This is a genomic window from Cohnella boryungensis (genome assembly GCF_042651945.1).
GTDB lineage: Bacteria > Bacillota > Bacilli > Paenibacillales > Paenibacillaceae > Cohnella > Cohnella boryungensis.
In genome coordinates this window covers 4703-60775 of the sequence record NZ_JBHSED010000046.1, presented here as the reverse complement: position 1 = coordinate 60775, position 56073 = coordinate 4703, and the positions used below count along the sequence as shown (strand labels likewise).

Annotated in this window: 63 protein-coding genes, 1 pseudogene and 1 other annotated feature; of the genes and pseudogenes, 4 read left to right on the top strand and 60 right to left on the bottom strand. The window is 52.2% G+C overall.

The window, feature by feature from the left end; all coding sequences use genetic code 11:
* Positions 1–96: 96 nt before the first annotated feature.
* Positions 97–327, bottom strand: a binding site (T-box leader).
* A gap of 62 nt (positions 328–389) precedes the next feature.
* The 6 genes from ACFO1S_RS21450 to ACFO1S_RS21425 all read right to left on the bottom strand — a co-directional run bounded on the left by ACFO1S_RS21450 (position 390) and on the right by ACFO1S_RS21425 (position 7236).
* Positions 390–1346, bottom strand: coding sequence for an ABC transporter ATP-binding protein (locus tag ACFO1S_RS21450; RefSeq protein WP_204605532.1), 957 nt, complete (start codon positions 1344–1346; stop codon positions 390–392).
* On the bottom strand, positions 1343–2359 hold the full coding sequence (locus ACFO1S_RS21445; protein WP_204605533.1) for an ABC transporter ATP-binding protein: 1017 nt from the start codon (positions 2357–2359) through the stop codon (positions 1343–1345). The genes ACFO1S_RS21450 and ACFO1S_RS21445 overlap by 4 nt, the downstream gene beginning before the upstream one ends.
* Before the next feature lie 33 nt (positions 2360–2392).
* Positions 2393–3286, bottom strand: a complete 894-nt coding sequence (locus tag ACFO1S_RS21440) for an ABC transporter permease (RefSeq protein WP_204605594.1) — start codon at positions 3284–3286, stop codon at positions 2393–2395.
* A gap of 42 nt (positions 3287–3328) precedes the next feature.
* Entirely contained in the window at positions 3329–4264 is a 936-nt protein-coding gene (locus ACFO1S_RS21435) for an ABC transporter permease (protein ID WP_204605534.1), read from the bottom strand.
* Positions 4265–4368: 104 nt separating this feature from the next.
* On the bottom strand, positions 4369–6063 hold the full coding sequence (locus ACFO1S_RS21430; RefSeq protein ID WP_204605535.1) for a peptide ABC transporter substrate-binding protein: 1695 nt from the start codon (positions 6061–6063) through the stop codon (positions 4369–4371).
* A gap of 540 nt (positions 6064–6603) precedes the next feature.
* Positions 6604–7236 (bottom strand): O-methyltransferase, encoded by a 633-nt coding sequence (locus ACFO1S_RS21425; protein WP_204605536.1) that lies wholly within the window; start codon positions 7234–7236, stop codon positions 6604–6606.
* Positions 7237–7426: 190 nt separating this feature from the next.
* On the opposite strand from ACFO1S_RS21425, the gene ACFO1S_RS21420 reads away from it, so the two are divergent.
* Together ACFO1S_RS21420 and ACFO1S_RS21415 are read left to right on the top strand one after the other, a co-directional pair.
* The gene (locus ACFO1S_RS21420) at positions 7427–9406 is read left to right on the top strand and encodes an LTA synthase family protein (protein ID WP_204605537.1); all 1980 of its coding nucleotides are present in this window, start codon (positions 7427–7429) and stop codon (positions 9404–9406) included.
* Positions 9407–9535: 129 nt separating this feature from the next.
* A complete protein-coding gene (locus ACFO1S_RS21415; protein WP_204605538.1) occupies positions 9536–10081 on the top strand; it encodes a GNAT family N-acetyltransferase in 546 nt (181 codons plus the stop codon).
* Positions 10082–10200: 119 nt separating this feature from the next.
* Here ACFO1S_RS21415 and ACFO1S_RS21410 read toward each other — a convergent pair whose 3' ends face one another.
* The 11 genes from ACFO1S_RS21410 to ACFO1S_RS21360 all read right to left on the bottom strand — a co-directional run bounded on the left by ACFO1S_RS21410 (position 10201) and on the right by ACFO1S_RS21360 (position 15831).
* Positions 10201–10461 carry a YuzB family protein gene (locus tag ACFO1S_RS21410; protein WP_204605539.1) on the bottom strand — a complete coding sequence of 87 codons (261 nt, stop codon included), beginning with the start codon at positions 10459–10461 and terminating at the stop codon, positions 10201–10203.
* Complete coding sequence (locus tag ACFO1S_RS21405; RefSeq protein ID WP_204605540.1) at positions 10448–10750, bottom strand: iron-sulfur cluster assembly accessory protein; 303 nt, start codon at positions 10748–10750, stop codon at positions 10448–10450. The genes ACFO1S_RS21410 and ACFO1S_RS21405 overlap by 14 nt, the downstream gene beginning before the upstream one ends.
* 99 nt (positions 10751–10849) lie before the next feature.
* Entirely contained in the window at positions 10850–11494 is a 645-nt protein-coding gene (locus tag ACFO1S_RS21400; RefSeq protein ID WP_204605542.1) for a cupin domain-containing protein, read from the bottom strand.
* Between the two features lie 69 nt (positions 11495–11563).
* A complete protein-coding gene (locus ACFO1S_RS21395; protein ID WP_204605543.1) occupies positions 11564–11803 on the bottom strand; it encodes a hypothetical protein in 240 nt (79 codons plus the stop codon).
* Between the two features lie 66 nt (positions 11804–11869).
* A complete protein-coding gene (locus tag ACFO1S_RS21390) occupies positions 11870–12766 on the bottom strand; it encodes a M14 family metallopeptidase (RefSeq protein ID WP_378127527.1) in 897 nt (298 codons plus the stop codon).
* Positions 12767–12905: 139 nt separating this feature from the next.
* Complete coding sequence (gene racE / locus ACFO1S_RS21385; RefSeq protein ID WP_204605545.1) at positions 12906–13721, bottom strand: glutamate racemase; 816 nt, start codon at positions 13719–13721, stop codon at positions 12906–12908.
* Positions 13722–13869: 148 nt separating this feature from the next.
* Complete coding sequence (locus ACFO1S_RS21380; protein WP_204605546.1) at positions 13870–14217, bottom strand: YtxH domain-containing protein; 348 nt, start codon at positions 14215–14217, stop codon at positions 13870–13872.
* Positions 14218–14222: 5 nt separating this feature from the next.
* Positions 14223–14711, bottom strand: a complete 489-nt coding sequence (locus ACFO1S_RS21375) for a hypothetical protein (RefSeq protein WP_204605547.1) — start codon at positions 14709–14711, stop codon at positions 14223–14225.
* Between the two features lie 232 nt (positions 14712–14943).
* On the bottom strand, positions 14944–15384 hold the full coding sequence (locus ACFO1S_RS21370; protein WP_204605548.1) for a DUF86 domain-containing protein: 441 nt from the start codon (positions 15382–15384) through the stop codon (positions 14944–14946).
* Positions 15385–15401: 17 nt separating this feature from the next.
* Positions 15402–15539 carry a hypothetical protein gene (locus ACFO1S_RS21365; RefSeq protein WP_204605549.1) on the bottom strand — a complete coding sequence of 46 codons (138 nt, stop codon included), beginning with the start codon at positions 15537–15539 and terminating at the stop codon, positions 15402–15404.
* A 4-nt stretch (positions 15540–15543) separates the two neighbouring features.
* Complete coding sequence (locus ACFO1S_RS21360) at positions 15544–15831, bottom strand: Dabb family protein (protein WP_204605550.1); 288 nt, start codon at positions 15829–15831, stop codon at positions 15544–15546.
* Between the two features lie 85 nt (positions 15832–15916).
* Between ACFO1S_RS21360 and ACFO1S_RS21355 the strand changes: the two genes are divergently transcribed.
* Entirely contained in the window at positions 15917–16171 is a 255-nt protein-coding gene (locus tag ACFO1S_RS21355) for a hypothetical protein (RefSeq protein WP_204605551.1), read from the top strand.
* Positions 16172–16226: 55 nt separating this feature from the next.
* On the opposite strand, the gene ACFO1S_RS21350 is transcribed toward ACFO1S_RS21355, so the two are convergent.
* The 25 genes from ACFO1S_RS21350 to ACFO1S_RS21230 form a co-directional block, all read right to left on the bottom strand.
* Positions 16227–16601, bottom strand: a complete 375-nt coding sequence (locus ACFO1S_RS21350) for a cupredoxin domain-containing protein (protein ID WP_204605552.1) — start codon at positions 16599–16601, stop codon at positions 16227–16229.
* Between the two features lie 147 nt (positions 16602–16748).
* Positions 16749–18173, bottom strand: coding sequence for an NAD-dependent malic enzyme (locus tag ACFO1S_RS21345; RefSeq protein WP_204605553.1), 1425 nt, complete (start codon positions 18171–18173; stop codon positions 16749–16751).
* A gap of 119 nt (positions 18174–18292) precedes the next feature.
* A complete protein-coding gene (locus ACFO1S_RS21340) occupies positions 18293–18736 on the bottom strand; it encodes a phage holin family protein (protein ID WP_204605554.1) in 444 nt (147 codons plus the stop codon).
* Between the two features lie 172 nt (positions 18737–18908).
* Positions 18909–20363, bottom strand: coding sequence for an ABC transporter substrate-binding protein (locus ACFO1S_RS21335; RefSeq protein WP_204605555.1), 1455 nt, complete (start codon positions 20361–20363; stop codon positions 18909–18911).
* A gap of 123 nt (positions 20364–20486) precedes the next feature.
* Positions 20487–21359, bottom strand: a complete 873-nt coding sequence (locus ACFO1S_RS21330) for a carbohydrate ABC transporter permease (RefSeq protein ID WP_204605556.1) — start codon at positions 21357–21359, stop codon at positions 20487–20489.
* A 2-nt stretch (positions 21360–21361) separates the two neighbouring features.
* Positions 21362–22279 (bottom strand): carbohydrate ABC transporter permease, encoded by a 918-nt coding sequence (locus ACFO1S_RS21325; RefSeq protein ID WP_378127522.1) that lies wholly within the window; start codon positions 22277–22279, stop codon positions 21362–21364.
* Positions 22280–22382: 103 nt separating this feature from the next.
* Positions 22383–23720, bottom strand: a complete 1338-nt coding sequence (locus ACFO1S_RS21320; protein WP_204605557.1) for a response regulator transcription factor — start codon at positions 23718–23720, stop codon at positions 22383–22385.
* Between the two features lie 2 nt (positions 23721–23722).
* Complete coding sequence (locus ACFO1S_RS21315) at positions 23723–25552, bottom strand: cache domain-containing sensor histidine kinase (RefSeq protein ID WP_204605558.1); 1830 nt, start codon at positions 25550–25552, stop codon at positions 23723–23725.
* A 275-nt stretch (positions 25553–25827) separates the two neighbouring features.
* A complete protein-coding gene (thiD, locus tag ACFO1S_RS21310) occupies positions 25828–26658 on the bottom strand; it encodes a bifunctional hydroxymethylpyrimidine kinase/phosphomethylpyrimidine kinase (RefSeq protein WP_204605559.1) in 831 nt (276 codons plus the stop codon).
* 33 nt (positions 26659–26691) lie between these two features.
* Entirely contained in the window at positions 26692–27819 is a 1128-nt protein-coding gene (thiO, locus tag ACFO1S_RS21305) for a glycine oxidase ThiO (protein ID WP_204605560.1), read from the bottom strand.
* Between the two features lie 27 nt (positions 27820–27846).
* The gene (locus ACFO1S_RS21300) at positions 27847–28626 is read right to left on the bottom strand and encodes a thiazole synthase (RefSeq protein ID WP_378127519.1); all 780 of its coding nucleotides are present in this window, start codon (positions 28624–28626) and stop codon (positions 27847–27849) included.
* A gap of 4 nt (positions 28627–28630) precedes the next feature.
* The gene (gene thiS, locus ACFO1S_RS21295; protein ID WP_378127517.1) at positions 28631–28828 is read right to left on the bottom strand and encodes a sulfur carrier protein ThiS; all 198 of its coding nucleotides are present in this window, start codon (positions 28826–28828) and stop codon (positions 28631–28633) included.
* Positions 28812–29456 carry a thiamine phosphate synthase gene (gene thiE, locus ACFO1S_RS21290; RefSeq protein ID WP_204605561.1) on the bottom strand — a complete coding sequence of 215 codons (645 nt, stop codon included), beginning with the start codon at positions 29454–29456 and terminating at the stop codon, positions 28812–28814. The genes thiS and thiE overlap by 17 nt, the downstream gene beginning before the upstream one ends.
* 19 nt (positions 29457–29475) lie before the next feature.
* A complete protein-coding gene (locus ACFO1S_RS21285; protein ID WP_204605562.1) occupies positions 29476–30486 on the bottom strand; it encodes a ThiF family adenylyltransferase in 1011 nt (336 codons plus the stop codon).
* A 21-nt stretch (positions 30487–30507) separates the two neighbouring features.
* Positions 30508–31539: an ABC transporter substrate-binding protein gene (locus ACFO1S_RS21280; RefSeq protein ID WP_204605598.1), complete on the bottom strand. Its 1032-nt coding sequence runs from the start codon at positions 31537–31539 to the stop codon at positions 30508–30510.
* Between the two features lie 57 nt (positions 31540–31596).
* Positions 31597–32364, bottom strand: a complete 768-nt coding sequence (locus ACFO1S_RS21275) for an ABC transporter permease (RefSeq protein WP_204605563.1) — start codon at positions 32362–32364, stop codon at positions 31597–31599.
* Positions 32354–33217 carry an ABC transporter ATP-binding protein gene (locus tag ACFO1S_RS21270; protein ID WP_204605564.1) on the bottom strand — a complete coding sequence of 288 codons (864 nt, stop codon included), beginning with the start codon at positions 33215–33217 and terminating at the stop codon, positions 32354–32356. The genes ACFO1S_RS21275 and ACFO1S_RS21270 overlap by 11 nt, the downstream gene beginning before the upstream one ends.
* On the bottom strand, positions 33205–33876 hold the full coding sequence (tenA, locus tag ACFO1S_RS21265) for a thiaminase II (RefSeq protein WP_204605565.1): 672 nt from the start codon (positions 33874–33876) through the stop codon (positions 33205–33207). The genes ACFO1S_RS21270 and tenA overlap by 13 nt, the downstream gene beginning before the upstream one ends.
* Positions 33877–33953: 77 nt before the next feature.
* Entirely contained in the window at positions 33954–35240 is a 1287-nt protein-coding gene (locus tag ACFO1S_RS21260; protein WP_204605566.1) for an acetylornithine deacetylase, read from the bottom strand.
* Between the two features lie 352 nt (positions 35241–35592).
* Entirely contained in the window at positions 35593–36192 is a 600-nt protein-coding gene (locus tag ACFO1S_RS21255; RefSeq protein WP_204605567.1) for a nitroreductase family protein, read from the bottom strand.
* Between the two features lie 137 nt (positions 36193–36329).
* Positions 36330–37520 carry a trans-sulfuration enzyme family protein gene (locus tag ACFO1S_RS21250; RefSeq protein ID WP_204605568.1) on the bottom strand — a complete coding sequence of 397 codons (1191 nt, stop codon included), beginning with the start codon at positions 37518–37520 and terminating at the stop codon, positions 36330–36332.
* 44 nt (positions 37521–37564) lie between these two features.
* Positions 37565–38401: a carbohydrate ABC transporter permease gene (locus tag ACFO1S_RS21245; RefSeq protein WP_204605569.1), complete on the bottom strand. Its 837-nt coding sequence runs from the start codon at positions 38399–38401 to the stop codon at positions 37565–37567.
* The gene (locus ACFO1S_RS21240) at positions 38401–39285 is read right to left on the bottom strand and encodes a carbohydrate ABC transporter permease (RefSeq protein ID WP_204605570.1); all 885 of its coding nucleotides are present in this window, start codon (positions 39283–39285) and stop codon (positions 38401–38403) included. Before ACFO1S_RS21240 ends, ACFO1S_RS21245 begins: the two co-directional genes overlap by 1 nt.
* A 78-nt stretch (positions 39286–39363) precedes the next feature.
* On the bottom strand, positions 39364–40719 hold the full coding sequence (locus ACFO1S_RS21235) for an ABC transporter substrate-binding protein (protein ID WP_204605571.1): 1356 nt from the start codon (positions 40717–40719) through the stop codon (positions 39364–39366).
* 142 nt (positions 40720–40861) lie between these two features.
* Entirely contained in the window at positions 40862–41566 is a 705-nt protein-coding gene (locus ACFO1S_RS21230; protein WP_204605572.1) for a FadR/GntR family transcriptional regulator, read from the bottom strand.
* A gap of 222 nt (positions 41567–41788) precedes the next feature.
* Here ACFO1S_RS21230 and ACFO1S_RS21225 point away from each other — a divergent pair, with 222 nt between their 5' ends.
* On the top strand, positions 41789–42796 hold the full coding sequence (locus ACFO1S_RS21225) for a glycoside hydrolase family protein (RefSeq protein ID WP_378127512.1): 1008 nt from the start codon (positions 41789–41791) through the stop codon (positions 42794–42796).
* 147 nt (positions 42797–42943) lie between these two features.
* On the opposite strand, the gene ACFO1S_RS21220 is transcribed toward ACFO1S_RS21225, so the two are convergent.
* From ACFO1S_RS21220 to ACFO1S_RS21140, 18 genes and pseudogenes are all read right to left on the bottom strand, one after another.
* The gene (locus tag ACFO1S_RS21220) at positions 42944–43585 is read right to left on the bottom strand and encodes an ABC-2 transporter permease (RefSeq protein ID WP_204605574.1); all 642 of its coding nucleotides are present in this window, start codon (positions 43583–43585) and stop codon (positions 42944–42946) included.
* Positions 43586–44449 carry an ABC transporter ATP-binding protein gene (locus tag ACFO1S_RS21215; RefSeq protein WP_204605575.1) on the bottom strand — a complete coding sequence of 288 codons (864 nt, stop codon included), beginning with the start codon at positions 44447–44449 and terminating at the stop codon, positions 43586–43588. It lies immediately after the preceding gene.
* Between the two features lie 3 nt (positions 44450–44452).
* On the bottom strand, positions 44453–44827 hold the full coding sequence (locus ACFO1S_RS21210; RefSeq protein ID WP_204605576.1) for a GntR family transcriptional regulator: 375 nt from the start codon (positions 44825–44827) through the stop codon (positions 44453–44455).
* A gap of 229 nt (positions 44828–45056) precedes the next feature.
* The gene (locus ACFO1S_RS21205; protein ID WP_204605577.1) at positions 45057–45455 is read right to left on the bottom strand and encodes a hypothetical protein; all 399 of its coding nucleotides are present in this window, start codon (positions 45453–45455) and stop codon (positions 45057–45059) included.
* Positions 45456–45628: 173 nt separating this feature from the next.
* Positions 45629–45829, bottom strand: a complete 201-nt coding sequence (locus tag ACFO1S_RS21200) for a DUF6199 family natural product biosynthesis protein (protein WP_204605578.1) — start codon at positions 45827–45829, stop codon at positions 45629–45631.
* A 362-nt stretch (positions 45830–46191) separates the two neighbouring features.
* Positions 46192–47196, bottom strand: coding sequence for a WG repeat-containing protein (locus tag ACFO1S_RS21195; RefSeq protein ID WP_204605579.1), 1005 nt, complete (start codon positions 47194–47196; stop codon positions 46192–46194).
* A 191-nt stretch (positions 47197–47387) separates the two neighbouring features.
* Positions 47388–47693, bottom strand: a complete 306-nt coding sequence (locus tag ACFO1S_RS21190) for a hypothetical protein (RefSeq protein ID WP_204605580.1) — start codon at positions 47691–47693, stop codon at positions 47388–47390.
* Between the two features lie 538 nt (positions 47694–48231).
* Positions 48232–48462 (bottom strand): hypothetical protein, encoded by a 231-nt coding sequence (locus ACFO1S_RS21185; protein ID WP_204605581.1) that lies wholly within the window; start codon positions 48460–48462, stop codon positions 48232–48234.
* A gap of 128 nt (positions 48463–48590) precedes the next feature.
* Positions 48591–49106 carry a hypothetical protein gene (locus ACFO1S_RS21180; RefSeq protein WP_204605582.1) on the bottom strand — a complete coding sequence of 172 codons (516 nt, stop codon included), beginning with the start codon at positions 49104–49106 and terminating at the stop codon, positions 48591–48593.
* Positions 49107–49197: 91 nt separating this feature from the next.
* Positions 49198–49746 (bottom strand): hypothetical protein, encoded by a 549-nt coding sequence (locus ACFO1S_RS21175; RefSeq protein ID WP_378127511.1) that lies wholly within the window; start codon positions 49744–49746, stop codon positions 49198–49200.
* Between the two features lie 330 nt (positions 49747–50076).
* The gene (locus ACFO1S_RS21170; protein ID WP_204605584.1) at positions 50077–50481 is read right to left on the bottom strand and encodes a hypothetical protein; all 405 of its coding nucleotides are present in this window, start codon (positions 50479–50481) and stop codon (positions 50077–50079) included.
* 365 nt (positions 50482–50846) lie between these two features.
* Positions 50847–51008 (bottom strand): annotated as a pseudogene (locus ACFO1S_RS28735) (IS110 family transposase); the annotation flags it as partial.
* A 66-nt stretch (positions 51009–51074) separates the two neighbouring features.
* Entirely contained in the window at positions 51075–51587 is a 513-nt protein-coding gene (locus ACFO1S_RS21165; RefSeq protein WP_204605585.1) for a hypothetical protein, read from the bottom strand.
* Positions 51588–51903: 316 nt separating this feature from the next.
* Positions 51904–52758: a leucine-rich repeat domain-containing protein gene (locus tag ACFO1S_RS21160; RefSeq protein ID WP_204605586.1), complete on the bottom strand. Its 855-nt coding sequence runs from the start codon at positions 52756–52758 to the stop codon at positions 51904–51906.
* Positions 52755–53441 (bottom strand): polymorphic toxin-type HINT domain-containing protein, encoded by a 687-nt coding sequence (locus ACFO1S_RS21155; RefSeq protein WP_378127508.1) that lies wholly within the window; start codon positions 53439–53441, stop codon positions 52755–52757. The genes ACFO1S_RS21160 and ACFO1S_RS21155 overlap by 4 nt, the downstream gene beginning before the upstream one ends.
* Positions 53390–53794, bottom strand: a complete 405-nt coding sequence (locus tag ACFO1S_RS21150) for a hypothetical protein (protein ID WP_378127507.1) — start codon at positions 53792–53794, stop codon at positions 53390–53392. The genes ACFO1S_RS21155 and ACFO1S_RS21150 overlap by 52 nt, the downstream gene beginning before the upstream one ends.
* Before the next feature lie 311 nt (positions 53795–54105).
* A complete protein-coding gene (locus tag ACFO1S_RS21145; RefSeq protein ID WP_204605587.1) occupies positions 54106–55338 on the bottom strand; it encodes an IS110 family RNA-guided transposase in 1233 nt (410 codons plus the stop codon).
* Positions 55339–55740: 402 nt separating this feature from the next.
* On the bottom strand, positions 55741–56073 hold a 333-nt coding region (locus ACFO1S_RS21140; RefSeq protein WP_378127505.1), incomplete at its 5' end, for a hypothetical protein.

Below are 56073 nucleotides of genomic sequence, written 5' to 3'. Positions count from 1 at the left end.
GGCATAAAATCAAGTAAAAACGGCTTCGCTGTCATTAGGCGCGGCAGCAAACGTTTTGTCTCGCGCGATTATAAAAAAAGACCCGCCCTGTCGTTAGACAGGGACGAGTCATCGCGGTACCACCCTAATTGAGGACGCGCTCGCGCGCATTCTCCACTCTCGCTTGATAACGGCAAGCAGCCGTCTTGTCCTTCCGCACCGGTACGGGTTCGGATCAAGAAGCTCCGGGACGTAATTCGCCATTCGCACGCGTACCGGCTTGCATCGACCGCCGGCTTTCTGGAACGCGGAGCGCGAACGCTACTGAATTCCCTTCATCGCAATAAGTTATTTCATCGTTTGAATCACATTATACCAACCCAACCGGCGTTGTCAACGCCAACCTTCGCCTAAGCGTAATGACAAGCCGCGAAGTGTCCCGGACTCGTCTCGCGGAATAGAGGCACCTCCGACGCGCACTTCTCGGTCGCTGCCGGGCACCGGGTGCGGAACGGGCAGCCGCTCGGCGGATTCATCGGGCTTGGCAGGTCGCCGCTCAGCACGATCCGCTCCTTGCTTTCCTCTACGTCCGGGTCAGGCACCGGGATAGCCGACAGCAGCGCCTTCGTATACGGATGCTGCGGGTTGGCGTATAGATCCTCGCTCTTCGCCAGCTCTACGATTTTGCCCAGATACATGACGGCTACCCGGTCGCTCACATACTTGACCATCGACAGATCGTGAGCGACGAACAAATAGGTCAAGCCCATCTTTTTCTGCAGCTCGATAAGCAGATTTACGATCTGCGCCTGAATGGAGACGTCCAGCGCCGAGATCGGCTCATCGCAGATCATGAATTCGGGATTCACGGCCAACGCCCGGGTAATCCCGATCCGCTGCCGCTGACCGCCGGAAAATTCGTGCGGATATCGCGAAGCGTGCGCCCCGCTTAACCCGACCATCTCCAGCAGCTCCTCCACCTTCCGCTTTCTTTCCTTGGCGGTTCCGGCGAGTCCGTGAATGTCAAGCGCTTCGCCGATGATGTCCAGAATGGTCATACGCGGGTTGAGCGAGGCATACGGATCCTGGAACACCATTTGCATCTTGCTGCGATAAGCTTTGAACTTCGACTTCGACAACTTCGTTACATCCTTGCCTTCGATCGAGATGCTCCCTGCGGTTGGTTCGTACAGCCGAATGATCGTTCTCCCTGCCGTAGACTTTCCGCAGCCCGATTCCCCGACAAGTCCTAGCGTCTCCCCCTTGCGGATGGAGAAGCTGATGTCGTTGACCGCCTTCAAGGGACTTTTGCCCCCTACATCGAAATATTTGCGCAAGCCTTCGATTTGAATAAACGGCTGGCTCATACTCTCGCCTCCTGACTGCCGGGCGAGCCCGATTGCTTCGCGTACGGATGCTGCAGCCAGCAGCGCACGGATTGCGTCTCGCTGATGACCGTCTGCTCCGGCGGCACCGTCTCGCAGATGCGCATCGCTTCATCGCAGCGACTGCAGAAGCCGCAGCCCTGCGGCGGCTGAATAAGATCGGGCGGAGAGCCGAAAATGGGAATCAGCGGCTCTTTCTTGTCCTGGTCCAGGCGCGGCAGCGATTTGAGCAGGCCCTTCGTGTACGGATGCTGCGGATTGCGGAAAATCTCCCGCTTCGTGCCGGTCTCGACGATCTGGCCCGCGTACATGACGAAAACCCGATCGCAAATATCCGCTACGATTCCCAAATCATGCGTAATCAAAATAATGGACGTTTTTAATTTCTTCTGCAGATCCTTCATCAAGTTAAGAATTTGAGCCTGAATCGTCACATCCAACGCCGTCGTCGGTTCGTCCGCGATAAGCAAGGAGGGACTGCAGGCCAGAGCGATGGCGATCATGACGCGCTGCCGCATCCCTCCCGAGAATTGATGAGGATATTGGCTGATCCGCGACTCCGGGTTCGGAATGCCGACCATCTTGAGCAGCTCTATGGCACGAGCCCGAGCTGCCTTTCCGTTCAGCTTCTGGTGCTGCTTCAAGCCTTCCATGATTTGCTTGCCGACCGTCATGGTCGGGTTAAGCGAAGTCATCGGATCCTGGAAGATCATGCCGATCTTGTTGCCGCGCACCTTCTGCATCTCTTTCTCGGACAGCGACAGCAGATCCTGCTGATCGAGAAAGATCTGCCCGCTTCTGATTTTACCCGGCGGCGTCTGGATCAAGCGCATGATCGTTTGCGCGGTTACGCTCTTGCCCGAACCGGATTCGCCGACGATCGCGATCGCTTCCCCTTCATACATTTGAAAGCTGACATCGCGGACAGCCTGCACTTCTCCGCCGTATACGTCGAACGACACGCTCAGATTTTTTACATCTAGTATCGTTTTCATGAAGGCCTTGACCTCCTTTCCGCGATCTATAGTTTATTTTTTCAGCTTCGGATCGAATGCGTCGCGCACTCCGTCTCCGAACACGTTAAAGGCAAACATCGTTAAGCTCAGGAACAGCGCGGGGAACAGCAGCCGCCAAGGATAGATCGTCATCGCTTTGACGCCGTCGTTGATCATCGTCCCCCACGATGCCACAGGCGATTGAACGCCCAGGCCGAGGAAGCTGAGGAACGCCTCGGTAAAAATCGCGCTAGGCACGGTCAAAGTCAGAGTCACCAGGATCGGGCCCATGGCGTTGGGGATCAAATGCCGGAAAATAATCCGCATCGAGCCTGCGCCCAGCGCTTTGGAAGCAAGGGCATACTCCTGATTCTTCAGCTGCATCATCTGCCCGCGCACAATCCAGGCCATATTGATCCAGCCGGTGATGGACATGGCGACGATAATGGTCGTAAGACTCGGCTCCATGACGACAAGCAGCAGAATAACGACAAGCAAATAGGGAATGGCGTAGAGAATTTCGGCAAAGCGATTCATGACTTCATCCACCTTGCCGCCGTAGTACCCCATGATCCCGCCGTAGATAATTCCGATAATCAGATCAATGAACGCGGCTGCGACGCCGACGAACAAGGAAACTTGCGCGCCCTTCCACGTTCTTACGAACAAATCGCGTCCAAGGTCATCGGTGCCGAACCAGTGCTTCATGCTTGGAGGCTGATTCGTATTGGCCAGGTCGTTCGTAAAATGGTCATGCGGAGACAATAGCGGCGCGAAGACGGCAAACAGAATGACGACAACCGTGATCCAGAAGCCCGTCATCGCCAGCTTATTGCTGTACAGCCGATAACGGATATCCTGCCACGCAGTCAATCTTTTGCGCTCTACCTTTTCAACAGCATGATTGCGTTCTAGCGGCTCGAACATCTCGGGGCGGACGGCGCCCGCATCTGATTTCTTTAGCAAGGCCTACTTCGCCACCTTTCCGCCGGACATTCTGATTCTTGGATCTACCAATACGTAAGCGATATCCGCCAGCAGACGGGATACCATCAGAATGACCGCATAGAATATCGTAATGCCCATAATCAACGGATAATCGCGGTCGGATACGCTCTGGACGAAAAATTTGCCCAAGCCCGGAATCGCAAAAATCTGCTCGATTACGACCGAGCCGGTAATGACGTTCGCCATCAAGTACCCCATGAAGGTCACGACGGGCAGCATGGAGTTGCGCAAGGCATGGCGCCATACGATCAGATGCCCGGCTAGTCCTTTGGACTTCGCGGTCTTGATAAAATCGGAGTTTAATACCTCTATCATGGTTGAGCGAATCAACCTCGCAATAAATGCGATCGAAGCGGAGGAAAGAGCTATTGTGGGCAGTACATAATCCAATGGACCGTTTAAGCCCGCCACTTCAAACGCCCTAATTTTCACGGCCAATAGATACTGCAGCAACGGAGCCATGACCAAACTCGGTACAGACAATCCGATTACCGCGATAATCATCGACAAATTATCCAGCATTTTACGATGATACATCGCCGATATGATCCCCAGTACGCATCCGACGATCACCGAGGTAATAATGGACGCAATACCCAGCTTGAGGGAATACTTAAAGGAATTCGCGATGATTTTATCCACCGCTTGAAACTTCTTCTTCATGGAAATCCCGAGATCGCCCTCGGTTAGATTTTTCAAATAAATCCCGTATTGCACGATTAGAGGCTTGTCTAGTCCGTAATACGCCTCCAGGTTTTTCTGAATCTGTTCGCTAGTCGCTTTTTCCGATTGCAGCGGACTGCCCGGCACTGCATTCATGAGAACAAAGGTCGCCGTCACCAAGCAGAACAGCGATATGATCATAAATGCGATCTTCTTAGATATATAGCGAATCAAGCTCCTCACCCGCCCGTTCTGCCCAAATATGCAACTAGAAGGGTATATATAGGGATACTATATATACCCTTCCCAGTCGTGGATTTTAGCTCAATTGAATCGAATTATTTCTTGCTGCCGAATGCCCAATCCAGGTGACCTGCATAGTCGGAAACAACGTCGGCGAAGCCGTCCTTCACCATGGTAACCGTCGTATAGTAGTAGATCGGCAATACGGCCATGTCATCGGACAGGGCGATTTTCTCCGCTTGAGCAATGAGATCGACACGTGTTTTCTCATCGGCTGCAAGAAGGGAATCGTCCAACGCTTTGCCTACTGCCGGGTTATTGTATTTACCGTCATTGTTGCCGGATTTCGGGTGAATCAAGTCGTAAGAGAAGTTGATCGGATGGTTGAAGTCCGCGCCCCAACCCGAACGCGCGATACCGAATTGACCGGCTTTTCTCGACTCGAGGAACGTGCCCCATTCTTGGTTGGACAATTTCACCTCGACTCCGAGATTTTTGCGCCACATATCGATGATCGCTTCCGCAATCGCCTTATGTCCTTCGTTGGTGTTGTACAGCAGCGTAACTTCAGGGAATTTGTCCAAGCCGCTCTCGGCAAGTCCTTCAGCCAGAAGCTTCTTCGCTTCCTCTACATTCTCTGTGGAGAAATCCTTGTCCGGATACATCTCGCGGAAGGATTTGCCGTCCACCGTAATACTAGGCGGGATCAAGCCGAATGCAGGCGTCTGGTTCGCTTTCGTGACATTGTCGATAATCGCTTGACGGCTGATTGCCATCGAGAAGGCTTTACGGATCTTAACGTTGTTGAAAGGTTTCGTCTGGGTATTAAACAAATAGTAGTAGGTTGAAGCGATCGTCTTGATCTCCGCCTTGCCTTCGGAGACAAGCTTCGGAACCATGTCGTTCGGCACAGCGCCCGCTTGCGCGCCGATCCAATCGATCTTGTCTGTCTCGAACAGGTTCATGACGGTGGAATCCGCTTCGACTACGGAGATCGTCGCTTTGTCGAAGCCGACTTTAGCAGCGTCATAGAAGTCTGGGTTTTTCGTGAGAACGAGCTTGTCGCCATGCGACCATTCGGACAGCAGGAACGGTCCGTTCGTGACCATCGTCGCTTTGTCGGCAGCCCATTCCGGCTTGCCTTCAACCGCATTCTTGTTGACCGGCCAATAGGTATAGTGGGCGATCAAGCTGTTGAAGTAAGGAGCGGCCGTGTACAGCTTGACTTCCAGCGTTTGGTCGTCCAGCGCTTTGACGCCGACTTGATCGGCATCCGCCTCTCCTGCGTTGTACTTCTCGCCATTCTCCAGATAGAAGAGCATATATGCATAATCGGAAGCCGTATCCGGCGACAGTGCGCGTTTCCAGGAATATTCGAAGTCATGAGCGGTTACAGGGTCTCCATTGCTCCACTTGGCGTCGTCGCGAAGGTGGAACGTGTAGGTTTTGCCATCCTCGGAGACATCCCAGTTTTTGGCGATGGCCGGCTGCGGCACGCCGGAGGAGTCGAGTCGGGTTAATCCGTCGAACAGACCGGAAGCGACGATTGAGGATTGCGCATCCGTCATCAATGCGGGATCCAAGCTTGGCGGCTCGGAGCCGATGGTAAAGCGGAACTCTGCCGGTGTGCCATTTCCTTGAGAGGCTTGGCTTTCTTGCGGCGTGTTGCTAGCCGACGGCGAAGACGGGCTGCTACTGCTGCTATTATTGTTGTTGCTGCTGCAAGCCGCAAGAAGCGTGCCAGCCAGCGTGACTGCCATGGCAGTCGAGAAAATCTTTTTGAATTTCATAACTGTTTCCTCCCCATCATTTCGAATATTTTCTCTGGCGTGCATATTTTCTATACACCGCCCAGCATCATTGCAAACCATAAATCAGGTTCGCAATGAAAATGTTCGTCCAAATTCCTAACCCTCCTGAAATTTTGTTCGTTTCGAATTGAAATTTGGTGGAACATCAGAATTTTACTATGATATTTCGTGCTCTGCAATGAGAGTTTATGGAATTGTGATTCTAAATGACCACTTATGTCATATTACATAACGTATATATAACAGAAAACGCTTACGAGTGTGTTTAAACATTAAACCATACGTATAATCATTCACTTAACTTGATAATTTTGTAAAGTTAAACCGCTTTAACTTGAAAATACGTTCATTTTTATAGATTTTTTTTCCATCTGAGGTATTTTAATGGGATTAAAATTAGCATAATTCTAATTAAATAATAAGAAACCCTTATGAATAGATTATACATTTGTAAAAAACGCGTTTTTGCGGATTGTTCAGCCCGCAAAAACGCGTTTTTCCTAGCTACAGAATCGTATTTTATTTCACTCGAGCAAGAGCGAGGCCGTCGTAAGCTGGCAAATGCACCCCTTCTAACCTTTCGTCTCTCGCAATCGTTGCGTTAAATCCACGCAGTGCTTTGACCGAAGGACCCTGCCTGCTTTCGTCGATCGTTTTGCCCCGAAGCAACGTATTATCCGCTGCAATAATCGCTCCCCGATTCGCGAGACTGATGCAGCATTCCAAGTAGAACGGATAATTTTCCTTGTCCGCATCGATAAAGAAGAAGTCGAACCTCTCCCCGTCCGCTTTCATGCTCTCCAGACTTGCCCGGGCATCCCCAATTCGGTATTCCGCCTTATGTCCCAGACCTGCGGCCGTCAGATTGGCTTTCGCCAGCTCGGCATATTCCGCCTTAAGCTCCAGCGACACCAACCTGCCGTCGTCAGGCATCCCGCGCGCCAGGCAAATACCGCTGTAACCCCCCAGCGCGCCGATCTCCATGGCGCTGCGGGCTCCCGAGACCCGCATCAGAAAGGTCAGCAGCCGGCCGTAGCCCGCGGCCACGGAAATATCGGGCATCCCGGCCTCGCTTATGCTTGCGCCGACTCTGGCAAGATCGGCATCCACAGAATAAAGTTCGTCAAAATAACGATCCGGCGATCGTTCCATTTGTATTGAGCACCTCCGTCGTATTCGCCCTTTCCGTCGGAACGGGCCTGACCTCCCGTTATTTTATCACAAAATTTGTATTGCCCCGACAGAAGAGCTATACTATTTTTTGTTTGCACTTTACACGCAGATCATTTAATGATATAGCGAAATTTACATTTCTCCATTGTTATAAGAAAGGAAGTTGATCATGTTAATGCGATTGCGATCCGCCACGGGCGAGAGCCTTCCGCGGATCTACAAGACGCTTAGCTCATGGCCGATATGGGGGATAGCCCTGCTCGTCTTTTCATTACTATATAAATTAAACGAGCTGGATCATCACTTTAACGTCGGCGGCATGAACTATTGGAAGTGGGCCGTCAATCTCGGCGCCGCGCTGCTTGTCTCGTTCTGGACGCTTTTCCTCGGGCGAAGAGCCCGGGCCCTTTCCTTGGCAATTCTAAATCTGGCCTTATCCGTGCTATTATTCGCCGATCTGATCTACTTCCGCTATTTTAAAGACTTCATCTCCGTTCCGGTGCTGCTGCAGGCAGGCCAGGTCGGAGAGCTGCAGGAAAGCATCTGGAGCCTGATGAAGCCTGGCGACTGGATCTTCTTCGCCGATGTTCCCATCGCCTTCGCCCTGGCCGGCTGGATGCTCTGGAGACACTCTCCCAAACGCCAGGCGAGCGCTGTCGTCCAGCCTGCCCGTTCACGGCTCTCCTTCCTGTGGCGCAAGCTGCTGCCAGCCGCCCTCGTGTTCGCGGCAGGCTGGGCGCTGGTCTACTATCCCGTGCAGGAGCAGAAGAACGGATGGGCCCGGGGCTTGTTCGTCGGCAACTGGTGGAACGTTCCCATCTATAACGTAACAGGCTTGCTTGGATTCCACGGCTACGATACCTACCGTTACGCCAAGGAGCATTGGTTGGGCGCGAGCTTGTCGAAGGAGCAAATCCAGGAAGCGAGCGACTGGTTCAAGCAGCGGGACGCGCTGCGCAAGCAGATGGAAACGGAGCCCTTGTTCGGACAGTATAAAGGGAAAAATGTCCTGGTTGTCCAGGCGGAGGCGTTTCAAACCTTTGTCATCGGCCAGTCCATCGGCGGGGAGGAGATTACGCCTAACCTGAACAAGCTGATCGGACAGAGCATATATTTTCCCAATTTCTATCACCAGACTGCGCAAGGTCGCACTTCGGACGCCGACTTCCTGACCAGTTGCTCGATGCATCCGTTGCCGACGGGGTCCGCCTTCATCCGTTTCGCGGCGAATGAATTCGATTGCGCCCCTTCCATCCTGAAGAGCCAAGGCTACGATACGACCGTGCATCACGCCTATGACGGAAGCTTCTGGAATCGCAATAATATGTACCACAATATGGATTACGACCAGTTCTACAATATTAAAGACTACAATATAGACGAGCCGATCGGCTGGTCGCTAGGGGACGTCTCCTTCTTCCGGCAGACCGTTGCGCAATTAAAGGAGCGCAACAGCTCGCCATTCTATGCGTTAACGATTACCCTATCGAGTCATCATCCGTTTAAGCTCCCCTATGCCAACCAGGAGCTGAACGTCGGAGAGCTGCAGGGAACGATTCTCGGAGACTACGTCCAGGCCGCCCGTTACGTCGACTCGGCTGTCGGCGACCTCGTTCAGAACTTGAAGGAAGAAGGGCTGTGGGACAACACCATTCTCATGTTCTACGGCGACCACGACAACTCCGTATACGATTGGAAGCTTTACGAGACGTTCTTCGGCCGCCCCGTCTCCGAGCTGGATAAGGATCGGATTGTCCGTCAGGTTCCATTCTTCATCCACCTGCCGAACGATGAGCATGCCGGCGTTAACGAGAAAGCCGTCGGACAGATCGATACGACGCCTACGATCATGCACCTGCTCGGCATCTCTCCGGAGGATCGCTACGGTATGGGGATCAGCATGCTGTCCCAAGCGCCCAAGTCGGTCGTATTCCGCAACGGAGGCTTCACGGACGGGCAAGTCTATTACGTGCCCAGCGCAGACGGCCTCGTTGAAAATGGCTCCTGTTACTCCCTAGCCGGAGAAGAGCCCGCGCTGACGGACGCAACGGCTTGCGCGGCAGGAGCTCAATCCGCGAAGATGGACTTAAGCGTCTCGGACAGAGTGATCGAGAACGACCTGTTCCCGGTCTTCCGCAAAGAAGAATAGACAAGTAGAAACGTCTGTCTCCGTCCTTCGGTCGGCGGCAGACGTTTTGTGTCCCACCGTCAATCGAACTATTTTTATCAGATAAGACGATTACGGGGAATATACGAATCAATTTGATTGGAGCAGACAATGAAAATAAATGAGACAGAGTATCATGTTAATGGAATGAGATATAGGATTAGATCTGCAGTTAACAAAGATGCGGAAGCATTGTCTAAAATTCGATTGCAAATCGATGGCGAGACTGAAAATTTAGACAGGGAAAAAGGCGAGGCATTTATTGATCCATTAGGGTTTGAGCAGATGGTCACATCGGATACAGATAATAAGAACCATCTGTTTTTAGTTGCGGAAGTTCAAGACAGATTGGTAGGATTTTCAAGATGCGAAGGTAATCCTTTGAATAGGTTATCCCATAAGGTTGAATTCGGAGTAGGTGTGTTAAAGGATTATTGGGGATACAGGATTGGAAAGAATCTATTGAAAGAATCCATTCATTGGGCTGCTTCCAACGATATAAAGAAAATGACCCTGAACGTATTAGAAACGAACGAAAATGCGATAAAACTTTATGAAAAAATGGGATTTGAAATAGAAGGCCTATTAAAAAAGGACAAACGTCTTTCTGACGGTAAATACTATAACACCATTATTATGGGGCGATTTAACGAATGACGGCAACACTGAAAGTCTAAATTTATTGCAAATGACAAGCCACTTAGGTTGCGGCTTGTCATTTTGAGTTTTTGCACCTCAGTATGGAACCCGTTACTCTTCAGAGATGCGGAGCTTTATTAGCATGAAGGCTTAACGTATTTGCTCGCTTTCTCCAGCGCTTCGTCTTCCGTCGGGGCCGTGACGTAACGGCCATTCACGAAAATGAAGGCGTATCGGGAACATGGACCGCAATACGACTTGCAGGCAACCTTGATTTCGGTGTCAGGCGCCAGCTTGCGGAGCTTGGGAAGCAAGGTTTTGACCCGGATATGCTTGCACTTGTCGCATATCCGAATATCGTTCAAGGACCCGCTTCGCTCTTGATCAGTGGTCTCCATGGTTCCCCTTGCTCGGATTCGTAATGACGAACCCTTCTTGCGGAAAATAAAGATAGTCAATCTTCACGCCGTCCAGCAAGTCTTCTCCCTTGGCAAGCAGAACGTCGATGCCCTTATCTGTCGAGACGACTTCGTCTTTATCGGTCGGCTTCGCCACATCCATGCCGTAATGCGCATGATCGCCGTGGCTGTGCGTAATGAACACTTTAAGCTTCTTATCCGCATTCTCGGGCTTGTCCAATTCGCGACGCAGCACACTGGCCGCGTTTCGGGTAATCTTACAATTCATCTCGTCTTCCACTCCCGTCAGGTTCTCCGTTCTATTGTAATTATTTTGAGATCGGAAAACAAGAGACGACCGCAAGGCCGCCCCCTTGACCGAGCATTCCTATAACGTTCTGTATCCCTGCTGGCCGTATGCCGGATTGCCATATCCTGCATTAGGCTGGCCATGCGCTCCGGCCTCTTCGCCTTGCGTCGTTCGCATAGGTTGAGCCTGCTTGCAGCTGCTCGGAGGACCGATAATCGTCGTGCTCTGAATCGGGGCGAAGGTCTCCTTCACCTTGGCTTCGTTTAAGCAATACGTATGCGCCCACACGCTTGCGGGAGTCAGCCGCAATATATCCGATCCGAAGATGACTTCCGGCACGGGCGCATCGAAGATCGCCAGCAGGTGAGTGTTGTCGACGGTCGCAACCTCATAGTGCCACCACCCCTGCGGAACGTTCGCCACCTGACCCGGCTGAATCTGAAAATTGAGCAGCTTCGCTGTGAAGGGGTTTACGATGGAAACGACAGCCGCACCGGAAATGCAATAGACCAGCTCCGATGCATTCTGGTGATAGTGGGGCTCGATTACGTTGCCCGTGCTTAAGTATATATCTAGCAGCGAGTAATTGCCCAGCGTATTCAAATTCTTGATCGACAGCAGGTTAATGTAGTTTCGGGCGTCCTTCTTATAGAATACACCGTTCTTCAAATCAAAGGTAAATTGGGCCTTCGGCGAAGCATAGTCCATATCGGATAGTGCCAACGTTCATTCACGCCTCTCTATAACAAGTGATAGCCTATAGAGAGTATATGCGTATGCCCAATTCGGGGTTCATCGCCCATACTTTCGTTCCATGGCTTTGACATATCCTGCGGCGGCCAGGAGCGTGAATGCGGCATCGTCGACAGGAAGCATGGGCATGAGATCGGGCAGAATCCAGTAGAGAGCTACGGGAACGATAAAGATCAGCTTGTCCCTCAGGGATACCCGCTCCGAGCGCAAAATACGCCACACCCGGGCGGGAAGTCGCCTCCCTATTCCGAATCCGTTTTTGCGAGCCGCGCGTTTCATCGGGAGCCCCCTTTGCCTTAGCGGAATTGGAGCATTTGCCTCCAGTGTGCCCGATATTCCTCCGCATCAATCAAGAGGCGCGCAATCCAGCGCCTCGGCCAGCAGGCGCGCAATATCGTCGTATATATCCTCCGCTTCGCTTGCGGGCAATGGATTATGCCCCCAGCCGGCCTCTACTGTAAAACCCGGTCTGCGGTATTGAGCAATAAACCAATCCTTATATCCCGCGTCGCTGCCTTCGAGATAGACCGCGCGATAGCCGGCCGAGGCTGCCATGCGATCCGCCCACATCCGCGACTCCTCCGGCTCGTACCCGCGATAATTCCAGTAGATTTCCTCTCCTTGCGTATGCAGCGCCAGCACCGCATGGAAATCGGCGCGCTCGGTAAGCTCTGCCAGCGCTTGCGCCTCCGGCTCCGAAAGCGGCCCCTCTCCCCCATAATCTCTCGGTCCCGGCGCGTGAATCGAGCGACGCTGCCGTTCCGTCTCCCAATGGGCGGGAAATTGATCGTTCAGATCGACGCCGCGCGCATTGGCCTTCCAACGATGAAAACGATTCGAATCCCGGTTCCAGGCGCGCAGCTCCCGCTCCAAAGGCTGCCCTTCGCCGACACCGCAGCGAACAAGCTCGACTCCGTCCGGGTTAAGCATCGGAACGATCCATAGCGTACATCTGGAAAACAGATCCGAGGCGGATTTGCCCCAGAAGCGAGTCTGCCGCGAGCAGCTATCGGCGTAATCCTCGGCGAATCGCATCAGCAGCCAGGAGGTTATCCATTCGTTCGCATGGCATGCTCCGTTAAAGTGCCAGCGAAACGGCCCCTCACCCAGCCGCAAATACGGGATCTGCCTGCCCAGCGCGCTCGTGCCTATCGATCCCCTCCGTATAAACGAATAGCGATGAGCAAGACGATCCAAGTCGTTCTCCAGCCGCTCATACCCATATACCTGTTCATCCGCCATGGCGCTTCCCCCTGTATCCGAAGATGAAGATGCTAATGATGTATGCCGCATCGGGGCGGTTTATGAACAGGTTCGATTCGCTAGCGGATCAGCCTAAAAAGAAACGAGCAGCTCCCGGGCTGCTCGCAGTGCTCTTCGATCAAATTTTCATATCGGGGATAGGCCCTAAAGCCGAGGTAACCAGCACCGGCTCGCCTAACCAGGCTTGAGCAATCTCAAGAAATTTCTGCGGGTCGCCGCTGCACACGAAACGATGAACGGGAGCAGCCCCGTCCTCTCCCTCAAGCTTGCCGTTCTCTTCCAGAACGGCGCGAATATCCCGTGCCGTTTCCTCGGCCGAATTAATCAAGGCGACATCGGGCCCCATCGCCAGCGAGATGCATTCCGCCAGAAAAGGGTAATGCGTACATCCCAGAATCAAGCAGTCCATCGGCGAACGGTTCAGGGGAAGAAGCGCTTCGACTACGGTCAGCAGCGTCTCCATGGAGTGGAAATTCCCGTCCTCGACAAGCGGCACAAAGGAAGGGCATGCCCGGCTTATGACTTCAATGTCAGGACATAGCCGCTTAAGCGCCGCATCGTAAGCCCCGCTGTTAATCGTGCCTTCCGTGCCGATCACGCCGACAACTCCCGTAGCCGTTCTGCTGACGGCGGCGCGAGCTCCCGGACTGATCACTCCGATGACTGGCAAAGCAACACGCCCGCGGATATCCTCCAATGCTGCGGCAGTTGCGGTGTTGCAGGCGATGACGATCATTTTGGGATTGTAACGAATGAGATAGTCCACGATTTCTCTTGTGAAAGCGACAACCTCCTCCGCCCCTCGCGGGCCGTAAGGCGTTCTTGCGGTGTCGCCGAAATAGAGGATTTTCTCGCGGGGAAGCTGTCTCATCACTTCCTTGACGACAGTCAAGCCCCCCACTCCGGAGTCAAGGACAGCGATGGGTTGCTGCACAGAAACACCGCTTTCTACATTGAATATGGAGATGGCTTCAATCTAAACTATGAGATGAACGGGAAAAAGGTGACGAACGCGCGCCAAAGACCGCCCTGCGGGAGCGGGCGGCGCTTGGCGAATTCCTCGTTCTGTCTTCAAACGGACATTATTGCGCAGCCGACTCCCGTTCCTCGCTGGAGGCCTCTCCGGTCGAGCTCTCTTCTACATCGGAATCCTCCCGATTCAGGCGCGAACGAATGTCGGTCACCAGCCGCCCTGTCGCCTGCTTCGCGTCTCCAATCAGACCGGAAGTGCGCTTGGCCAGCGTCTGTACCGCCGATCCGGCCTGCCGGCTCAGATCGGCCGTTTTCTCGCCCACCTTCTGAGCCGTGTCCGCGATGTCGCCGCGGAGCTCGCGGCCGGATTTGGGTGCAAGCAGCAATGCGGTTACCGCACCGGTTACCGCGCCTGTCAGGGCCCCCCACAAAAACGAACGAACCGCTTTCTTCTCCATTGAAGTCACTCTCCTTCTGTTGCATGCTCCTCACCCGTTCCCGGGCGGCGATCGGAGGAGACTCGCACCGAATCGGCGCGGCGCTTCCACATCGTCCACAGCTTGCGGCATATCTCCGCTACCGGAGCATCCTCATCGCGCTGACGCTGCGAAGCCGCCGATCTGAAGGGAGCAGACAAGAAATCGCGATAACGCTCAGTCAGCTGAATTGCGGCGCCAGCCGCATGGCGGGAAGCTTCTCCCCACGCTCGCGCCCCCTCCGCGAGCGCGGAAAATCCCTCCGCCCCATGTCGCGTGAGCGCGATTGTCTCGCGAGCTTCATCCGCGAGCTTCACGCAGCTTCTCAAGGCTGCTTCCGCCTCCTTGCTCACTGCCGCCGCAGCTTCGTCGATTCGTCTGGCCGCTCGCGTCAGCGACGCCAGCGCGAAGACGAGAGCGATAGCCACGGCCACTGCCGATGCTGCGATTCCATAGCCTGCCGCCTGCCACGCCATAAGCTTCCCTCCGTTCGCCGGTAACCCCCGGGCGAATGCCCATGCGGTTAATGACAGTATAGTTAGCGATGGCTTGTCTTGACACAGCGGACAATGCCTGATCTTCTCTCCAACTGCAATTTTCCTGATAAGGGGTCGGCCACGCAGCCGGACTCGCGCATAGGAAAACAAAACAGGTCGAGCCCAAGGGCTCATGCTGAGCCCTGACTCGACCTGTTGGGTCTAACCTCGTTTAGGGTTTATTTCCCGGGAAAACAAGCTCCTTGCTCAAATAGGCGTCTACTTGATCCGAGAAGCCCATAAGCACTCTAGGCAGCTCGGCCGTCAGGGGATGAAGCTCCCGGCGCGGCCACAAGTCGTATTCCTGCACAAGAGTTTTCCTCAGCAGGACAAGCGTCCGCAGCGAGACCGCTACAGGCTCGGAAATAACGCCTTCCTCTGCGATGATATCAATAATATCCTCGTAGCTGCTTGCATCTCTCATAATAAAGCCGTCGATCAGAGCATGTCCGACATCGGTCGCGATTTCTGCGGCCAGATGGAGGGCGCGTTCCTGCGCCAAGCCTTCGGTCAAGCTCCCGGACCAGGACACCGTTGCCGCGGATAGAGCTTGCGCGAGCTCCGGCAGACAGGCAAGCCGGCTGCGGATATAAGGCACATTGACATCGTACATCGGCGTTGACCCCCTTGCTATTTCTTCTTGCTGCGGCCTCTGCGCTTCAGCCATACGATCATCACAATAGCGCTGATCAGAATGAGGATCGTATAGGTCGCCATCTGATACACGTCGCCCATGTTGGCCGGATCTTTCTCCACAAGCGTCAGCATTCGATCAACTCTCGTAATCGACGCTGACCGAAGCTTCGCGGACCAACGTCATATGTTCGATAACTTTCTTGTGCACCGGGTGCACCTGATAGGCTTGCAAGTCATCCATCGAATCGAATTTCGTGACAAGCGCGATATCGTAGGAGCGCTCGGAATGCAGAACGTCCAATCCGACTTCCAGGTGGCGAAGCTCGTCGATTTTACCTTCCATATCCCGCAGAACCTGAGCCGTCCGCTCGATGCTTTCCGGGCTCCGGTCCTTTAATTTGAAAAATACGATGTGAGTGATCATTTTTCCCAATCCTTTCTTAACATGAGGATTTACGGCGTCGCGCATACTACCTTATAAGATTAGCGAAGGGAGCAAGTCGGCGACTATGCGATATCCCATTACCGGAATATGCACGCTCATCGGACTGGCGCTTTGCCTGTTTAACGCAACAGGGTACGATCCGCACAATCTGTTTCTCATGATGTTCAGCGTACCCATGTGGTTCGTCGAAGTGTTTACGGATTTGCACCGCGTCAGCGTCTGGTTTATGTACGCGCTTACGGTGCTCAGCTACGTGCTGATCGGCTATTTGGGCGATCTCGGCGTTGCCCGCACCCGCTCGAGGCGCCGCTCTTCATAAACGAAATCGGGATTATGGTGGAAAAAAGGAGCCCTTGCGGCTCCCTTTCTTTTCCCTACTCCACGATAAGTTTGGATATCATTGTACTGTGGCCTTGTCCGCACATAATGGAACAATGCAGCTCGTAAACGCCCGGCGTATCGAAAGTGATTTCGGTTTCAGGATTGTCTTTGTTCAGCTCAACGTTCAGACCTACGAATTCGACGCCGTGATTGCCCAACGTGTTGGAGTACTTCACCTTATAGTTCGTACCCGCTTTCACCTTGTATTCCGCCTGATCGAATTCAAAATTGGTAGCCTTGATTCTGAGCAGCTCCTGACCCTCAGCAAGCGTTTCCTCTTTCGGCTTCTCGGGCATTGCGGTCGCCAGCAAGTAGACCCCCATTGCGCACGCGATCGTAACCAATGCGGACATAATCCATTTATGCATCGTCTGCTCCCCTGCTTCCTCCAAAATGTCTACCACATATTGTACCTAAAATACGCAATTGAACTCAAGCATTTGTCACAAAAAGTTCCGTTAAAACTTTTGACAAATTCATGAACGGTCCCGAAGAAACCCTTCGTATTTGCCTATTTAATCTAGATTCCGGAAATCGCTGGGCACCTTCCGGGCGATTCCGCTGTTGATCGCTTCCTGAATGACCGCTCTGCGCACCGCCGGAACGACCTTATCGTTGAATACGCTCGGAATGATGTATTCTTCATTCAGCTCTTCCTCCGTCACGATCGAGGCGATCGCGTTGGCCGCCGCCAGCTTCATCGCTTCGTTGATCGCGGAGGCGCGGGCATCCAGGGCGCCGCGAAAGATTCCCGGGAAGGCAAGCACGTTATTCAACTGATTCGGGTAATCCGACCGTCCCGTCGCGTACACCCGCACATGCGCTCCGGCTTCCTCCGGCGAGATTTCCGGCTCCGGATTCGCCATGGCGAATACAATCGGGTCGGCATTCATTTTCCGTACATCCTCTTGCCGCAGCAAGCGGGGACGGGACAAGCCGATGAACACGTCCGCCCCTGCAATGACATCGGACAGGCTTCCTTTCTCATTATCCGGGTTCGTCATTCTGGCGTAATCGTTCCAGGCTTCATTGTCATAGCGTTCGTCCCGATGGATGGCTCCGCACTTGTCCACGCCGACAAGCCGGGTTACGCCCGCAGCGAGCAGCATACGAGAGCAAGCGACGCCTGCGGCTCCGATGCCGCAGACGACGATCTTGATCTCCCCGATCGGCTTGCCGACGATCTTAAGCGCATTCAGCAAGCCCGCCAGAAGGACAACCGCCGTGCCGTGCTGATCGTCGTGAAAGACGGGAATGTCCAAATCCTCCTTCAGCCTGCGTTCGATCTCGAAGCATCTTGGCGAAGAGATGTCCTCCAGATTGATCCCGCCGAACGTAGGAGCCAGCGCCTTGACGATAGAGATAATCTCTTCCGTATCCTTCGTATCCAGACAGATCGGGAAGGCATCGACGCCGGCCAGTTCCTTGAACAGCATCGCCTTTCCTTCCATTACCGGCATCGCGGCATGCGGTCCAATGTCCCCGAGTCCGAGAACCGCCGTGCCGTCCGATACGACGGCTACCGTATTCCTTCGGATGGTCAAGGCGTGCGATTTGCCGACATCCTCGCTTATGGCCATGCACACCTTGGCGACGCCCGGCGTGTACACCCTGGACAGATCGTCCCGATTTTTGATCGGCACCTTGGAGTGGACTTCGATCTTGCCCCCAAGATGCAACAGGAATGTGCGGTCGGATACGTTCACGAGATGAATGCCCTGCATAGCCTTGACCGCGTCTGCAAGCGTTTCCACCACCGCCGGCTCGGAAACGCTTACCGTCAAGTCGCGGATTTCCATTCTGCGACCCGGTTGAATGACGTCGATCGCAACGATATCCCCTCCCTCTCTGCCGATCAAAGAGACGAGCTCCCCGAAAGTCACCATCTGCTTGTTCATCTCTACGCGCAGAATAACGCTCGTGCCGCCTTCCAGTCTCATACGATCCAACCTCTCCCTTTTAAGTTGCCGTTTTATGTATCCATTATAGCCATTGTCCGCCAAAAACAAAAAACCGTCTGCTCGCCGTCTTGCGGACGATAGAGCAACGGTTCCATCTCTTACTCTTCTGATTTTCCTCCTTTCGATGAACGATCCGACTTTTTCGCCTCCTCATCTCCGGCGCGAGCGCGAAGCACCTGCACCATTTGTTTCAGCCGCTCGGGCAGGGGAAGGCCGAGTCGCCCGTAGTTCTCCGTAATGGAGAGAAGCTCGTTGGCGAGGTAGAAGAAGATGGCTCCGCCCATCACGATATCGGACCCCATAAGCACGTCCAACCGATGGGTAATGATGATGACAAGCAATATAAGCCCTTTCTTAAGCAGCCCCCAGAAGCCGATGTTGCTGTTTAAGCCGCTGCCTTCTTTAATCGACGCGGCCACTCCGGTGAAGTAGTCGATCGCCATCAGCACGAGCAGAAACGTAAGCGTCTCATTCCAAATTCCGAAAGCGAATGATACCATAGCCCCGAATATGGCGCATATGACTCCGGCTTGCAGTTGCATAGGCCTTCCTCCCCCAATCTGCCTCATGGGTTACGGAATAGCTTATGCCAAGCTGGACAAGGCGGGAACGGTATTTTCCCTTGGACAACTTCCCTAACGGAAGGCGATGCAACGGTTCAGCTCCGCAGAGAATGCCCTGCGCGAGGCTCGCGCAGGGCATTCCTTGATCCGGCTATTCGACTTTGATCTGGTCGTAGAACTTCTCTTGAACCGATTTGGCCGCGGCGTCCAGCTGCGCCTTCAGGTCCACTTCTTTTTTGGAGAACACCTCTTGAATGACGTTCGTCATCGCCGCGTAATACTCCTGGGTATTGAACTGCGCCTCGGGCTTGCCGTCCAGCAGCGTCATCAGCTCGTTGGCGTATTGGTACACGTTGTCGTATTTGTCGTATACCGCTTTCATCTTCAGGCCGTATTCCGAATCTTGCTTGAAGTACTGAATGACGGGCGGAACGAAATATTTGTTCTCATCCTTGCGGGCTTTAATGTTCGTCTCGATGGACTCCAGACCCTTGTCGGTGAAGTAATCGAACACCGCATACTGGAACGCCGCATATTGCTCTTCCTTCGTCGCATTCGGATTGATGACGAGGAAGTCCCCGCCCAATACGCCGGTATGCTTGCCTCCTGCCGCCGCCGCTGGCATCGGATACACGACCAAATCCTCAGGCTTCATGCCGCCTTGATTCAAGGCTTGATCCAGCGGGCCGTCAGGACCGGCGATGACCATCGCCGTTCTGCCCTGGGCGAACGCTCCCACCGCGTCTCCCCAGCCCAAGGCCCAATCGGCCGGAATGACGCTTGCTTCTTTCAGCTTGCTGTAGAATTCAAGCGCTTTAAGCCCCGCTTCCGAGTTAAACTTCGCGACGACCTTGCCTTCCTCGATCGCCTGTATCTCTCCTCCGGCCTCGAACAGGAAGTTCGTCCAGTTCCATCCGGCTTCATTGCCCTTCCCCATCGGGGCGATGCCGGAGATGCCCTTGCCGGGGGCGGCCACCGCTTTGGCGGTGCTCAGCACATCGTCCCAGGTCCAATCCAGCGGGGGAACGGGCACGCCTTTGTCGTCCAGCATTTTTTTGTTCAAGACCGTACCCACGACATAGCCTTGCTGAGGAATGGCATAGATTTTCCCGTCGATGTTGAATTGATCCAGCAGAATCGGATTCAGTTGATCCTTCTTGTCGTACGCGTTGAACAGCTCGGTAATATCGGCCGCCCAGCCCTTCTCCGCAAGAAACTTGCCTTCGGTCGCGTAAGTGTTGAACAGCGTAGGCGCTTCGTTCGCGCCCATCTTGATTCCGATCTCGTTCGGATTGTACTGCCAGTCGCTCTTCAGGATCTCCACGTTCGGATACACTTCGTTAAAGCGTCTGATTCGGTCGTCTTCCAGCGCGCGCTTCTCGACCAGATCCGGCGTCGGGTAATAAATGCTTATCGTGGCCTTCAGCTGCGACGGGTCGTTGTCCGGCGGCGTTTCGGATGACGGAGAGGTCGCCGGAGAGGCGCTCGGCGAAGCGCTCGGCGAGCTTGCGGAAGGAGAAGCTGTGTTCTCTTTGCTTCCTCCGCAAGCCGCGAGCACCAGACTGAGTATCAGCAAGCTGGCGATAACAGATGAAATCTTGCGCATGGTACGAATCCCCTTTTCATGATTGGTTTGCTTACACGCTCATCATACGGGAAGCGAGTTTCCCAAGGCGATGTGTATTCTTATTTCGATCATGTGCGGAATTACGGTGTGCCGTCGCTGCGCTTACCCTTTCACTCCGCCCATATGCAGGCCGCGTACGATGTATTTCTGGAAGACCAGGAAGACGATGACCGGAGGAAAGGTCACCATCGTGAGCAGAGCGAACCTCAGGTTCAGATCCAGCCGCCTGACGTTGATGACGTACTTATAGATGGCTGTGGCAAGCGGATAGCGCTCGTCGCTGGATAAGATCAGAGACGGCCAATACCAATCGTTCCATGCCGTCGAGAAGACGAAGATGCCTAGCGTCGCGAAGATGGGCACGGACAGCGGGAAGGCAATCTGGAAAAACAGCCTCGGCTCGGAGGCCCCGTCTATGCGCCCGGACTCGAACATCTCCATATGGATGCTGTCGAAGAAGGTCTTAAGCAGCAGCAGGAAAAACGCATTCGCCCCCGCAGGCAGCCATAACGCCCAGAACGTGTTCATCAGTCCGAGGTCCCGCAGGTTTACGAAGTTCGGAATGATATAGGTCGTCGGAGGAATGAACAGCGTCAGCAGAAAAAAATACTGGATCGCTTTCTTATAAGGCACGTTCATCCGCGAAAGGCTGAATGCGGCGAAGCCGACGACGAGGACGGTCATCGCCATATTGCCGGCAAAAATGTACAGCGTATTCCTGGCGAATTGCGGCAAGTCGATATAGCTCCACGCTTTCCCGTAATTATCGAAACGCCATTCGCTCGGGAGGAAGGTCGGCGGGAAAGAATTGACCTCGGTGTTCAGCTTCAGCCCGTTGAAAAGGATGACCAGCATCGGGTACAGCATCGAGCCGATCATGACAAGCACGAGGAGCAGCATGAGCCAATAGACCAGCCGCTTTCCCGGCTTCTTCAAGTCGTAATCTGAAACAATGCCTCGTTCCATCGTTTTCATGCCTAGGCCTCCTTCCTGTTGGATATCCGGTACTGAAGGATGGCCAGCAGGCTAAGTACGAGGAACATCAGCACGCCGAGCGCCGAGGCCGTGCCGTAATCCTGCCGGGTAAAGGCATAGCGGATCACGACCAGAGCATACGTAAGCGTTGCGTTGTTCGGTCCGCCGTCCAGCATCGCGAATTGCGATTGGAAGCTCTGGGATGTCGCGATCAGCTGCAGCAGCAGCAGCAGGACGATGGAGCTGCGGATGGCGGGCAGGGTAATGTGACGAATTCGCTTCCATACGCCCGCTCCGTCAATCTCGGCCGCCTCGTACCAATCTCGCGGAATGCCGAGCACCGCCGCCAGATAGATAAGCAGCGCCGAGCCGAAGCTTTGCCAGGTTTCCATAATGACGATGGAGATCATCGACCAGGCTTTGTCCGTCAGGAAGAGTACGGAGTCCAATCCCATTGCGGTGAGTACCCCGTTGATCGGACCTACCGGATCGTACAGCCATCTCCACAGTCCGTACAGCACGACTACCGGCACGACGTACGGCAAATATGCCGCGATGCGCGCGAAGCCTTGAAAGCGCCGCATCTCGGAGATGGCGATGGCGAACAGGATCGGCACCCAGAATCCGATCAAGAGGCAGAGGAGCATGTAGTACAGCGTGTTTCTCACTGCAATGCCCACTTCCGGGTCCTTGAAAATTTTCGCGTAATTGTCCCACCCGACGAAGGTGTCGCCCTTGACAAAATCAATGTGGTAGAAGCTGAAAAGCATCCCTTTGCCGATCGGCATCCACAAAAACGTGAAAAAAACGGCCGCAGCGGGCAGAAGGAACAAGTACCCCCACAGATGCTTCCTCCACCTGGAGGGCGATCGCCCGGGCGAAATGTCCGGCTTGTACGGAACGGTTGTCGATTGGCTCACTGAGTGTCCCTCATTCCTGCTTCGAGTTTCTATCAATCCCTTTCATTGTAGAAAAAGGAGGCGAGGGTGCACATGTGCGTATCTATGGCGATCATAGGCGATTTTACTTCTTCATTTCACTCGGGCTCATCCCGAAATACTTTTTGAAAATTTTGCTGAAATGCTCCGGAGATTCGTACCCGACCTGTTCGGAGATTTCGTAACGGCGCAGATCGGTCGTCAGGAGCAATCTCTTGCTCTCCTCCATGCGAAGCTTGATGACATACTCCCAGAGATTGGTGCCCGTATATTTCTTGAACAGGTAACTGAGATAGTTGGGGCTGACATGGTTTCTCTGCGCGACTTCGTTCAGGGTAAGACCCTTCTGCGCGTAGTTGGCCAGCACATATTCCCGAGCCTTCTCGACGATCAGATTGTTCTGCGCGGCCAGATCCTCTTCCGTCGGGTCCTCGCTCATCCGCTCCCATTTGAAGTCGCCGAAGAAGAAGACATGGTGGTCTTGATGCTCGCGATTCCAGAAGATCGCCTTGTTGACCTGATGATTCAGCTCGGGCAAGAACTCCCGTCCCCGCAGAATCTGGCTGATTCCGACCACGCACTGATGGCCGAGGTATTTGGAAATATTGAAATGCAGACTGCGTCCCAGCATCTCCAGCTGGTTGATCGCGTTCGAGCCGGAGCTTCCGTACGCCGCTTCGTCCCATTGCAGAATCACGCCGATGTCCCGCTTCGCGGAGTAAAAGGATTGATGATTCCAGTCCTTGTCGAGCAGCTCGCTGACGATGTTCAGCACCGCGTATTGCAGCAGCACGGCGTCCTTGTCCGCAATTGCCGCCGTCTGTCCTTCATTCTGAATGCCCAGCCTGACCTTGATCATCGCGAAATAAGGGCCGCTCAGCTCCACGCGATGCTCGCGCGCCAGAGAGGCTAGCTCCGTATCGGGCTCCTGAACGGCGACGGAATCGCTGACGATCCGGTTCAGCAGCTCCATGCGCCGGGGCTCCGGCTGCTCCAGACGAAAATGCTCGCGCAGGTCGGAGAACAATTCCGCCTGGGTCTGCGCCGGACGGTCCATATGCAGCAGCACGTGCCGCACCGAATGAAGCAGCTGCTCGCTGTTGATCGGCTTGATCAAGTAATCCCGCGCGCCTAGCCGCATGGCGAGCTGGGCGTATTGAAACGTCTCGTGAGCGGAGATGACGATCACTTCAACCCATGGCTTGACGATTCTCGCTTGCTGCATCAGCTCTATGCCGCTCATGGCGCCCATCTGAATGTCGGTTATAAGCAGATCGATCGATTCCATCTTCAAATAATCCAGCGCCTCGTAACCGGTATACGCGGTATAGATCTGTTGGATGTTCAGGCCGGAGGACTCCAGCAAGCCGGCCAATCCCCGGCAGATGAGCGGCTCATCGTCCGCGATTAGAATATTGTACATGCTTATTCCCCCTGCTTCGCATCGTCCGCCTCGGCGGCGCGCTTCGGAATGACGACTATGACCCGCGTGCCTTCCGGCGTCCGGGCTTCGTAGCGAAGGCCGAAATCGCTGCCGAAATGCAGTTGAATCCGCTTATGAACGTTGCGGATGCCATAGCCCGAGCCGGCTTCAGGGTCGCTGTCCTCAAGAAGCCGATTAATATCCGCAATATCTGCCGGCTTATAGCCATTGTCCTCGACCGTCAGTTGGACGCAGCCTTCATCTCCGCTGGCGGAGACGAGAATCTCCCCGTCCTCCCCCATATTGATGACTCCATGAATAATGGCATTCTCGATAAGCGGCTGCAGCGTGATTTTGGGAATGAGGCAGGAAAGGACGTCCTCTCCGATGTCCCAGCGAATCATATAGCCGTACTCGTAGCGTTTGTGCTGGAGGCTCGCATAGGCCTTGGCGTGTTCAAGCTCTTCCTCGATGGTGATCAGCTCTCTGCCTCGGCTTAAGCTGATGCGCATCAGCTTGGAGAGATCCTTGATCATCTCGGCCGAGCCCGAATGGCCTTCCAGCGAGCTTTTCCAATAAATGCTTTCCAGCGTATTATAGAGCAGATGCGGATTGATCTGTTGATAGAGAAGCTGCAGCTGGGACTCCTTCTGCTTGATCTCCAGCGAATATTGCTCATGAATCATAGCGTTGATGCGATTCGCCATATTGTGCACGGAGTAGATCAATACGCCGACCTCGTCGTTGCGGTCTCTGGTCCGCACGTCGGACAGCGGCTTGCCCGGCTCATGCGAGCGGGCGAACATCGCAAGCTTCCTCAGCGGACTCATCAGCGATCTCCAGAAATAAGCCATGACGATAATCGCAAACACCGAATAGACGATTGAGATGGTCTGAATGACCCGCTTCAAGGCGTTCTGCTGCTGAAGCAGCGAATGCGTCGGGATCGTATAGACCAGCTTCTGCTGAAGCGCGTGCTTGGTATGGACCACATAGATCGAATCCTCGGTTACGGCGCTGAGCGTCGCTTCCATCGCCTCGTCGGTGACAAGTCCCTTCGGAAACTTGAACTTCTCTCCCATTCTGGAGGTCGTAGAGGCGAGAATACGGTCGGACCAGTCCGTCAAATAAAACTCCCCGCCCTCCGGCAGCGCAACGGTGTCGAACGCTTCCTCGACTTTCTTCTCGATCTTCGTGGCCATCAGCACGCCGACGAAGCTGCGGCCGTTCGTAATGCTGTTCACCCTGCGCAGATAGGTCAGCGTCTTCTGATCCCCCTTCGGGCCAAAATTGTCGATGAGCGCGAGCACGCCCTTGCCCTTCGCCTCCAGCGCCTTCTCCAGCCATGGCGTCATCGTCTCGGCGGAGTAGAAGAACACCGAGGCGGCGTCATTGCGGCGATTGATGTTGGGGATCGACGGCGCGAAGGAATAGTTGTTCTCGGGATCGTGCACGAACAGGAAATAATAGATCGCCTCGCCGCCCTGAAGCCCGATCGTGTGGCTGCCGAGCAGCGTGTTCATCTCCCGATACTTGACGACGCGCTCGAACTCGGTCTCCTTCGTTCCGCTGATCATGCTCTGCGTTTTGGCATTTTGAATAATCGTCGTCATCATCCGGCTGATTGCATCGATGTCGCGGTTAATAAGAAAATGATTCTGTTTGTTCAGCTCCTCGTAGGCGCTGGTCACCTGTCTCTTGAGAATGTCCTCCGCCTTCGTGTTCGCATACCAGTTCAACAGGAATACGGGACTGACCAGAATCAGGAACAGCAGAATCAGCTGCTGCCGGACATTCATTCTCGTTAACGGATTGGTTAATCTTGCGCGCATTCCAATCTCTCCCTAAGAAAGCTTGACACCCTATTATGACATGCAACCCGCCGATTTGGGCAGAACGCCTTCTTATTCCCGTATGAGCGCGCCTGATTTCCGTAGAATTGCACCTGTCCCGCATTGCTATCCGACTTCCCGTTTATAATCGTTCAAAAAAACCGTCAGGCTGCCCTGACGGTTCGTGAATGCGTTACGTATAGGAGGGATCGGGGCTACTGCCCGCTTCGCCGAGCCTGCGGCAAAGCGGACAAGCCGCCTTCCGCCCTGTCTCGCTAATCGGCAACTGCGGCAAAGCGGGAACGATACGCCCAATGATTCGTCGGGCCGAAGCCCGAGCCGATCAGAATGCCGTCTTCAATGGCGCATTGAATGAAATCCTTCGCCTTCCGCAGCGCCGACTCCGTGTCTAGTCCTTCCGCAAGTCCGGCGGTTAATGCCGCCGAGAAGGTGCAGCCGGTGCCGTGCGTATTGGAGGTGGCCACCCTTCGGCCCGACAGCTCGGTAAAGCCGCCGCCGTCGAAGAGCAGATCCACGGCTTCCTCGCCGGAGTCATGCCCCCCCTTCACGATGACGCAGCGCGCTCCGAATCCGGCGAGTCGTCTCGCCGCTTCGCGCTTGTCATGCGCGCTAGCGATCCTCATTCCCGTCAGCTTCTCCGCCTCGGGGATGTTCGGGGTCACAACCAGCGTAAGCGGCAGCAGCTTCTCCGTTAACGCCCGTATCGCGTCCTGCCGCAGCAATTCGGCTCCGCCCTTAGCGATCATCACCGGATCGACGACAACGCGGGTCCAGCCGAAGCTGCGAATCTCATCCGCAACGGCGCGGATGATGTCCCCGCTGAACAGCATGCCGGTCTTGAGCGCATCGACGCCGATGTCGCTGCCCACCGAACGAATCTGCTGCACGACCGCTTCCACGCTCAGGGGATATACCGCCTGCACTCCTATCGTATTCTGCGCCGTAATGGCGGTCAAAGCCGAGGTTCCGTAAACCCCCAGCTCCTGAAAAGTCTTCAGATCCGCCTGAATGCCGGCGCCGCCTCCGCTGTCCGAGCCCGCAATCGTCAGCGCCCGGGCCGCCGGCCTCCTTGGTTTATCGGACACGGTCCCCTCAACTCCTTCATGTTTGGTATGCAGCTATGCTCCGAATCGCTCCGGCGCGAATGCCCGCAGCCGCTCCGTGCTGACTTTTCCCTCTACGCAATCGGCTGCCAGCTTGGCCGTCGCCGGGCTGAGCAGAATCCCGTTGCGATAATGCCCAGTCGCGAAAAAAATGCGATCCGATCGGCTTAACGGTCCGATTAACGGATATCCGTCCTGCGTGGACGGACGCAAGCCGGCCCATCGGTGAAAGGGCGTCCGCTCCTCCAGAAACGGGAACACCGCCTTGTTCCACTTGCGCAGACGGTCGATCCCCCTGTCCGTTACGGAGGTGTCGAAGCCCGCTACGTCTTCTGACGCTCCGCATACCAGGCTCGCATTTTCCTTCGCCACCAGATAGCCTTGGCTGCTGAAAACCATATGGCGTACGGAGCGAACGCCGGTTTCCGCGTAATCCGTCTCGTAGGCGCAAATCTGCCCGCGAATCGGATAGACGGGCACTCGAATCCCGAACGTCTCGGCCAGTTCGCCCGCCCATGCGCCCGAACAAACCAGCAGACCATCCCCTTCGAACAGGCGTCCCTCCGCCGAGCGAAGCGCCAGACCGTCGCGCCACTCCTCCACCGTCACCCGCCCCAGTCTCTCCTCGATCCGCACGCCGATATTGCGACAGGCTTGCTCCAGCGCTCGGACATAATGCGGCGAATAGAGATGGCTTTCCTCCGGCGTATGAAGCGCCGCCTTTACCTTGGCGGACAGAAGCGGCTCCGCGCGGCGCAGCGCTTCCCCCTCCAGAATGACGCCGGAAGCGCCGAACTGCCGCTGCCATAGCTGCCTGCCCTGCAGCCCCAGCAAGTCCGCGTCATGATATGCCACATACAAACTGCCGGAATTCGTGTATTCAAAGGTCAGGCCGGAGCTCCGTTTAATCTCCGCCTGCCAGTCGGGGTATAGCCGCAGGCTCTCCAGACACAATCGAAAAAAATCGTCCGGCCCTTCCGTATTCTCGGAATAGGGAGCCAGCATGCCTGCCGCGGCGCCGGATGCCTGTCCGCCGCAGACGACCCTTTCCAGAACCGTAACCGCATGTCCTCGCCTTCCGAGCTCATAAGCGCAGGACAAGCCGATGACCCCGCCGCCCAGAACCAGTACGCGCTCTTTCATTCCGCTTCCTTCTTTCTCTGTCGCCCGTCAAGTCAGCTTGAACTGCTCCAGCCCGCTGCTCGCCGTCGCATATCGTTTCTTGGCAATTCTTCCGGACAGATAGGAGAGGCGTCCCGCTTCAATCGCGAGCTTCATCGCTAGCGCCATTCCGGCCGGGTCCTTGGCCTTGGCCACGGGAGTGTTCATGAGCACGCCGGATACCCCGAGCTCCATCGCTTGAACGACATCTCCCGCCGAGCCCAGACCGGCGTCCACGATGATCGGCACACGGGCTTCTTCGACGATCAGCCCCAGATTGTAAGGGTTAAGCAGGCCTAACCCGGTTCCGATCGGCGCGGCGCCGGGCATCACCGCCGCCGCTCCCGCCTCCTCCAGCCGCTTGCACACGACGGGATCGTCGGATGTATAAGGCAGCACTGTGAAGCCTTCTCTCACCAGCGCTTCCGTCGCCTTAAGCGTCTCGATCGGATCCGGCAGCAGCGTACGCTCGTTCGCGCTGATCTCGACCTTGATCCAGTCGCTTAGCCCCGACGCGCGAGCCAGCCTGGCGATTCGGATCGCCTCCTCCGCCGTCTTCGCGCCCGAAGTATTCGGCAGGTAAAGATAGCTGTCCTGCTGCAGATGCTGCAGAATCGAGTCATCCTCGGTCGCCTCCAGATTAATTCTCCGAATCGCGAAGGTCAGCACCTCGGCTCCCGACGCCTGGATTGCCTCTCTCTGCACGTACGGATTGGGAAATAGTCCGGTCCCGATAAAAAAGCGGGAATTCAAGCTGCGATCGCCGATTTTCAGCATATCCGTTGCCATAAGCTCAGCCTCCCCCCACAAAATGCACAAGCTCAATTCTCATGCTCGGCTGAACGGCCGTACTCGCCCATTGCTCGGACGCAATCACCTGGCCGTCCGCCTCGACCATAACCGGCTTGCCTGTCAGCTCGTAATGCTCGACTAACTCCAGAATCGTTCCAACCTCAAGCGTCTGCATGCGACCGTTAACGATGAGTTCCAAGATGCGCGCCCCCTTGCTCCAGCTTGCGAATAAAAGCCTGACAAACGCCGCGCACGTCCGCGCTGCCTACGATTTCGCTTACCGCGCATATTCGCGTTGCGCCTGCCCGAATAACCTCGTCCACGTTGTGAAGCTTGATTCCTCCAATCGCCACGAAGGGAATCCGTATCGTCTCCGCCACTTCCCTTACGTAAGATACGGTCACGGGATCGACGACATCGGCCTTGGTCTTCGTCGGGAAGACGGGACCGACGCCGATATAATCCGCCCCTTGCTGCTCAGCCAGAATCGCTTCTCCGATGGCATGCGTAGAGATTCCGATGATCTTGTCGCCGACGCGTTTCCTCGCCTCGACGAGCGGCACATCGTTCTGTCCGAGGTGAACGCCGTCGGCATCCACCTCCAGCGCAATGTCGATATGATCGTTCACGATGAAGGTAACGCCGTGCTTGCGAGTCAGCTCGCGCAACGCCTTCGCCTTGCGAAGCAGCTCCTCTCTGGCGCTCGTCTTGTCCCGCAATTGAATCCAATCGACTCCGCCTGCTATCGCCTCGGTCATGACCTCGATCAAGTCGCGGCCCGGATGGAAATTCTCGCCCGTAATGGCGTACAACCGAAAATCCTTCATACACAGCGGCCTCCTTTATTTATAATCCGATATATCTCGCATACAACGTTCTCGCCCGTGCGAAGTCCTCCGTCCCCTGCACCAGCACGCGGCCGTCCGGGAACAGCACGAGCCGTTCTCCTTCCGGCAGCTCCGCCCGCAGCAGATACGCATTCGCTTTGACCTTGGCCACAGACTCAAGCCGGCTTCTCCAGCGCTCCAGATCAAGCGTTCCCGAGCCGGCAATTTGAACCGTACCGCGCCCGCACAGCGACAGCATGGAGGTCTGCTCCCCGGGATCAAGCGCGGGATACTGCTTAAGCTGGCAGCAAGGACAATCCTTCGTCGGCTTGATCAGCTTCATCTCGAAATAATGATTGTCCCACAGATCGAACGTAACCAGCGTATTCCGCCGTTCATCGGAGGCGCCTACAAGATACTTCAGCGCTTCGACGGACTGATAGGAGGCGACGATATCGACAGCAGGAGCAAGGACCCCGATCATGTCGCACGTTTGCCCGCCCGCATCCGCGGCCGGAATAAAGCAGCGCAAGCACGGCGTGACTCCCGGCACGAGTATGGCGCTCATCCCCCGCGAGCTGACCGCGCCCCCATAGGCGAACGGAATGCCAAGTCGGAAGCAGGCATCGTTAAGCAAATATCTGGTTTGAAAATTGTCCGTTCCGTCCAGAACGAGATCCATGTCCTGAAGCAAATCTTCTATATTAAGTGCAGTAACATCGGCGACAATCGCCTCAAGCCGAACCTCCGAGTTTATCCGGCGAAGCTTGCGTTCCGCCGCGATTGCCTTCGGATAGCCGCTAGCAACATCGTCCTCGTCGAAGAGCATCTGCCGCTGCAGGTTGCTCAGCTCGACATAATCCCGGTCAACGAAGCTCACCCTTCCTATTCCCGCCCGCACCATATGGCTTGCAAGCACCGTTCCCAGCGCTCCCATGCCCACGATGCACACCGCGCTGTCCTTCAGCTTGCGCTGTCCGGCTTCGCCGATCGGCGCAAAGCGCATCTGCCTTGAGTACCTTTCCTCCATCCGCAGAACTCCCTCCACCCTTTACAGATTCCGGAAAGCCATCTTCGCGTCCACCTCTGCGGACAGCTGTCCGTGCTGCTTCAGCCATTCGATTACTGCTGTCCACGATTCCTCCGACTGGTAGCCGAAGGCCTCCGAGCCCGCATCCATCAACGGCAGCAGCGTGTCCAGGCTCGCCTTCTCAATCTCGGAGTCTAGCGGAAAATCCGAGCTTTGCTTATCCAGCAACACCTGCAGGGCTTCCGCCGGATGCTGCTCCGTATATTGCTGCCCCTTGGCTGCGGCTTCAATAAACTTCTTGATCGCCTCGCCTTTCCCTGCAATCCCTTCTTCGCTGGCCGCCAGCACCAGCTCGTAATAATCCGGCACTCCGTATTCGGAGGGGTCGAACGTGACCAGCTTGACGCCTTCCTTCTCCAGAAGCAGCTTCTCGTGATTGACGTAGCCGCCGATAATGGCATCCACCCGGCCCGTCGTCATGGCCGGAATAAGGTCCCAGCCAATGTCCACATAGTTCAGCTTGGACGGCTCCCCCCCGTCTGCGGCGACCATCGTATTCACGATCGCCTCGTCGAGCGGAATGGACGGGTAGCCGATTTTTTTGCCCGCCAGATCCTTCGGATTGGATATGTCCGACGAAGCCAGCGCGAACAACCGATTAAGCGGATGACGAACGATCGCCGCGACCGACACAATCGGAATTTCCTCCGCGCGGGAGATGGCAATCTGCATCTGGTAGCTGAGCGCAAGATCGGCTTTGCCCGTCGCCACCAGCTTGATCGCGTCATTCGTGTCCGCGGGCGTCCTCAGGTTGACCTTTAGGCCGGCCTCCTTGAAGTAGCCTTGCTCCTCCGCCGCGAACAGGAAGGAATGCACCGCATTCGGGTACCAATCCAGCAGCACGGTCAGCTCCGTCGGCTCAGCCGCTTGCGCCTCCTTGCCCTTGTCCTTGTCTTTGTCCGCGGAGCACCCGGTTAAAGCAAGCAAGGCGAGAACCAGAAGCACCGATACTGTATACGCCCCTATCCGCGCTCGACAACCGCGTAATCCCATCCCATTCATTCAACCTTCCCCTTTTCTCTGATCTGCAATTTTGTTGTCCAGCTAGAATCACGGCTTCCTAGAACGAGGTGCGCGGCCGGCCAATGCCGCGCTTTCTGCCCAACGGGCGGCCAGAAACAAGATTATTCCCATCGCGGACAGCAGCAGCACCCCGGAGAAAACCGCCTCGCCCCGGAGCATATTGGAAGCTCTTTTCGTATAGACGCCAAGTCCCGTTTCTCCGCCAAGCCATTCCCCTAGCGTCGCGCCCCCGACGCTGATCGTGGCCGCCATTTTCAGACCGGTGAAGAAGCCGGGCAGCGCGGAGGGCAGCTTCCATTTGAGGAACATCTCCCGCCGCCGGGCTCCCATCGTCCGCATCAGCTCTCCGATCTCGGGATCGGCCGAACGGAAGCCGTCCGCCGTATTCACCGCAATCGGGAAGAAGGTGAATAGGACGACGACCGCCACCTTGCTCCAAATCTCATAGCCGAACCACATCACCATAATCGGCGACAGCGCGATAATCGGAATCGTCTGCGAGGCGACGACCAGCGGATAGATCGTTCTTCGGGCCAGCCCCGAGCTCTCGATCCAGACGGCGGCCAGCGTGCCGCATAGCACCGAGAGGGCCAGTCCAAGCAGCGCCTCGCCAAGCGTGACCCCGAAGTGCTTGACCAGAAGCGCGCGGTTGTCCGCCATGGAGGCCAGCACGTCCGACAGTCTTGGAACGATATAATGCGGAATGGCGAACGCGCGAGCGGCCGCTTCCCAGCCTGCAGCGAGCAGCGCCAGGAAGATCAGTACCGGAACGGCGGACATCGCCCTATGCTTCATGGCTCAGCCCTCCCCTTGCGCCGGTACCCCGGTCAAGCAGCTTCAGCACCCGCCGCTTCAGGTCAACGAAGCTTCCTTCCAGCACGTCTTCGTAGACGCGGGGACGAGGCGGGCTCACCGCTACCTCGCGCAAGGACGCAACCGGGGCCGTCGCCGCCAGAAACACCCGATCGGACAGGAGCAGGGCTTCGTCTACATCATGAGTGATGAACAAGACAGTTTTACGATTCTGCTCCCATATTCGCAGCAGCCACTCCTGCATGGCGACCCGCGTCATCGCATCCAATGCGCTGAAGGGCTCGTCGAGCAGCAGCACGTCGCCGCCGCCGAGCAGCGTCCGCATGAAAGATATCCGTTGCCTCATGCCCCCTGACAGCTCGTGGACGCGCATGGAGCCCTTCCCTTCCAAGCCGAACGAAGGCAGCAATTCCTCCACGCGCCGCCTCGCTTCCCGCTTCGATACGCCCGACAGCTCCAGTCCGAGAGCGGCGTTGTCCGCCACCGATCGCCACGGCATCAGACAGTCCCTCTGCGGCATGTAACCGAGCTTGCCGGGCTTCGCCTTGGCCTCCGCTTCCTCCTCATGCGGGCTGCCATAGACGGCAATCGTGCCCGCCTGGGGCTTGAGCAGCCCGGCCAACAGCCGGAACAAGGTCGTCTTCCCCATTCCGCTGGGCATGACGAAGGAGGCGAACTCTCCCTGCGCGATATCGAAGCTGAGCGATTGGAACAAGGGCGACGCTTCGTCGAAGCCGTAGGTCAGCCCGCGAACCGACAGCGCAATCTCCTGGCTCGCGGCACTGCCGAGAGGCTCCGTCGGGCTTGTCGTCCCGACGCCGTTCATACCGGCCATTCTTCTTCCTTCCAGGCCATATCCCAGAAGAGATACTCGAACTTCGAAGCGACCACGAAGCGCTCCTCCAGCACGGCAAGCTCCCGCTCCGGAAGCCCTTCGGCCAGTTCATTCATCAGCCCGATGCACCAATCGGTCAGCTCGCCGAACTCCTCGGACGCGTACATCAGAATCCACTCCCGATATAACGGGTGATCGAGCGCGCCAGGCGCTTGCGCGAATTCGCGGCCGATTTCCCTGTAGCTCCACATGCAGGGGAGCAGCGCCGCTACCCCTTCGGCCAGAGAGCCGTGAACGGCGGCTTCCAGCATGTACTTCGTGTAGGCTGCGGTCGTCGGAGCCGGAACGGTTGCCTCCAGCTCGGAGCGGTCAACCTCGAATCGCTCCGCATATCGGCGGTGCAGCTCCATCTCGACATTCAAGGTCGAGTGAAACAGCTCGGCGAACTTGCCCATCGTCTCCACATCGCGCGCTTTCGTTCCCCCGATGGCGAACATCTTGGCATAATCGATCAGGTAGACGTAATCCTGCCGCAAATAAAACATAAAGCGCCTCGGATCGAGCGTGCCGTCTCTCAGTCCGACCAGAAAAGGATGACGGTGGCTCTTCCCCCAAATCTCTCGCACGGATTCATATAATCGATCGGTAAAACGACTCATTCGAACAGCCTCCCCAGCTCGTTATTCACTCTCTCGCATCAAAGCCGCATGCCCGTGCTTTTCTCCAGCTTGCAGGGTTAAACCCTGCCCTTGGGCCGGTTGCACCAGTCCGCGATAAATCCGATCATGACCTTGACGAAATCGACAAGCTCCTTCACTTCCGCGCTCTCGTCCACGGCGTGGGCCTGCTCCAGCCGCCCCGGACCGTATATAACGGTTGGAATGCCTGCGCGTCCGAGCCACCCCGCATCGGTCACGGATGGGCTCATTCCGACCTCCGGGGCGGCTCCAAACGCTTCCGCATGAGCCGCTCGCAAAGCGTGAAACCCGGCATTCTCCGGATCAAGCCGCAAAGCGGGAAAGATCTCTCCCCGCTCCTCCAGCATGGATCTTCCGCCCCAGCGGAAGGCGGGCGGATGCTCGCGCAGCCACGGATCGGCTTGCGCAACCCGAAGCAAATGCTCCTCGATCTCTGCCGTAACGGATTCATAGTCCTCGTCGGGATAGAAATGGACGGTAATCCATAACGCGCAATGATCCGCGACAAATGCCGCATGGCGACCGCCTTCAATGACGGCCGGATTGATCGTGTTCGAGCCCGGCGCGAAGCCCGGATACGATTTGGTCACCGCCCAGTGCCGCTCCAGCTCCTGAAGCCCCGCAATCAGCTTCGTCATTTTCTCGATAGCGCTCGCTCCATGGACGCCCCCGCCGGCATGAAGCATTCGGCTTCTCATCCCGTCGTGATACGTGACCGGGCTTTGAACCGTCACCCACCCCGTAATGACGCCGCCCTGCCCTTGAATGGCTAGAGCGCTCGTATCGGCCACAACGGCGAAATCCGCGTCGCAGCCCCGCTCGACGCAGGCGCGTGTTCCCGCCTCGCCCGCTTCCTCGCCTATGACGGATTGAAACAACAGATCGCCCTTAAGCTCTACTCCGGCTTCCTCCAGCAGTTGAATGGCGAACAGCATGCCCGCCAAGCCGCCCTTCATGTCCGCAACGCCTCTGCCGTAAGCTCTGCCGTCCGTAAGCGTAAGCCGGAACGGATCGTGCTTCCACTCCCGGTCGTCGCCGACCTCGGCCACGTCGATATGCCCATTAAGCAGCAGGCTTAGATGAGCATCGCTTGCCGTTCCTCGCTTGACGGCCGTAACGTTGGGATCTCCGGGATAGACCTCCCATCGTTCCGTCTCGAAGCCGCAAGCCTTCAAGCGTCCTTCCACGAAGGCCTGCGCCTCTGAGGTGTTGCGCGCGGGAGGACTGACCGTCGGGTACGCAATCAATCGCCCCAGCAGCTCAATCAGCTCATCCTGCCGCTCCTCCGCCATACGTTGTGCCTTAACCTGTTCCTTTTTCACCATAGAATTGGATATAATCCCTCCTTCTGGCTGAATCCAGAGCCGGAGAACAGAAAAAAACCATTCGAGAATACACGAATGGTTACGATTCGATACGTTCTCTACGCCAGCATTACCTGGTTCAGATTAACGGTCAGGAGCATAAGGCTCCTATCTCAGCCGGACTCAATCCAGCCCCCGTAGTCTATTCAGTTAAGCAAACTATACTCGATATCGCATTCCTATGCAACAGACTATTCCATCTTTCTCGGCGTCAATGACCTAACAGGCCGTTCACTGGAGGTTAAGATGAACGGCAAAAAGGCACAAGGGAATCGTTCTCCCCTGCGCCTTCTTGTTTAAGTACGCCCGTTCGTTATTTGATCGGCTGTCCGAAGACGCCTTTGAACACGGATTGCTCCAGCGGACGGCGAGGGGACGGCCCTTCGCGCTCCGCCATCGCTTCGGGAAGAGCCTCTTTCTCTCCTTGATAGCCCAAAGCCACGAGCGCCTGGATGGCATATTCCTCCGGCACGTTCAGCGCCTCGCGCGCCTTGTCGAAATCGAAGCCCGTCATCGCATGGGTGACGAGTCCTTTGCGAACGGCTTCATGAGCCAATGCGCCCCAAGCGGCGCCCGCATCGAACGCATGGGACGGGAACGGTCCATTGTCAGACGAAGACTGGGAGACGATAAGGATTAATACAGGCACATTCTCGCACCAGGCGCGGTTGAAATCAATCAGGAACGGCAGAAACTTCGCGCGTTCCTCTTGCGTGCGCGCAACGATAAATCTCCATGGCTGGAAGTTGAATGCGGAAGGCGCGAAGCGGGCCGCTTCCAGCACGCTGAGCAGCACCTCTTCGGGAACCTCTTTGTTCAGAAAAGAGCGAGGCGACCAACGATTGACATTGATCGGATCAATGTCGTGAGCGGTTGGACGGACTTGAGCGACGGCTGCGTTAACTGTGGTCATTTTGTTTCTTGCCTCCTGCTGGTTCTTGTAATGTTGGATAGCTCCATTGTCTATTGTAGCCCAAATAAAGAGAAATCACGAACCGGAGCCATCTCTCGTCACTGAACGCCAGATATAGGCAAGATACGGGCCGTGCTTCAGCAATGCTCCAAGGCGAACTGCAAATCTTCCATTAAGTCTTCGACGTCTTCGAGACCGACCGAGATTCTGATCGTCCTCTCCAATCTTGCTTCATGCTTTGTCCGGGTCTGTTGCTCGGGGTTGATGCCCAGTCCGGGAGAATAAATCAAGCTCTCGAAGCCGCCCCAGCTAACGCCGATCCTGAATATTCGCAGATTGTTCATCATACGCGCGACCGCCTTCGGACCGCCGTGCAGCTCGAAGCTGAACAGTCCGGTGTTGTCGCTGAATTGCCGCGAGGCGAGCGCATACTGTTCATGCTGCTTAAGCGTAGGCAGGTTCACTCGCGACACTTGCGGATGCGCGCACAGCATTTCGGCAATCCTTCTCGCCGATTCGGCGTGCTGTTTCATTCGAAGCCCAAACGTCTTTAGTCCCCGCGTCAGCAGCCAGGCTTCCAACGGAGCCAATGTAGCTCCCAGCAGAACGACCTCGCTATTCGCGATTCCTTCCATTCTCTCTTGCGAGGAAATGACCACACCGGCAGTCACATCGCTATGGCCGCACAAGTATTTGGATGCGGAATGAATGACAATATCGATTCCCCACTCGATCGGCCGCATTGTAGCCGGCGTGGCGCAGGTGTTGTCCATGACCGTCAGCAGGTTATGCGTCTTGGCAATCTCGACGACGGCCGGAATATCGAACACATCCATGAAAAAAGTAGAAAAGCCTTCGCAATACAGCATTTTCGTATTCGGCTTAATCGCTGCGCGAACCTGCTCTAATTGTCTGAAGTCAACGAAATCGGCAGTAATGCCGAACTTCGGCAAATACGACTGGAGCATCTGATACGTCCCATTGTAGATCGGATAGCTGCAGATTACATGATCGCCCTGACTCAAGCAGTGAAGCAGCGTCGACGAGATCGCCGCCATGCCGGATGCGAACAGCTTCGCCGCCTCTCCCTTTTCCAGAGCCGCCAGCTTCTTCTCCGCGATTTGCTGCGTTGGATTGGCTATTCTTGAATAATAGAAGGCTTCCTCCTGCCACTGCGATCTTTGGAAGGCTTCATAAGAATCAAATGCGAATAGAGTATTAATAAATACGGGTGGAACGACTGCGCCGTGAAACGTCTCGTCCCCGTAATGGGCAAGCATTGTCTGCATTCCCGCGTCCTTGATATCCTTATCCTGCCGCTTAATCATTTTGTCCTCTCCACCCTCGTTTTCTATCTGTTCAAGCCTTTGGCTTACCCTTTCACAGCTCCGTCCGTCAGCCCTTCAACGACAAAACGCTGCACGATCGCGAACATGACCAAGGAAGGAATCAATGCCATTACGGCCCCTGCCGTCATAACCCCCCAATTGACGTCGTAATTTTGCACGAACATGGAGAGACCGACCGGAATCGTCTTGAACTCATCGCTGCTGATAAACATGATTGCGCACAGCAACTCGTTCCACGCCCCGATGAAGGCAAACACGAAGGTCGCCACGATGCCCGGAAGCATAATCGGCAGCACGACCCGGAAGAGGGCTCGGAGCTTGCTGCAGCCGTCGATCAAAGCCGCTTCCTCCAGATCGACCGGTATCCGGTCGAAGAAGCTGCGCATCAGGATCAGACAGAACGGAATGTTACCGACGATATAGATCATGACCAACCCGCCCAGATTGTTCATCAAGCCGATCTTGCTGAACAGAATAGCGGTCGGAATCATCACCATTACCCCGGGAATCATCTGCGTCAACAGCAGCCCGTACACGGCCATGGACTTTCCCCTGAACTTGTATCGGGCGAGCGCGTAGCCGCCGAGAATCGCGAAGCAGGTCGTAAACAAGCCGGCTCCCAGAGAGACCAGAATGCTGTTCTTCAGAAAAACATCAAAGCTGGAGGAGGACCATAGCACCCTGTAATTATCGAAGGTAAAGTGCTTGGGCCAGTATTGAATATCGGTCGTCAGAATGTCCAGCCTCGGCTTGAGAGACGTAATCAACAGCCAGTAAAACGGCAACAGCACCATGAGCAGAAAAAAGATTAACGTGCAGACACGAACAATCGACAGAAAGGCGCGTTGGTTTAGAATCATCAGAAGTTACCCGCCTTCTCGAATTTAGTCGCCTTCATGAAGAGATAGCAGAACATAATCAGCAGCGCCATGAAGAACAATCCGATCGCCGATGCTTGTCCGTAATCCAATGTTGCGTAAGCCTTCATGAACATATAAGACGACAAAATATTGGAGGAGTTGGCCGGCCCGCCTGCCGTCATAATATAGATCAAATCCGCCGCGGCGAAGACCCAGATCGTTCGCAGCAGCAGCGTCAGCACGATCGTCTGTTTAATGTAGCTAAAGGTGATATGCCAGAATTTCGACCATATTCCCGCGCCGTCTATATCGGCTGCCTCGTACAGATCCTCCGGTATGGATTGCATAGCGGCAAGCAGCATAATCGCAAAGAAAGGAATGCCGTACCACGTCATCGTGAGGATAACGGTATACAGGGCCAGCTTCGGATCGGACAAGAAGTAGATTTTATCCTCGATAATGCCGAGCTTGAGCAGCAGATCGTTCACCGGTCCGTATTCGGCATTCAGCAGCCAACGGAACGTCAGTCCTACCACGAACGAGGATACCGCCCATGGGAGGAACACGATAGCCTGATAGAGGTTGCGCCCCGGAAAGGGCCGTCGCAGCGCCAAGGCGAGAATAAATCCAAACACGAATTGCCCGCCGACGGTAAGCACCACCCAGATCAAGGAGTTGCTCATGACCATGCCGAAATTATCGTCCTGGAATACCGTCTTGAAGTTGTCCAAGCCGTTAAAGCCGGTATCGTTCGGGGCCGTCAGCTTGTAGTTCTGAAAAGCATAGATGAAAGAGCTGAGCAGCGGATAAATCAAAAAGATAAATAGGAGCAGAAAGCTGGGAGCCAGCATCCAGTAAGGCTCTTTCGACTTTGTCCGTGACATGAGAGGAGTCCTCCTTGCCGGCAGGAAGGAAAGCGGCAGGGAAAATCGCTTTTCCCTGCTTCGCTCCCTGCGCGGCTCTTATTTCATTTGCGGCTTCGTAACGTGCGGCAAAGGCACATTGGGGTTTTCCTTCATATACTTCTGCTGCGCCTTCGTCAGGAAGTCGCCCAGATTTTTTACCGTTTGCTCTGCGGACTGCTGATTCAACAAGTATTTCTGAACCTCCGCATCCATGAAGCTTTCGCGGAATTCGCCAAGCTCCGGGAAATTCCCGAGATCGGCAACCAGATAGCTGTCCGGATCGTCCAGGGTATCGATGAATCCTTGCATCGGTCCCTCCGCGCCCTTGTCGCTCTTAAAGATCGGAATCATCGTCAGCGTATTGGAGTATTTCAGATTGTTCTCCGGCGTGGACAGGAATGCGATAAACTTCCAGGATGCTTCCTTGTGTTTGGAGGTGGCCGAGACACTGTATCCCCATGTGGCCGACGCGCCGATATAGCGCTTGCCGTCATCGCCTTTCGGATAAGGAATAACCGTCCAGCTGTCGTCGGTCATCGACGCTTTGGCGGTGGCGATGACTTCCGTCGTCTGGTTCAGAATGCCGGTAACGCCGGAGGTGAAGCCCTGCACCATCTCTTGATAGCCCCAGTTGATGGAGTCTTTCGGAGCCCAGCCTTTTTTGTAGATGTCCGTGAATTTCACGAAGGCTTCAAGCGCTTCCGGTCTCAAGAGCACCGAAGTTCCGTCCTTCTCGTAGGTCTCTCCGCCGGTAACGGCCGTAATATAGGCGAAGATTTGGTCAAAGCCCGCCCGCGAGCCGCGATACGCCCATCCATAGCGATTCTTGGCAGGATCGGTCAGCTTCTCCGAGGCCGTGAATAATTCCTCCCAGGTGGTCGGAAGCGGCAGGTTGGCTTCCTTGAACCAGTCCTGGCGAACGAACAGCGCCCCCGACATGAGAGCATCGGGCATATAGTAGATGTCGTTATAAACTTTGCGCTGCTGTTCTTCCATCGTGATATCGCTTACAAAACTCGTCAGCTTTTCTTTGTCCGACCACGCGTCATATTGAGCGGACAGCGGCTCTAAGTACCCTGCGGGAACGAATGTATTTAACCAAGCCGGATACATATTCACGACATCGGGCATCGTTTTGCTCGCGCCTTGCATCGCCAGCTTTTTGAAGGCCTGGTCCCACGGGACCGTTTCCATTTTGACTTTAATATCGGGATTCGCCTGCTCGAAAGCGGCAATCACCTCATTGAAGTATTTGGTGCGCTCCGGAGATGGAGAAACGTCGACGAAGCTGATCTCCACCTTGTCGCTCCCCTTGCCGTTGCCGCTGCCTTCATTCGATCCCCCGGACGATGAGCAAGCGCTAACCACGACCATGATGCAAACCCATAATCCGATTGTCATTTTCTTCAACATACGGAAATCCCCCTCATAGGTTGTGTGATTCACGAACTGCCGGTCTTTCCCCTCACCTCCTTAAATAAAGTCGAGAAAAATGTCGAATTTTTCTATTTGGATAGTTGTCTGACCAATTATAGCGAGAATGATGGAGGAACTCTTAACCTCCAATCTTCTTCAGGTCGTCCCGCATAATCTCGAAGTGCTTGCCCATCAGCTTCTTGGCCTTCTTGGCGTCGCCGCTTCTCATCGCCTCGTAAATCATCCGGTGCAGCGGCTCCGTCTCCCGTCCGAATACATGCATATCCAGCCCATCGATGACGCGGTCCGCCCACAGCGTATCCATTTCCTTGATTGATTGAAACAGCGTGAGCATCAGCCGATTGTCGGAGCCCTCGTACAGGGTCAGGTGGAATAAGTAATCCTCTTGCCGAGGAATCCCGCCCTTGTTCCTCTTGCGATCATATTCATCGACGATTTCCCCGAGCTTGTCCAGATAGAAGGACTGGCCCTGATTAACGATTTGATCGATCGCATGCTTCTCCATCATCTCGCGCATATCGATCAGCTCCAGGATTGCCTTCTTCTCCATGGAAACCTTCAACGTGAAATTCGCCATTTCCGCCAGTATTGTTTTCTCGGCGCGAAGGTACATGCCGCTGCCCGGTTTAATCTCGATCACGCCGAAGCTTTCCAATTTCTTCATCGCTTCGCGGAAAGTCGGTCGGCTGATCTGGAATTGCTCGCAAAAAAATCTTTCCGTAGGCAGCCGGTCGCCCTGACTGTACCCCTTCTGCTCTATATAGTTGAGCACGGCCTCCGTAATGGACTCATGCAGCTTTTGTCTCTTTAGCGACTTGAGCATCCTCATCTCTCCAGACGATAAACTAGTAAGTTGTCAGACCAATTAATCGAATTGTAGCCTCATATGAAACCGCTGTCAATAGTCAAAAAACGATTGCGAATAAATTTCTCTCTCCCCCTCAATCTCGAAAAATTAAGGGCTTGTCAGTTTCGAAAGCAAGCGTTATCATGAGAGCCATTGCGTCACATGCCCTGCAGTGGCGCTCCACCAACAAGGGAAGGCGTGATCGATTTGGGTGCAAAATATTTGGACGGAAGACCGGAAGCCCAGCTGACGATCCCCGCGACAGATCAAGGAATCGTACTGAAACGGGGCAGCGCGGAGCTGGACGGCTATGGGATCAGAGAGCCTCTCGTATTCGAGCATGACGGCACTTATCTCATGCATTACGACGCCTCCGACGACAAGACCGGCTGGAGAAATTATTTGGCCACGAGCAAGGATTTGATCCACTGGGAGAAAAAAGGGGTGATTCTGGAGCTCGGTCAGGAAGGCGATGACGATTCCAGCTGCGCGGTTTACGGGGTCACCTATCCGGAAAACGGAGTTTGGCACATGTTCTACATCGGCTCCGACTACAAGCGCGAGCATCCCTACGACATTCCGGATTTCCCCTATGTCACGATGAAGGCCAAGTCGGATTCTCCTTACGGACCGTGGATCAAGCAGGATATCGTTCCGTTCAGAATGAAAGAGAACACATACTATAGCACGACTGCCAGCTCGGGGGCCATCGTGAAAGACGGGGACGAATATTTGCAGTTTTTCAGCGCGTCGGTGCTGGATTCGAACAAGATCACGAAGCGAACGCTGGGCATTGCGCGCACGAAGGATCTGGACGGGGAGTGGACGGTCGACCCCGAGCCGTTGTTTCCGCTGGAAGAGCAGATCGAGAACAGCACGGTTTTCTTCGAGGAAGAAACCGGAACCTGGTTTCTGTTCACCAATCATGTCGGGATTAACGAGATCAAGGAATACACCGATGCCGTATGGGTCTATTGGACCAAGGATATTCAGCGCTGGAACGTTGACGACAAAGCGCTCGTCTTCGACGGCAGCATGTGCAGCTGGTCCAAATCCGTAATTGGCGCTCCCAGCGTATTTCGCCTAGGAGACAAGCTTGCTCTCTTCTACGACGGCGTCGAGGGCAGCGGCTTTGACCATTTCCACCGGGATATCGGCGTTGCGTGGCTGGACTTGCCGATCCAAATCCCTCAGAAGCAAAAATAGTTGCGTTGCCGAGAGCATCTATAGCTGTGAAAAACCCCCGACTTTATTGCTCTCAGCAATTAAGTCGGGGGATATTATAGTTCTGTATTATTGACTTGTCGCGGCTGACCGTTGAGCCCCGTCCAGTCCAGTCGATCCTGCCCTCCACTACTTGAACTCTTTCCTCTGATGGATGCGGACTGACACAAAGTAGGATACCGCAAATAGGATTGTTGACGTGCAAGTAGACACCATACCCACAAGCGGATGACGCAGCTGCATGCCTCCTGTAACAGGGGACAGGATTACGGCCAGGATCAGCATGATCCCTACCGCACCAAATCCCGAGAGAAATACGACGAGTTCATTTTTCTCCGTCCCCATCTTCAGCATGATCGGATACATCAAAGCCACTGATGCGATGGACAAGGTCAATCCGAAACCATAACCGTACATCACAAGCTGCGAATCGAGCTGTACTCCTGTAACATAAGCAAGAGCAAGCGTAAGCAAGCTCATCAACACTCCCAATAGAATAAGCAAGGAGAACGACACATACTTGGCCCCAATAACGGTACGGCGCCTGATCGGCAGCGTCAGTTCAAATTTGTTCCATTTCGAAGTCTCATCCACTCGCAGCGAGGCTCCGGTATTCGCAACAAACAGGAAGATTTGTACGGCAAAAATCATGGGAATCATGGACGTCTCCTTGAGCACTAAAGGAACCAATGCTAGAAATGCGGCCATGATTAAAGATAAGCGGATGTTGCTTGCCATGGAATAGAGGTTGTTACGGATTAGTCCCCTCATTTATTGATCCCCCTTGACCAGTAGCAGCATAATCTCATCAATCGTCACACCATCAACGATGAAATCACGGTGCTTCTTGGAAAAACTGTCTTTGTCAGAGATTAACACTTCGATCTGCAGTCCTCTTTTTCGATAGGCAACATACTCCGACTCGTCAAGGGTGTGAAATTGATCCGCTTTGCAGCGGCACATGCCAAATTTGTATAGAAGTGTATCTTTCTGTTCTGTCAGAATGATTTTCCCCTTGTGTATAAAGGTAATGTAGTCCGCGATTTTCTCCAAGTCGCTGGTAATGTGGGAAGACATGAGAATGGAATGCTCTTCGTTCTCCACAAACTCTAAAAACAAATCGAGCATCTCTTCTCTTACAATAGGATCCAGGCCGGAAGTCGCCTCATCGAGCAGCAGCAATTTTGCCCCGTGTGACATAGCCACTGCCGTGGCTAGCTTCATCGTCATACCCCGCGACAAGTCTTTTATTGGGATTTGAGCGGGCACCTGAAGTCTGCGGATCAGATTACGGAAGAGAGCGTCGTCCCATTCTCGATAAATATCTTGGAACACCGCAGATAACTTATCGGCAGTGAGCGCCCCCGGAAAATTAATGGCATCAAACACAACTCCAATATGGTTGCGAATGTCGGTTCGTTCGTCCGTCATCTCCTCTCCAAATATTTTAATCGTTCCGCTGTCGCGCTTTATTGTGTTCAAAATCATACTCATTGTTGTCGTTTTTCCAGCCCCGTTCTCTCCAACGAAGCCCATGATACTTCCTCTAGGAAGAGAAAAGGAAACATCCTCCAAGCTAAAATTGGAATTTGGGTAAGTCCTGAACAAATTTTTGACTTCTAAACAATAATTCATAAGCTAGTCCTCCTGGTAAAACATGATTAACAACTCAATAAGTTGTTCCAGCTTGATTCCGCTTGTTCGCCCGGCTTCAGCAGCGAGCCTTAAGTATTCCTCGACGATTTTCTGCTGCTCTTCCTGGATAAAATCCCGATTCTGTGCAGAGATAAAACTGCCTCGTCCAACCGTCGTTTCTATAAAGCCATCTCGTTGCAAATCTTCATAGGCTTTTTGCACGGTGATGACACTTACATGAATCGTCTTGGCGAGCGAGCGCATGGATGGAATGGGATCGCCTGTTTTTAACTCACCGCTCATGACCATCGCTTTGATCTGTGATGCAATTTGTTCGTAGATCGGCTTACTCGTATTACTGCTGATAATAATCTCCATACAAGCTCACTTCCCATATTGTACTTATACAATATGTACATTATATATCTTTATGACGTAAGCTTCAATAGAACTTTCTGTCCGCCCCTGCGGATATCTGTGCCGGCAGTATGGGATTGCAGCAACGATCGTTGTACATTTCTTGTTTATGCAAATCGCCCTTTCCTGAGTTGGTCGTAACTTCTATTCAACAAAAATAGGGCATCCCGCAGTCAGCTTTCGCTGACTACTACTGGACAGCCCCGTATGCTTGCAAGAAAGGATTCATTCGTTCCAGCAGACAATGAATTTCTCTTCGGTAGAAGGGTGCCGTCTCCGCTTTATATAGCATCATGAAGGTATCCAATGGCGTATCGGCAGGATGAATCGATAATTCCGTCCCTTTGCCCCGTGAAAAAGACCAAAGCGCTCCGTCGGTAGACGGTGCGATCCACTTGGACACCGGCCATCCCGCCGCAGGATAGATCAGCATGCTGGTCGGCATGATGTAATTCTGCAGAGGCTTGTCTGGACGTATCAACTGATGACGAACATCTATTAACGAGATGGACGAGCGCGTCCATAGCTGCACGGCATCGGCAATTCTCTCTTTTGTAAAAATGCTGCTGGCCCCTGTTTCTTTCGTCATCTGATTTCGTTCCCTCCGCAATCGCATAGTTGCATTTATGTTATTCCAAATGAGAATTATTATCAATAACGAGTGTGCCATCTGTCCGGTTTTCCAGCATCTGTAGAGCGGGAGATGGTAGAGCAAGCGAAAGGGCATGAGCCCGGTACAATACCGAATCCATGCCCTAAGTGTTAAGTAACCAAGAACAATATACCTAGTAAAAGGCTGAAAACACCGATTATTCTACAAATAATGATGACTAAAGCTGTAGGCGAATCTGATCCTATGCTAACTTTTCCTTTTTTGATCTGAATCATAAAACGTTCAAGCATCCAAATTTGTCTAGGAAAAAATAGAAAAGCTAGACCAAATAAAATGGCTACTACCCCCATAATCACATCTCCATATGGCTACAACACCTAAAATGAGATAACAAACTACCCTAAACAGATTCCTTATTGACGCCTATGTTGGACGTATAAGAAAACTACGTCAGCTTCACTAACAGTTATCGATAAACCCGTAGAATAAATATACTGCATTGCTAAGTTGCATTTGCAAGATTCAATCAAAGAGGAAGTACGATTATTCATTAGGCACGAGGATATCGACAATATAATTCTTACTCTGCAGTTTTTATCGAGTAGTAGGAAAGTCGAGAAAGAAAGTTATTCATTCACGAGCCGCAGGGCAAGCCACTGGGGAGGAATCATCTGGTGGGCAAGCCGTTTACTTTGGTCATCAGGTTAGGGATTTATTGAATTTCAAATATTGTTTTTCCGTTATGCCGATTGATATATTTATATTTTCCATCCTGCATAACGAGTACCACACTACTGTTCAAGAAGTATGACTGAACATCTATATAATCGAATTGTTGCATGGGGACGACAAGGTCACCATTCTTATCAATAAAACCGGACTTATCGCCAATCGAAACGAGGGCAGTTCCGTTTATGAACGGAAGAGCTTCATCATACGCTCCCTCTATAACGAAATGACCTTGGAGATCAATGTAACCCATTTTCCCGTTATTGATAATTACAGTCGTCAGGCCTTCGGAAAAAGAATCGGGATTGGATAGATTAATCGCTATGATCAATTGCCCGTTTGTATCGATAAAGCCTGACTTCAGACTATGAATGTCCCTTACTGCCGCCATTCCCTCCGAGAAAGAATCGGGAATAATATGATCTGGCAACCCAATGGTTGTAGTCCCGGAGGAATCGATAAAGGAATAGCGGCCATGATCGGACTTCACCCATGCAAGCCCATTACTAAACGTTCCAGATTCTACATACTGAGGTGGAATAACAATGTTGCCGGAAAAATTGATGTAACCGAACCGCTCCTCATGCTGGATTTTGATCCATTCTCCATGTGAAGCTGCCTGTTCAATCGGTTCATCGATCTCGAAGTCCCCTGTAATTGTTTTAATTTGAACGCCGCTTTGATCAATTAAGAAATATCCTTTGGAGTTCTTAACGATAGATTGTCCTTTAACATACGGACCAACAAAGTGATACTCCGGAGTAACGACTACAGAACCTTCCTCGTTAATATATCCCCAGAAATCAGAGATTCGGACTCCAGCAAGACCTTCGCTAAATGCGTCCGCATCATCGTAAAGGGGTCGGACTACTACATTGCCTTCTTGATCAAAGTAGCCCCATTTCCCATTATGCTCAAATGGAATTAGCGCACGTTTAATGCCGATAGGATAAATGCTCTTCAAGTGAGTCCCATGAGCTTTTTTCACCCTAACACCGCCTTTGGTCCTGTATATCGCCAAGAAATGCTTTTAAAATTTGGATAAAGCTATGACAGCAAAGGGGATACGAGAAAGAGGATTGCATCACCAAACATGCATTTTTGCGTGCATGTAATCATTGGAGTAATTAGGGCTGAGTCCTTTCGTAAAATTCTTGATTCATTAAGGTCCAGCGAATGTTATAGTCTTGATTGAACAGCAGCAACCGATTCTTCAATACATATCTTAAGTTCAACCATTGATCGGCAAGTTTTTTGGTATATTGGGCTATCCCATTCAAAATCCTCGATTACCATAACTCTAAAAACTCCATCCTTTGAGAAAGAAGGATGCCAACCCACATCAATAATAAATCTATCTTCATAATTCACTTGAAATAAATCCTCTTTCAAATTCTCAAGATGTTTCTCCAAGGAATCATGCTCATCTATTTGTAAATCATTATAGACTATTTCCCCTGGCTCAAAATTAACATTTTCAAACAAAATCATCTCTCCTATTTAGTTGCTTATTGCAGCAATTTCTAAAATGTACACTTGATGCTTGGCGTGCTTGACGCACAAACGCTCACGTCATTGACGGTATTTGCCCTACCGACAAAGTACGTGAGCGCTGACCTAACGAAACAATTCAAGAGTTAATCTTTCTCAGTGTAATTGTTAATTGGCTCAAAATCACTACAACTAACAATTAATTCTGCACTATCCGGATGCGAAAAAAAACCTAAAGCCTGAGGATGAAAATTCGACTCACAAGGATCAACATGTATCTTTAAGTGGAAACCGCGCATCTTCATCTAAATTAATTGTTATTGGGTTCATATTGGCTCCTTATTTAAGGATGTCGTCTACCTTACCAAATTAGTCAACACTAATATTCCTTAATTCCAACAACGTTCATTATGAGCCTTCCCAGTACTTGGTTTAAAATATGTTCCCTTCTTGACTTATCTAATAAAAACTTCTCATTTCCATCTTGTTCGAGTCGTTTTTTAGGCTGTGTATCTTTCGAATGCCGCTTTCTTTACCCTACATCTGTGTATCCAAGCAAAATTAATACGATCATCACGCACCCAATTATCATTGAAATATAACTGCTTATTTTATATCGTTTAATTGCTGATTTTGAGGGTGTCTTTTTGAGAGTATTTGTAGCGGTCGTTTTATAGGCAAGGACAGGTTTAAAGACACCCATTAATCCAGGCACAAAAGTAATAATAAATACCACTATTGAAAATACTATTCTATCCCCCATTTAATATCCTCCATAAGTAATTTCACTTGAGTAGCCGTCAATAAATCAGATTCAGCAATGTAAGCAACCAGCTTGTCCCGTGAAGAATACCGAAGAGTCTTTTTCCACTTTGGTTGGCGAGTATTTTATTAAATAATTTTTGATAAGTTTTCTTGAATTCTAATTACCCAAGGGAATTGTCTATATAGTGGATTGCTAATTAAAACTTCATTAAGGAACCGAGATGTTTTGGTGAATACTTCCCTTTTAAAGTCAATGATCTTCACCGGAATATTACTGATTTTACCCAAAGTTGCTTCTGGAATGGGTTGAGTTATAACCGACTGAATTCCGTCAGGTTTATCAAATAATAATTCACTTATTTCAACGCTGTCCTCATCAATTCTATTAAAACTAAGCCAGGTGTTATACGAAGTTATATCATTAATTATAACTATGGAATGCTCTTCTAACAGACATGCATTTTCTGATAGTTGTTCAAACCAAGTGGATAATAAGTCTGAACCTTCATATGGTACAGGACTTTTCGGATAACATCCATAAGCATTACTACCAATTAACAGTTCAATAAATCCATAGATCTCAGGTGCTAATTCTGAAGGAATTAATTGATCACTGTTAATTTTATAATTAATCATAAACACCGATAATCACCTCCCAAAATAACTTGACTTGTACTTATAACTTCCATTGGCAGAAGTAAAATCTCCATGTGGCTCTAATTGTTTATTGAAGTTAAGAAAAACTATTCTTTATTGGTTGTTTGATATCCCACTTTATCAATTTAATGCCATAATTATTTAATAGTTCGCTTGCGCTTATTGTTGCGGTTTGCTGACCTCTCCCCACTTTTTCAATTATAAGAGCACTAGAGAGTAGAGAAAGATTCTGATTGTCGTCTGTGCTTGTGTCGGTATCTCCCATGAAATAATTCGCACTTTCCGTAGGAAAATATATTTCTGTGGTGTCATCTTCTTTAAACAATGTTATTCTTTCTTTTCCACTAGCTATAGATTGCTTCCATTCTCGATATTTACCACGACCTTCATCAGCACGATTACCCACATATTCACATATTAGCGTATCTTCAATGACAATCGTTTGACCGTATTGCTCATATTCGAGACGAAAAGGAAATTCGCCATATTTAATTTGCGGGCTAGGTGGATCGGATTCAGAGTGAATTCCAATAAATATAGCCATCCAAGGAAACATGAAGTAAGCAGTAATCATCAGAATTAATACCAAGGGTATCCCCAATATTGTAACTAATTTAGAATTCAATGATATTCCGCCTTGTATGTCTTAATTATCACTTCTCCAAGGAATAAGTCTTAATCAATTTCCCCTCATCAAAAAAGAGCAACCTCTCACAATTGGAACATTTCCATACATCAAAATCAGGTTCAGGTTTGTCTTCGTAATATGATGATTGGATAATATCTCTCCGCAACAGCACTGAACTTTTGCCATTACAAACACCTACTCTTATAGAAGTTAAGTCATTACTGGCCGATCTGAATTAATCTGCTTTCCTAACACCGAATCTCAAGTCAGAATAATAACCCAGGGGTATTGAATCATCATAACTCCTACTACCTGACAAGATAAAGTTTAATTAACCCTACTTGATGTCCCTGCTATGATGTCTATTTTGAATTTCTCTTCAGGTATGCCGAGTTCTTTTGTCGTATATAGAATATATTCAGATGCAGTGTCCGTTGTTTCTAGCATGACCCAGTGATTTACCTTCTCTACCCCAAGTCCTACAATCTTTCTCGTCTGAATATCGACAGGAATGTGAGTTTCCGTTCCCGAGTCTGAATCTTTTAAGTACAGTCGAGCATGACTGTTCTTTTGGAATAAATTAATTAAGTCAATTCGATATTCATATTTGTTATCTGCTGTAACTTTTACTGTGTCGCTTTCAATCTTTTCGTTCGCCCAACCGTATGTGCTTACACTTTGGCTTAGTGCGACTGAGAGTGATATAGATACTACCAGTCCTATGAAGAACAACGTACTGTCCTCCGCTCATGGGAGTCCATCCTTTAATTAGTAGGATAGTAAATAATCCAATTAACAAGAACGTGGGAACAGCAACACCAAACATTATGGCAGTTCCGATAATATCCATTCCTCGTTGGAAATAAGCTGTTGAACCTAAAAGAAACCAAACAATCGATGAAGCACTAATTATTATTACTGCTATCAGCAGTAGCCGTAACCATATCTGCATACGCGCCCCCCATTGAGATGTTCACTTTCCTCGTTAAATATTTCAATCTGCCCTTTATACGTATCCTAGTTAATAAAGCGTACTTTTCTAATAAAATGGACGGCAGACTGTTTTCGCACAATCGCCGCCCAACACTATGATTTTATCATGCCGCTTCCTTACTGGATACTACTGGGATTACATATACTGACTTTTTTTTCATTAAGTGATAGATGACATTTACGAGTTTCCTCATGATGCAGACAATCGCTTGTTACTTGGTTTTCCCTGCCGCCATCTTCTGCTCATTGTACGCTAGGAAGTAAGGACGTTAGCGACCCTCCTATATATGTGAGCACTCCTCACTTCTAACCCTTAAGGATTTCTGAAGTTGTTAAAACAACTCAACATAATAACCACATTGTTTCTCTCCACGATTTATACATGCTAATAATTCTTTTAAGCTTTTTTTCTGATTGCCACAATTTTCACTTAAAGTGAATCTTAAATCCTCCCAAGTTCGTTCCCGTTGTAAAAAAACTATCGCATCAACCTCACAAGAGCTCGGCAAATAAATAGCTGGTCCAAATCTTTTAGAGAAACGGGATAAATCTTGACGCAGTCGGTTTTGCAATCGTTCATCTTCTAAGAGTGTATACCATCCTATTAACAAATTTAGCATAAAGAAATGTTTACCCAGTTCAATATGAAAACCTCTTGCATTTTGAAATTCCAGTTGACCATGAATCTGAATGCATTCAGGAGATTCACAATCCCTTTTCCTGTATTTCCACCTCCAAATTTCTTCCTGATTTTGTGTATCTAACATAATCTCGGTGAGCTTTTTACAAGCTTGACTAATATCAGATCCCTTATTTTGAAAAATTGCTGTGAAGGTTACTCCCATATATTCGCCCTCCTAGTAGTAGGAATATGATGTTCCATATTCGCCTACATTATGAGTATAAATTCCGCTTCTACTCCATATCTGCACTTCAAAAAAGCAATGCTCTGAACCCGATCCGGATGGAACAAACGGCTTGCCCTCTGTTGATCTATAAGCCACAGGGCGGCGTACAGCCTTCCTAAACGTTGGAGACAGGGATTCTGTCCAACGGAAATGAAGGGCTGCAAGCCACGCCTGCGGAGGAATCAACAAGTGGGCAAGCCGTTTGCTCTGGTCATCAGGTTAGGGGTCTACTCCGTTGTTAATGTAGGAGGCTTTAAGTTTGTATTTTTTGGTCAAAGTCCTTTGACTTATGGGTGTAATGTTTTTTGTTATCAAAAGCCACATATTCTATTCCTTCACAGTAAGAAAGATCGCCGTCGACTACATTGGTTTTTGAGAATACCAAAAACTTCAACTTGGGCAGACTTTTCACAAAACTCAAGCTTGGAATCGAACCACTATCGAGTAATGAAAGTTTCTCTAAATTTTTTAGCTGATGTAAAGAATCGAAATTAATCTTTTTACAGGATTCGATTCGGAGCACTTTCAACGTATCGGCCAGATCTGTTAGTTGATTAACATCTTCAAGTTTGCTCATATAATTCAATTCGACTCGTTCCAATTTGTCAAAACGATTACAACCGTCTAATGTTACAAGTGTACTTTGTGTTATTGTTATTGAGTTTAAGTTTGTGAGGCCAAACAATTCTTCGAGGTTATTCTTCTTGTACTTCCATATACGTAATTCCTTTAACTGCTTACACTTCTCCAAGTTTAGGACATGTTTATTCATCTCAATAGCCATTTCTTCCACATGCTGCAATCGCGATAGATCAATGGGACCTACAATATCACTTAACAATAGCACCTTGATACTTTCGCTTGATCTGTATAAACCTTCAAAATTTGAAACTTTCGCTCCGATATTTACAGTCTCTACTTGTTCTAATTGCTCTAAACAATCAACATTATCCAAATTGTAATACAAGATACTAAAGTAAATCGAACGAAAACGATTTAGATTAATATACTTAACATAATCTTCGACCCTATGGTCTTCAATCATAATGACATTTCTGTTTAAAGGACCTGCTGCAAATCTAAATCCATCCCGGTCATTATTATTCAAGGTCTTCCTCTCCTTCTTTGCTCTTCTTCCCATATTTTTGCTCCCGGACTGTTTATCTTATTGTAATTCAATCTACTGCTTGGACCACCATCTTTTCGAATTCGAATGGCTTCTTCAATAAACGCTGCTCTTCGATCCACAGCGGGTGTGAATGTTTTACTAACTACAGGGTCATTGTTAACACTTGACTGATATCTTGCAGACTGGTTCATACGACTGATTGGTCCTATTCCATGATAAACTGTTCCGCTTTGAAAAGTAATCGTATACGTGCCAATCTGGCAATTGTGAACCCATATCCCGAGATTTGAAACAAAATAAGAATTAAAGTCCTGTACTTCAAAATTGTACACTGTTGCAGTTCGAGGCTCTTTCTCTATTTTATCTATCGAAAGTTTACGCCCGTCACTGCTTAAAAGAAAGTCACCTTCTTTTAGATCTTTTACATAAGTCCATCCGCTTCCATCAAGCCAGAATGGATGTTCCCCTGTAACTTCTATGATCTCGTCGCCAATATGAAGATAATAGATTTCATCAGTTTGCTTTTGGAAAAGTCCTGTGACTTCCTTATAGGCAATCTCACCCGTTTTATCATCTTTGGCCAGTACTTTGTCACCGACAGCAATTTCTTCTATCGGTTTTTCTCCATCTTGGGTCTTAACCGTAGTTCTGCTGTGAAGCAATTACATTCAAATTGAACAGGGCCGCCTTCTACGCCAACCACAACATACGATGTTGTCGTCCCGTTCAAAAGTAAGTCAATTGCAAGATAACCGTCCCCGTACTCCATAATAGATGCAGAACCGCCTTGGCAACCGCCCACTAGGTAGCTACACCCATCATTCCTTAAAGCTAGTCCTTGAATCGCCATTACGGTTTGATTTTCTTTGGTTCCAACTTCGTATCCTCTTTTTAGCATTTGTAAATCGTAACTGGCGGCAGAATTTAATAGACTGTCATACCCGCTATTTTGATTTATTTTTAGCGCACTTAAAAAATAGCCAAGCATCCCTAAGAATGTTGTATCTTTAGACATATTTCGAATTTCTTTGGAACTTGGCATAACATAATCGTGCCCGGACGGGTCAATATAACGTAATGGATTGTTGGCAGTATAGGTGTATAGATTGAGAGACAAAGGATTGGTCAGAGTTCCCTCGTAGCTATCCTACGCTATAAAGCTCAATCTCCAAGACAATAGAACACTACCCATAAAATAGCACTTCTTTACGGTTTGTGGAACTGTTTAGTTGTTCGCGGGAGCTTCTTTTAAGAACAAAAATCGGCTCCCGCGCCTTCGCTTGAGCTACGCTTCTCCATTAATACAACGATAATCGTTTCAAGGGATTATCCACAGTCCGTTCTTTCCGGCAGGCGATACGGCGTTTTGTGCTTCAAGATGCCGTACACAATGTTCACGAGTCGCCGCATAATGCAGACGAAAGCCTGTTTCTTCGTTTTGCCTTCCGCCATCTTCCGGTGGAAGTATTCGAGGAAGGCCGGATTTCTTGGCGTTTTCGTTCCCCGGTGAACGACAAGCTGCCGGATCGCTAGCGACATGAAGATGTTGTGCAAGGAACGGTCGCCTTGCTTGCTCTTGTAGTAGCGGCCCTTGCCGCCGGAGCCAGCGAAGATCGGGGCAATCCCGGCATATCGGGCCAGCTTGTCGGCGGAAGAAAACCGCGAGACGTCGCCAATCTCGGCGGTGAGTTCCGCCGCCGTGACCACATCCACGCCGGTAATCGTGTCCAGTTGGCAATTAATCTGCGTCAGCATGTTCGCCAGCGATTCGTCAAACTCCGCGATTTCCTTCTTGAAGTAGCGAAGCTGCCGAACCTGAGAGCGAATAATGAGTTCCTTTTCTGTGACATAATCGCCAGCGACAAGGCCGTCGGCCTTCACGCTGCACAGAATCTGTTCCGCCTTCTTCGTGGAACAAGCGTTGTTGCTGTACTTGCGCAAGAACTTGGCAAGCTGGCTGGCCGTCACCTGTTCCAGTTGGCGCGGAGACGGGAACGCCCGCCAGAATGCCAACGCCGTTTTGCCGTCTACTTCGCTGAAGTAGCTGCGGTAGCTGGGATAGACGTAGCTGAGTTGTACGTGCAGTTGCCGAACGACCGCCGACATACTCTTGGCAATCCCTCTGCGGCGCATAACCAATTGCCGCATAACCCAATAATGCTCGTCGGGCTTGAAGTCCGGCAGATGGTTCATGTCGTCGCGCAGTTCCCGAGCCACGCATTCAGCGTCCCAACTGTCGTTTTTCTGCACGGTGGCATAACTTTTGCGCTTGGCGCTAGAGAACGCCGGGTTAATGGATTTCACCCGCTGGCCTTGATTCACAAGGTACAGCCCGAACGCCCAGCCGTAACCGCCCGTGTCCTCCAGACCGTAGACGGCGGTCATGCCCGGTTGGAGGCGCTTGTTTACCGCCTCCAACACGAACGGGAAGGCGGCGGGGGCGTTGTCGAACGTCATTTCACCAAGCTTCTCGTTCCAGCAGTTCAAGATGACGGCGGTATGCTGTTTCTTGTGTAGGTCGACTCCGACATAGAGGTAACGGAGTTGTTCCGTATGCAAATGTTAGCCTCCTTTGAATGGTCGCACCCGTAACCAGGCGGAGCAGAGCGGCACCCTTGGCTCAAGCGTGAACTTCTTGCGAAGCCCGCAAGGACAGCAAAGCCAGTCTCTGTCCGGTCTAGCCGGATGGCGACAGATTTAAGGGCAACAGCCCTTACGTATTCCGCCTACGAAGATAAGCGAGATACGTAAATACTGTTGCAATACAGCCGTTCCGGACAGGCGGCATCCTCAGTTCGAGCGTCAGCTTCGGTCAAAGCCCGCAATGATAGCGCAGCCTGCCTGTCCGGTGGGAGGCTGTTCGGGGCAAGAACCCCTACGGATTTCATCCGTCCATTCGAGAATCGACAGGCGAATGAAATCCGTAGATGCTCTTGCAGGGAGAAGGGGAAGCCCGGAGGCTTACCCCTGCTTCATCTTCCAGACCTTCTTCCAGCCCTTGGGCGTGAGCGAATCGTCAGAGAACGTCTGCGGATTGTAGCGCGAACGTACCTTGCGACTGCGGATACTCTCGATGACAACCTTGCCCGGACGAACGATAATCTTCTTAATCCAGCCGCCGTGCAGCGTCTTCTCCCAGACCTCCGTCGCGCAGTTCGCGAAGTAGAGCCGCAAGGCGGCTTCAATGACGGCATTCGCGCCATCCAGTCCGTTCTGCTCGGCCTTCTCCTTCGCCATGCGAATCAAGTCTGCATCAATTCTTGAGCCGAACCTAACTCTTGCCATACGAATCTG

What these genes read in the sequence shown, in the direction of transcription:
- ACFO1S_RS21275 (WP_204605563.1), bottom strand. Translation starts at nt 32,364, where the DNA reads ATGAAGCATAGGGCGATGTCCGCCGTTCCGGTACTGATCTTCCTGGCG.
- ACFO1S_RS21440 (WP_204605594.1), bottom strand. Translation starts at nt 3,286, where the DNA reads ATGTTCGAGCCGCTAGAACGCAATCATGCTGTTGAAAAGGTAGAGCGC.
- ACFO1S_RS21255 (WP_204605567.1), bottom strand. Translation starts at nt 36,192, where the DNA reads ATGACCACAGTTAACGCAGCCGTCGCTCAAGTCCGTCCAACCGCTCAC.
- ACFO1S_RS21390 (WP_378127527.1), bottom strand. Translation starts at nt 12,766, where the DNA reads ATGGCGGATGAACAGGTATATGGGTATGAGCGGCTGGAGAACGACTTG.
- ACFO1S_RS21185 (WP_204605581.1), bottom strand. Translation starts at nt 48,462, where the DNA reads ATGGGGGATAGAATAGTATTTTCAATAGTGGTATTTATTATTACTTTT.
- ACFO1S_RS21365 (WP_204605549.1), bottom strand. Translation starts at nt 15,539, where the DNA reads ATGCTGACGCTTGTGGAGAAAGATCCGGCCAACATGGGCGACGTGTAT.
- ACFO1S_RS21250 (WP_204605568.1), bottom strand. Translation starts at nt 37,520, where the DNA reads ATGATTAAGCGGCAGGATAAGGATATCAAGGACGCGGGAATGCAGACA.
- ACFO1S_RS21415 (WP_204605538.1), top strand. Translation starts at nt 9,536, where the DNA reads ATGAAAATAAATGAGACAGAGTATCATGTTAATGGAATGAGATATAGG.
- ACFO1S_RS21445 (WP_204605533.1), bottom strand. Translation starts at nt 2,359, where the DNA reads ATGAAAACGATACTAGATGTAAAAAATCTGAGCGTGTCGTTCGACGTA.
- thiE (WP_204605561.1), bottom strand. Translation starts at nt 29,456, where the DNA reads ATGAAGGATTTTCGGTTGTACGCCATTACGGGCGAGAATTTCCATCCG.
- ACFO1S_RS21380 (WP_204605546.1), bottom strand. Translation starts at nt 14,217, where the DNA reads ATGGAGAAGAAAGCGGTTCGTTCGTTTTTGTGGGGGGCCCTGACAGGC.
- ACFO1S_RS21260 (WP_204605566.1), bottom strand. Translation starts at nt 35,240, where the DNA reads ATGGTGAAAAAGGAACAGGTTAAGGCACAACGTATGGCGGAGGAGCGG.
- ACFO1S_RS21375 (WP_204605547.1), bottom strand. Translation starts at nt 14,711, where the DNA reads ATGGCGTGGCAGGCGGCAGGCTATGGAATCGCAGCATCGGCAGTGGCC.
- ACFO1S_RS21205 (WP_204605577.1), bottom strand. Translation starts at nt 45,455, where the DNA reads ATGACGAAAGAAACAGGGGCCAGCAGCATTTTTACAAAAGAGAGAATT.
- thiO (WP_204605560.1), bottom strand. Translation starts at nt 27,819, where the DNA reads ATGAAAGAGCGCGTACTGGTTCTGGGCGGCGGGGTCATCGGCTTGTCC.
- ACFO1S_RS21345 (WP_204605553.1), bottom strand. Translation starts at nt 18,173, where the DNA reads ATGAGACTGGAAGGCGGCACGAGCGTTATTCTGCGCGTAGAGATGAAC.
- ACFO1S_RS21220 (WP_204605574.1), bottom strand. Translation starts at nt 43,585, where the DNA reads ATGAGGGGACTAATCCGTAACAACCTCTATTCCATGGCAAGCAACATC.
- ACFO1S_RS21405 (WP_204605540.1), bottom strand. Translation starts at nt 10,750, where the DNA reads ATGAATTGTAAGATTACCCGAAACGCGGCCAGTGTGCTGCGTCGCGAA.
- ACFO1S_RS21370 (WP_204605548.1), bottom strand. Translation starts at nt 15,384, where the DNA reads ATGTACGATGTCAATGTGCCTTATATCCGCAGCCGGCTTGCCTGTCTG.
- ACFO1S_RS21165 (WP_204605585.1), bottom strand. Translation starts at nt 51,587, where the DNA reads ATGGGAGTAACCTTCACAGCAATTTTTCAAAATAAGGGATCTGATATT.
- tenA (WP_204605565.1), bottom strand. Translation starts at nt 33,876, where the DNA reads ATGAGTCGTTTTACCGATCGATTATATGAATCCGTGCGAGAGATTTGG.
- ACFO1S_RS21150 (WP_378127507.1), bottom strand. Translation starts at nt 53,794, where the DNA reads ATGTCTAAAGATACAACATTCTTAGGGATGCTTGGCTATTTTTTAAGT.
- ACFO1S_RS21200 (WP_204605578.1), bottom strand. Translation starts at nt 45,829, where the DNA reads ATGGGGGTAGTAGCCATTTTATTTGGTCTAGCTTTTCTATTTTTTCCT.
- ACFO1S_RS21420 (WP_204605537.1), top strand. Translation starts at nt 7,427, where the DNA reads ATGTTAATGCGATTGCGATCCGCCACGGGCGAGAGCCTTCCGCGGATC.
- ACFO1S_RS21410 (WP_204605539.1), bottom strand. Translation starts at nt 10,461, where the DNA reads ATGGAGACCACTGATCAAGAGCGAAGCGGGTCCTTGAACGATATTCGG.
- ACFO1S_RS21240 (WP_204605570.1), bottom strand. Translation starts at nt 39,285, where the DNA reads ATGTCACGGACAAAGTCGAAAGAGCCTTACTGGATGCTGGCTCCCAGC.
- ACFO1S_RS21285 (WP_204605562.1), bottom strand. Translation starts at nt 30,486, where the DNA reads ATGGAGGAAAGGTACTCAAGGCAGATGCGCTTTGCGCCGATCGGCGAA.
- ACFO1S_RS21230 (WP_204605572.1), bottom strand. Translation starts at nt 41,566, where the DNA reads ATGCTCAAGTCGCTAAAGAGACAAAAGCTGCATGAGTCCATTACGGAG.
- ACFO1S_RS21340 (WP_204605554.1), bottom strand. Translation starts at nt 18,736, where the DNA reads ATGCAACTGCAAGCCGGAGTCATATGCGCCATATTCGGGGCTATGGTA.
- ACFO1S_RS21210 (WP_204605576.1), bottom strand. Translation starts at nt 44,827, where the DNA reads ATGGAGATTATTATCAGCAGTAATACGAGTAAGCCGATCTACGAACAA.
- ACFO1S_RS21355 (WP_204605551.1), top strand. Translation starts at nt 15,917, where the DNA reads ATGCGATATCCCATTACCGGAATATGCACGCTCATCGGACTGGCGCTT.
- ACFO1S_RS21270 (WP_204605564.1), bottom strand. Translation starts at nt 33,217, where the DNA reads ATGGCCGGTATGAACGGCGTCGGGACGACAAGCCCGACGGAGCCTCTC.
- ACFO1S_RS21300 (WP_378127519.1), bottom strand. Translation starts at nt 28,626, where the DNA reads ATGGCAACGGATATGCTGAAAATCGGCGATCGCAGCTTGAATTCCCGC.
- ACFO1S_RS21450 (WP_204605532.1), bottom strand. Translation starts at nt 1,346, where the DNA reads ATGAGCCAGCCGTTTATTCAAATCGAAGGCTTGCGCAAATATTTCGAT.
- ACFO1S_RS21215 (WP_204605575.1), bottom strand. Translation starts at nt 44,449, where the DNA reads ATGAATTATTGTTTAGAAGTCAAAAATTTGTTCAGGACTTACCCAAAT.
- ACFO1S_RS21320 (WP_204605557.1), bottom strand. Translation starts at nt 23,720, where the DNA reads ATGTACAATATTCTAATCGCGGACGATGAGCCGCTCATCTGCCGGGGA.
- ACFO1S_RS21425 (WP_204605536.1), bottom strand. Translation starts at nt 7,236, where the DNA reads ATGGAACGATCGCCGGATCGTTATTTTGACGAACTTTATTCTGTGGAT.
- ACFO1S_RS21235 (WP_204605571.1), bottom strand. Translation starts at nt 40,719, where the DNA reads ATGTTGAAGAAAATGACAATCGGATTATGGGTTTGCATCATGGTCGTG.
- ACFO1S_RS21360 (WP_204605550.1), bottom strand. Translation starts at nt 15,831, where the DNA reads ATGATCACTCACATCGTATTTTTCAAATTAAAGGACCGGAGCCCGGAA.
- ACFO1S_RS21430 (WP_204605535.1), bottom strand. Translation starts at nt 6,063, where the DNA reads ATGAAATTCAAAAAGATTTTCTCGACTGCCATGGCAGTCACGCTGGCT.
- ACFO1S_RS21395 (WP_204605543.1), bottom strand. Translation starts at nt 11,803, where the DNA reads ATGAAACGCGCGGCTCGCAAAAACGGATTCGGAATAGGGAGGCGACTT.
- ACFO1S_RS21245 (WP_204605569.1), bottom strand. Translation starts at nt 38,401, where the DNA reads ATGATTCTAAACCAACGCGCCTTTCTGTCGATTGTTCGTGTCTGCACG.
- ACFO1S_RS21335 (WP_204605555.1), bottom strand. Translation starts at nt 20,363, where the DNA reads ATGCGCAAGATTTCATCTGTTATCGCCAGCTTGCTGATACTCAGTCTG.
- ACFO1S_RS21315 (WP_204605558.1), bottom strand. Translation starts at nt 25,552, where the DNA reads ATGCGCGCAAGATTAACCAATCCGTTAACGAGAATGAATGTCCGGCAG.
- ACFO1S_RS21280 (WP_204605598.1), bottom strand. Translation starts at nt 31,539, where the DNA reads ATGGGATTACGCGGTTGTCGAGCGCGGATAGGGGCGTATACAGTATCG.
- ACFO1S_RS21350 (WP_204605552.1), bottom strand. Translation starts at nt 16,601, where the DNA reads ATGCATAAATGGATTATGTCCGCATTGGTTACGATCGCGTGCGCAATG.
- ACFO1S_RS21330 (WP_204605556.1), bottom strand. Translation starts at nt 21,359, where the DNA reads ATGAAAACGATGGAACGAGGCATTGTTTCAGATTACGACTTGAAGAAG.